We start from the raw sequence: 57671 nt of genomic DNA on the forward strand, positions 1-57671 counted from the left end.
GCCCTTCTGATGGAGATCTCAGAAGAGTGGCAGATCGGTAAGCACTATTGCGTTGGCAAGTCATTCGATTGTTAAAGAACGATGGATATTTCTGACTCGAATTTACAGAAAAAAGGTTGCACTATCTCAGCCCTGTGCGCCTTCAAAATAATCAGACAGGCTGAGCAGAGATCGAGGCCAATTCATGGAATTAAAACAATATTTGCAATTGTTCTTGCGCTGGTTCTGGCTGCTCCTCCTGGGCGTTTTGTTAGGCGGCGTGGGCGGTTACATCGGCAGCACCTATCAGACGCCGATGTACCAATCAGCCACGAAGTTTCTGGTTTCCCGCGCGCCCGATCAACGCGTTTCCGATGTGGGCTATATCAGTGACCAGCAGTTAGCCTTGACCTACATTCAGCTGCTCACCACTCAACCGGTTCTGGATGCCGCCAGCGCAAAGGTTGGCTACAAGGTCGACGGGAGCCAGATCACCGGGCAGCTTGTTCGTGATACGCTTCTCATTCAGGTGACGGTCGAAGATTCCGACGCAAACCGCGCCGCTCTGATCGCCAATTCGCTGATCTCAGTGCTCATTGATCAAAATGAGATCATTCAAGCGTCCCGCTTTGCTGCCAGTGAAGAAAGTTTGCAGGCGCAGCTCAAGCAAATGGAACAGCAAATTGCCGCTCTTCAAATAGAAATTAGTCTGGTTTCTGAACAGACCCAAAAGGATCAGCAAAAAGAGGTTAACGCGCAGATCAAATCCCTTCAAGAATCAATTCTTGGGGTGCAGAAAGAAATTTCGGCGGTCAGCCCTTCCGGTCAAACAACGCCCACCCCCGAGCAAATGAATCTGATCAAAGAAAAAGAACTGCGCCTGGAACGCCTCCAAAGTACCTTGGACTTTTATCAACAAATTTATCTGAATTTGCTCAATGGGGAAATTTCTACCTCAAACTCACAAGCAGTTGACCTGGAACAAAAACGATCCACGCTAACGCAGTACCAACAAATTTACTCGAACTTGCTCAACAGTTATGAATCCGTTCGCCTGGCGCGCTTGCGCAACACGCCCAACGTAGTACAGGTTGAGCAAGCCGAACCTGCCAAGAGGCCCATCCGGCCGCGCCCGCTCACCAATGCTGCCCTGGGCTGCACTGTGGGGCTGCTCATCGCTGCGGGAATCATCTTCCTCATTGAGTATTTAGATAACACCATTAAATCTCCTGAAGAAATTGCCCAATTGTTTGAAGCCCCGGTGATTGGTTACATTCCAGAGGTAAAAAGCAGCCGCTCCCGCGAAGCCCTCATGTCCGCGGATGAGCCTCGCTCCCCCTTTGCGGAATCCCTGCGGTCTTTGCGTACCAACCTTGAATTTTCTAGCGTCGATAAACCTTTGCGAGTCCTGCTGGTCACCAGCGGCGGGCCCGGCGAAGGCAAAACCACCCTGGCCGCCAATCTGGGCATGGTCATGGCCCAGGCAGGCAAACGTGTGATCGTTGTGGATGCCGACCTGCGCCGGCCCAAGCTGCATAAATTCCTTGGCGTCAATAACCGTGTCGGCCTGAGCGATATTTTTCTCAACCACCGCACCATCCAGGCCATCACCCGCCCCTGGCGTGATTCCGACATGGGGGTCATCACCTCCGGCAGCCTGCCCCCCAATCCAGCAGAACTGCTCGCATCTGATAAAATGCGGCAATTCATCGAAGGATTAAAAGAGCAGTGTGATATCGCCATCATCGATTCACCGCCCATCCTTGTGGCGGATGCTGCCGTCTTGGCTTCGCGTGTGGACGGCGTCTTGGTGGTCATGAACCCTGGCAAAACCGACCGCAATTCTGGCAGCGCAACCTTCGAGCAGCTGCGCCGGGTCAATGCGCGTGTTCTGGGCGTCATCTTCAATCGCATTCCTGCCAATCGCGCCGAGTATTACGGCGGTTACCACCATTATTCTCAATACTATTCATACTACGCCGCCTCGGACGGCTCAACACCACCGCAAAGCGGCCGCAAACGCAAAGAAACTGGTGAGATGATTAATTTTGTCTCCGATGAGTCTTCTGATCGTCCGCGGTCATGATGATTAAGGACAGGGTAACCCCATGACCGGCATCATTTGCCCCTTTTTAGGTATATACGACGACGCAGATACAGCGTTAGCCTATCCTTCGCCGTCCAATCGCTGTTATCGCCCACCCAAGCCGGCCAGCGTCTCGAATCCTCATCAGGATCAATACTGTCTTGCCAGTGCCTACACCCGCTGCCCCATTTTCCAAAAATATGCTGGCCTAAGCCCCGCCTCAGCTCCAGCAGAAGAGCACCTACCCCAGGTTCCTCCTGCGCCCACTCCTCCACCAGTAGAGACCCAAGAAGAAACAGCCGTTCCACCAATGAGCACCTCGCCTGTGGTAGAGATGTTCCTCACCCCCTCTGCCCAGCCCTCTGCAGCGCCTTCGCGCTCAGTTGAAAGTTCAGAATTTGGCCCATCTCCCGTTCAGGAAGGCACCCCAGGCTCAATCAACCTCAGCCTGGATCCTCACATTACCGAAACCCAACCCATGCGCCCTGGCGCCTGGCTGCCAGAACATGTTCAGCCCATCCAGGAAATCCCGCCCATGGTCCAAAAACCACCGCGTCGTTGGCTGCCGGTCATCCTGGTGGGATTTGCCCTCTTGGCGCTGCTGGCTGCCGTGCTGTGGTGGGCTTTCACCGCTCTCCCGCTCAATTGGAATGTGCTGGGGGCCTCTTCTACCGGATTGCTCACCCCCACCCCCACCACCACCCGCCCGGCCCTCATCATTCTCCCTTCCGGGTTCACCCCCACCCCCCCAGCCGCGCCAGCAGCCACTCTGCAACCTACAACCCTGCCTTCCGATTCAAGCTCCATTAACCCCGCTGCCCCGGCCAAAATTTGCTTTCCACCTTCAAATTACGTCCCCTACATCATTCAGGCTGGCGATACACTGGATGCGTTGAGTCAAGCGGTGGGTGTCAGCGCAGCGAAGCTGAGGGAACATAATTGTCTTTCCGAAACCTCTGTGCTCAATCCTGGCGACGTCGTTTATCTACCCTCCATCCCCGGCCGTCCCACAAAACCTGCTTCGAACCTTCCAAAGGATGCGTCCCCCACCCCTGAGGCCCAAAAACCATAGGTTTAGATCTTCTTACACATGATTCTTCATAGACAAAAGTGAGGGTAGGGATGAACAAGAACAGTTTTATTTATTGGATCATCATCGCCATCCTGTTTCTCTGCTTGCTCGGAGCTGTGGCCATGATCCTCATCCAGCGCAGTCAGGGCGGCCTGTCATTGCCCTTCTTAACCCCTGCACAAAGCGCAACCGCCGTTTCCGCGGATGCATCCCCCGCCGCGCCTTCGGCCAAAGTCACCATTGTCATGCCGAAAACCTCGGTCAGCCCGCTGCTGGCAACATCCACCCCTGAAGCATCCACAGCGGGGACGAAACCAGCCGCCTGCGGTCAGCAAGGCAGCCAAACGTATTTAATCGTCGCCCGAGATGCCAGTTTCTGGGAGTCACCCTACGGGGCGGACGCCATTCGCCTGGCACATGTAAATTTTGATGCCACCACGGCATCAATTATTTCTTTACCCCGCACCCTGGTGGTCTCCACCCCTAAATTAGAAGCCGCCTACGGCATCAAAACTAGCCAGTTGGGGGATATCTACGCCCTTGTCATCCAACGCGAAGGCGGCCGCGACAGCCCCGAGGCTAACCTTAAGGCTGTAGAAGCCCTGGCCCAGGCCGTCTATGACAATTTTGGCGTGGCACCCCAGCATTATTTTGTGATGAAAGAGAACAGTCTCTGGAAAACCATCGATGCACTCGGCGGCGTTCAGGTCTCTCTGCCCCAGGCTCTGCAAATTTCAGGGATTTCTTACCCGGCTGGGGCGCAAACCCTCACCGGCGAACGCGCCCAATGGTACGCCCGCCACCTGCCGTCCAACGCATCCGAATGGGACCGCCTCCAGCGCCAGGACCTATTGCTCTCTGGGATCAAGCAGCGCCTGGCCGAGCCTGATATCCTCCTCAAAGTCCCCGCACTCTATCAGCAATTCCAATCCTCGCTGATTACTGACCTTAACCTGGAACACATCACCCAATTAGCCTGTGTTGGACAAAAGATGTCATCCGGCCAAATGACGGTGGAGGCCCTGCCGCAAAAGATGTGCACCCCCGGCCAAAACGGCTCTCTCAAATTATCTGATCTCCAATCCGCCCAACAGTGGATTGCTTCTAAGCTCGGCCAATAAATCTTTGAACCTTCGGAGGTGATGGCATGACCAAATACATCGCAGCAATTGACCAGGGCACCACCAGCACGCGCTGTATTATTTTTGATCACAGCGGGCACATAGTCGCCTTAGACCAGAAGGAGCATCAGCAAATTTACCCCAAGCCCGGCTGGGTCGAGCACGACGCCCTCGAGATTTGGGACCGCACCCAGGAAGTGACCCATAATGCCCTGCGCAAAGCAGGGCTGAACGCCGCCAATATCGCCGCCATCGGCATTACCAACCAGCGTGAAACCACCCTGGTGTGGAACCGGCGCACCGGTCAACCCTATTACAATGCCATCGTCTGGCAAGATACCCGCACGGATGAAATCTGCAACCAGCTTGCGCAGGAAGGCGGGCAAGACCGCTTTCGCGCCCGCGTTGGTCTGCCCCTGGCTCCCTATTTTTCTGGCCCTAAGATTCAATGGATCCTGGAGAATGTCCCCGGCGTACGGGAAGCCGCTCAAAAAGGCGATGCAATTTTTGGCAATATGGATACCTGGATCATCTGGAATTTGACCGGCGGTCCTCAAGGCGGCGTTCACGTGACCGATGTCACCAACGCCTCTCGCACGCTGATGATGGATTTGAAAACCTTACGCTGGGATCCGCAGATCCTCAGCATTTTGGGCATTCCCGAATCCATGCTGCCCAAAATCCAGCCGTCCTCGTTCCAATACGGCTACGCTCGTGTGGTTCTGCCGGGCGTGCCCGTGGCAGGCGACTTGGGGGATCAGCAAGCAGCTCTCTTTGGTCAAACCTGCTTTAACCCCGGCGAAGCCAAAAACACCTACGGCACCGGCTGTTTCATGCTCTTAAACACCGGTACGCAGCCTGTTCAAAGCCAATCGGGCTTGCTCACCACCCTGGGTTACCAAATCGGCGGCCAGCCAGCCGTGTACTGCCTGGAAGGCTCCATCGCCATCACCGGCGCGCTGGTGCAGTGGCTGCGCGACAATCTGGGCATGATCGAAAGCTCATCCGAAATTGAAAAACTGGCCGCCTCCGTAGCCGATAACGGCGGCGTCTACTTTGTTCCTGCCTTCTCCGGCCTGTTCGCGCCCTATTGGCGCAGCGACGCCCGCGGCGCCATCCTCGGCCTGACGCGCTTTGTCACCCGCGCCCACATCGCCCGCGCCGTCCTGGAGGCCACCGCCTTCCAAACCCGCGAAGTGCTGGACGCCATGGAACAGGATTCCCAGGTGAAACTGACCACCCTCAAAGTGGACGGCGGCATGGTCATCAATGACCTGCTCATGCAGTTCCAGGCAGATATCCTCAACGTCCCCGTGGTGCGCCCCAAAGTGGCCGAAACTACCGCCCTGGGAGCAGCTTACGCCGCTGGTCTGGCGGTTCAATACTGGTCTAACTTTGACGAGCTGCGCGCCAACTGGGCACAGGACAAAATCTGGCATCCAGACATGCCTGAGACACAGCGCAGCACCTATTACCGCCGCTGGAAAAAAGCTGTAACCCGCACCTTCGATTGGATGGATTAATTCATGCCCAAACAGCATTCCCCCCACGCTGTCATCATCGGGGCAGGCTTCACCGGCTGCGCCCTGGCCTATGACCTTGCTCAGCGCGGCTTCGCCGTCACCGTCCTGGAACGCGGTGAAATCGCCTCCGGCACCTCAGGCCGCACCCACGGCCTGCTGCATTCCGGCGCCCGGTACTGCACCGAGGACCAGGAAGCCGCCCGCGAATGTATTCAGGAAAACCGCATTCTGCGCAAAATCGCCGCGCAATGCATCGAATTCAACGGCGGTCTGTTTGTCGCCCTGGATGATTCCGACCTGTCCTATGCACCCAAGTTTGCCGCGGGAGCCCAGGCCTGTGATATTGAAATCGAGGAGCTCACTACGGCCCAGGCTCTCCAATTGGAGCCGAACCTCAACCCGCAGGTGCGCATGGCCTACCGCGTCCCAGACGGCGCCTTTGATCCCCTGCGCCTGGCGCTGGCTTTTGCAGCAAGCGCCCGCCAGCTCGGTGCAGAGTTCAAACCCTATCACGAAGTCACCGGCTTCATCCTGGATGGTCAGGGGGCTGTCACCGGGTTGAACGTCACCGACCGCCATGCCCGCCAGGCCTACCAGCAGCCCGCCGACATCGTCATCAACGCCACCGGCGCCTGGGCGGGTCACCTGGCAGCCATGATCGGCCTCACCGTCCCCGTTACCCCTGCCCCCGGCGTCATGGTCGCCTATAACCGCCGCCTCATCCAGCGAGTCATCAACCGCCTCAACGCCCCCGGCGACGGCGACATCCTCATCCCGCAGCGCCGCATGGTCGTCATCGGCACCACCTCCTTCAAAGTTCAGGATGCCGATTACATCCCCGTTTTCCCAGAGCAGGTGGAAGAAATGCACCGCAAAGCCATGGAGCTGATCCCCGCGGTCGCTCAAACCGCTGAACGCGGCGCTTACATGTCTGCCCGGCCTCTCATCGGCACCGCCGAGGATGAGCGCAGTCTGACGCGCACCTTCAAATGCTACGATCATGCCCAGGGCGGTCAGGTGGAACGGCTGGTCACCATCACCGGCGGCAAAGCCACCACCTGCCGCGCCATGGCCGAAAAGACCGCCGATCTGGTCTGCCAAAAATTGGGCATCTCCGCCGCCTGCCAAACCGCCGATCAGCCGTTGGCTTCTTACCGTTTGTATTACAGCGCCTGACCGCTGGAGGGAACCTCGTGAAACCAACAACCTGGACCATCACCTTATCCATCTCCCGCCAATCGGGCGGTGCTCCGCGCCATTTTCAAGAATTCACCCTGGAGGTCAACCCGGACGAATACGTGCTGGACGCTGTAGAACGCGTCTGGGCCTTCCACGACCGTTCGCTAAATTACCGCCACGCCTGCCACCACTCCACTTGCGGCGCCTGCGGCATGGTGGTCAACGGCGTTGAAAAACTGACCTGCATCACCCCCATCCGCGAGGTCACCCGCGACCGCGGAACGCTGCGCATTGAACCCCTGCGCAATTTCCCCGTGCAAAGCGACCTGGTGGTGGATATGAGTGCCTTCTACCAGAACATGGAAGCCTCCAAACTGAACTCGGTATCCCCGGTGGAAAAGGCCGATCTGCCCATCGATCACCCCACACCGGCTGCGCCCGCCGTGGATGCCGAGCGGCTGGTGGATTGCATCGAGTGCGGTCTGTGCGTCAGCGTCTGCCCTGCCGCCGCCACCTCCGACAGTTATGTCGGCCCCGCCGCCCTGGCAGGGGCTCACCAACAATTCCAGGCTACGGGTGAAATTTCGCTTCTAGATTGGGCCGATCATCAGGACGGCCTGTGGCGCTGCCACAGCGCATATGAATGTACCGCCGTTTGCCCGTCCAATGTCAACCCGGCCTGGCGCATCATGAACCTGCGCCGTCACGTCGTCAGCCAGCGCATCCGCAGCCTTTTCGGCGCCAAGGAACCCCGACCATGATGAACCAACCCTCCCCACGAAAATTTTGGCGCTGGTTTGACCCGCGCTACCGCCAGATCGGCACCTGGGCTTTCATCCTCAACCGCATCACCGCCATCGGCCTGACCGTCTATCTGGTACTGCATCTCTACATGCTCAGCAAGTTGGTGCAAGGCCCCGAAGCCTACGACGCCTTCATCGCCCTCGCCAAGACCCCCGTCATCCTGTTTGGCGAGCTGCTCGTCATCGCTGCCGGCCTCATCCACGGCCTCAACGGCATCCGCGTCGGCTTCAACAGCTTTGGCTTCGGCTTGCAGCGCCAACGCGAGACCTTTATCGTCCTCATGATCATCGCCCTGGCTGGAACCGTGTATTTCGCGGTTCACATGTTCGGCTGGGCCTAAAAGGAGCTCCGTATGCAAACCTCTCCGCAGCGTGCCAATGTCGAAGGCGCCGGAATTTGGATGATCAAAGTCTTTGCCGGTTTGTTTATCCTCGTCCTCCTGGGCGTGCATTTTGTGGTCAATCACCTTGTCGCCCCCGGCGGGCTGTTGACCTATGCGGATGTCGTCCGCTATTACGACAACCCCTGGATTGGCATCATGGAAGTGGCCTTCTTAATCGTGGTCATCGCCCATGCCTTCATCGGGATGCGCTCAATCATTCTTGACCTGAACCCCTCACCCAACGCGCTGCGCTGGGTCAACCGCATTCTGATTGTCGCCGGCAGCTTTGCGGTCATTTATGGAACCTGGCTGGTGGTCGTGATCTCCGCCCGTTCCGTCCCCTAAAACCTGCTTTGGCGATCCTCAACGCCGGGCGACCCCCGGCGTTTTGATTCATCATCAAGAAATGAGGCCTCTCATGTACATGATCTGCCTGGTTTTGGATACACCTGAACGCCTGGATGCCGTCCTGGACGCCTGGGAAGAGATCGGCATCACCGGTGCCACCCTGCTGGAAAGCACCGGCATGAACCGCCGCCGCGCCCAACGAACCCACATTTCACCGCGCTTTGGCTTTGCCCCGCCGGTGATGGGCGGCCAGGAGGGAAATTACACCCTTTTTGCCGTGGTCGCGTCTGAAAAACAGGTGCAGCAGTGCTTTGATCGCACCGAAACCGTCGTGGGTGATTTTTCAGACCCGAACACCGGCATCCTCACTGCCTGGCCGCTGACAGCCGTGCGCGGGTTTACCCCCAGCGCCAAAACCCAATGAGCTGCCCGCTGTAGACTCAAAACTCGCCATCTGGCCAGGTTTGCCGCGCCAAAAACCTATGGTAAAATGACCCTGTCGTATTCGATCAGGAGACTTATTAAATGACAGACAGCACGCTCTAATCTGCGAATGTTTCAGGGTACGGTACTCGGTTCCCTATTGATTCTTCAATAGCCGAGGGCGTTTGCCCTCGGTTTTTGTTTCCAGAAAGAGATCGCTGTCATGCTTACAACCCATCACATCACCAAATCGTATTCCCTCGACCCAGTACTGCAAGAGGTCAGCTTTACTTTGCAGCCCGGCGAACGCATGGGCCTGGTTGGGCCCAACGGCTGCGGCAAGACCACCCTGCTGCGCATCATCGCCGGTCATGAAAAAGCCGACAGCGGCGTGGTGCAGCGCACCCCTTCGGATTTGCCCGTGGGTTACCTGCCTCAGGGTTTTGAAAATCTCCTGCCAGATGAAACGCTCGGTCAATACCTCGACCGCATCGAAGGCGGCCTCGACCGGCTCTCCGACCGTCTGGCCGAACTGGCCGAAGCCATCGTCCAGCCCAACGGCCCCACTGGGCTTCAGGCCGAATACGATCAGGTCTTAGCCCAGATCAACCATGCCGCCCAGAACGCTGGCCGGGCTGCTGCTGTTCTGGCTGCATTGAACCTATCGCAGCTCCCCCGCACCCTATCGGTCAAAGCCCTCAGCGGCGGCCAAAAAACCCGCCTGGGCCTGGCGCGCCTGCTCATCGAAAACCCGCCCATCCTGCTGCTGGATGAGCCCACCAACCATCTTGACCTTGAAATGCTCAGCTGGCTGGAAAACTGGCTGAAGGCGCTGCCCAACGCCGTGCTCATCGTTTCACACGACCGCGCCTTCCTCGATCAGGTGGCCACCTCCATTCTGGAAATTGATCCCCTCACTCATCAGGCACACACTTACCCAGGTAATTTCAGCGACTATTTACAGCAAAAACAAACTGAACGTGACCGCCAATGGCAGGAATACACCGATCAGCAAAGTGAAATCTCCCGCCTGCGCCGCGCCGCCTCCAGAATGCGCGGCCTGGCCCGTCAACATAAGGGCGGAAAAACCGACCCAACCACCAATACCGATGGCTTTGCTTTGGGCTTTTTTGCTGACCGCGGTAAAGAAACCATTCAAAAAGCCAAAGGGATTGAAAAACGCGTGGAACGGCTGCTCACCGTTGATCATGTGGAAAAACCCGGCCGCACCTGGCAGATGAAGATGGAATTTGGCAGCACCCCCGCCAGCAGCCGTGAAATATTGGTCACAGAAGATCTCACCATCGGCTACCCAGAGGTGACCCTCCTGCAAAAGCTCAACATCTGGATTCGCTTTGGCGAACGGGTCGCCCTGGTCGGCCCCAACGGCTCCGGCAAGACCACTCTCATTCGCACCCTCACCGGCCAGATTCCCCCCTTGTCGGGCCGTTTCCGCCTCGGCCCTGCCGTCCAGATGGGCATCATGGCCCAGGAACAGGAAGAGTTGGAGCCGAACCTGAACGCCTTCGAGACCATCCAGTCCATCACCGGATGGTCGCAGACCGAAGCGCGCTCCTATCTGTCCAAATTCCTCTTCAAAGGGGACGGGGTCTTTTCACCTGCCGGGCAGCTTTCCTACGGTGAGCGGGCGCGTTTATCCCTGGCCTGTCTGGTGGCCCGCGGCTGCAATTTCCTCATTCTGGATGAGCCGCTCAACCATTTGGATATCCCCTCCCGTGCCCAGTTTGAGCAGGCCCTGGCCGATTTTGACGGCACCATCCTGGCCATCCTGCACGATCGCTATTTCATTCAGCAGTATGCCACCACCCTATGGGAAGTCCAGGGGAGCGCCGTGCGCCGCACCGAACTGACCTGACGTCACCCGCCGCTGGCGGCCTGTAAAAACCGTTCAAAAATGGGCTGCATGTTCGTCTGTGGAACTGAGTGTTCCTCTGGATGCCATTGCAGCCCTAAACAAAACCGCATCTGCGGATGTTCAATCGCCTCAATCACCCCGTCTGCCGTGCGCGCGCTCACCCGCAGCCCCAGGCCGGGCTCTTTCACCGCCTGGTGGTGAAAACTGTTGGAGAGAATTTCCAGGCTGCCCATGATGTCGGCGATGAGCGACCCTTCCGCCAGTGTTACCGCATGATTCTGGAAGACATCCCCTTCTCCCGGCACGCGCCGATGTTTCAATGCCCCAGGCACCTCGCTGGGAATATCCACCACCAGTGTTCCGCCAGCAGCCACGTTGAGCACCTGCGCCCCGCGGCAGATGGCCAACAGCGGCTTGTTCAGTGCCAAAGCCATGCGCGCCGCCGTCAAATCAGCCTGATCTCGCAGCGCATTGGGGTTTTCAATCTTCAGGTGAGAAACCAACCCCATCGCCTCTGGCCCCATATCCCAGCCGCCGGTCAGCATGATCCCATCCACGCGCGCAAAGGCCTCCGCCCAGCTTTCTTCATCATACACCGGCACCAACATCACCGGCAGACCGCCAGCCCGCAAAATGGCCCCCACGTCATCCTTTCGCCCCAGATAGCGGGAATTCACCTCCTCCGGGCCTTCCTGGTTCGGGTGGGCGACGATGCCGATCAAGGGTTTGCGCGCTGCGGTCATAAAATCCTCCAGGTCAAAGAATGTGACAATTGTACATTCCACCGCCAATTTTTGAAAGTGCCTGACCCTGGAACAAACGTCCATAGAACTCAGGATTAATCGCGCTGGCATTAACCAGCATTTTCAGTACAATAAATACTGTCTTAAGGGTTTTGGAAGGCTTCAAAACCCTCTATATCTAACTCCATTCCCCAGTGAAAGCGAGTATACACAAGATGCGAAAAGAAGTCGTCATGATCACCGGCGCAAACGGCGAAATTGGTCACGGCCTGATTTCACATTTGGGAAAGAAAGGCGATATTGGCATTCTTGCATTGGATGTCCAGCCCTTGGATGCAGATCTAGTGCCCTACTGCCAGCGCTTTATCCAGGGTGACATCCTCGACAATATGCTTCTGGGCCGCCTGGTGGCCGAATTTGAAATCCGCACCATTTTCCATCTGGCGTCCATCCTTTCCACCAAAGCGGAGTACAATCCAGAAACTGCTCATCGTGTGAATGTGGAAGGCACGCTCAACCTGCTGCGCCTGGCGGTGGAGCAATCTGCCTGGCAGGGCCGTGCGGTCAAATTCATCTACCCCTCATCCATCGCCGCCTACGGCATTCCGGATCTGGAAACCAAAAATCGCGCGGGCAAAGTCAAAGAAGAGCAGTTCTTACAACCCACCACCATGTACGGTTGCAACAAATTGTATTGCGAGCATCTGGGCCGCTACTACACCCGCCACTACCGCCAGTTAGCCGCTGACAAAGGCAGCGCCAGCGTGGATTTCCGCTGCCTGCGCTTCCCCGGCCTCATCAGCGCGGATACGATCCCCACCGGCGGCACCAGCGACTACGGTCCGGAGATGCTGCACCACGCTGCCCAGGGCATTCCCTACCAATGCTTTGTGCGACCCGACTCTCGTCTGCCTTTCATGGCCATGCCGGACGCGGTGAAATCCTTGCTCCAATTGGAAGAAGCCCCGCAAGAAAACCTCTCCCAACTGGTCTATAACGTCACCAGTTTCAGCCCCACCGCGGATGAAATCCAGACCGTGGTCAAAAAGTATTTCCCCAAGGCAGAAATTCACTGCCAGGTGCACGGCAGCCGTCAGGCCATTGTGGACAGTTGGCCTGGGGATATTGACGACTCCGCTGCCCGGAAAGATTGGGGATGGTCGCCCGATTACGATATGAATCGCGCCTTTGATGATTATTTGATCCCCGCGATTCACCGCCGCTACCCTCCAAAGTAGGGTGCGCTGCGTCGTAGTCGGAAGTTTTTAGTTCAGGAGAAAGCGCATGACAGAAGCGGTCAATCCACCTCTCTACACCCTTGCTGCGGATGAAAAAGTTGCCCCCATCATGCTCTACACCCACACCGCCCTGGTGTGGGGTGAAGCCATCCTAAAAAAACAAATCCGCGCCAGCACCTGGCTGCGCACCAACGCAGCCCCCGACAGCATCACCCTCTACAACGCGCGTGTGCTGATCACCACCGCCCCCACGCAAACCCCTCGGCCGCTGGTCTACCCCGAAATTCATTTGGCCCCGGAGCAAGTCCTGGCCTGCCACCTCGTCCCTCCTGAAAAAGATCCCCCAGATTACGACCCCACCGAACCAAACCGCCGTATGGATCCCGTCTCCATCGTCGTCAGCACCTTCCGCATGGACGGACTCATGCGCCTGGCAGCCATCTCGAACCTGAATAAATACTTCGAAGTCACCCACGAAATCTTCACCCCCATCTACGATGCAGAAATCGTCAACACGCTCATTCCCGCCCTGGGGGCCATGCGGGTGCCTTTCGTCTTGGTGCGGCAAAAATCGGCTATTTTCACCACCCGCTAACAGTTTTCCTTCTCATCCACCTCGGCGCGCCAAAATATTCCTGGCGCGCCGTTTTTATTCAATTCTTATAGACTCGTGTTATCCTCATGCAGTAACCTGATTCTCTGGAGGACGGAATGAATCCCCAAAACCCTATCCCCTTTAAAGCCGAAACCCGCCAGCTTTTAGACATCCTCATCCATTCGCTCTACACCGAGCGCGAAGTCTTTTTACGTGAATTGATCTCTAATGCGTCCGATGCCATCACACGCCTCAACTACGAGATGCTGACTAACCGCGACGTGCATCAGCCCGATCAGCCCCTGGGGATCTGGATCATCCCCAACGCCGAAAACCACACCCTCACCATCCGCGATACCGGCATCGGCATGAACGCCGCCGAATTGGAAGAGAATTTGGGAACCATCGCTCATTCCGGTGCGCGTGCCTTCCTCCAGGCGGCTGCCCAAAGCGGCGCGAAACCCAGCGAGATGATCGGTCAATTTGGGGTGGGATTTTATGCTGCCTTCATGGTCGCCGAATCCATGCGCGTGGTGTCGCGCTCCTACCGCCCCTCCGACACCCCCGCCGAATGGTTCTCCTCCGGTGAGGATACCTTCACCATCCAGCCAGCCGAAAAAACCGACCGCGGCACCGAAGTGGTCATTCAGCTCAAAGAGGACGCCTACGAGTTCACCCAGGAATACCGCCTGCGCAGCATCATCCGCCGTCATTCAGATTACATTCCCTATCCCATTTACATCGGCGACTCCCAGGAACAAATCAACCAACGAACCGCGCTCTGGCGCCAATCCCCCCGCGAAGTGGAAAGCCAGAGCTACGCCGATTTCTTCCGTCAGTTGACCATGGAAAATGTCCCGCCGCTGACTCATCTGCACCTCAACATTGACGCTCCTCTTCAGCTATACGCAGTTTTATACGTGCCCGATTCGCCCGAACGATCCATCTTCTCCTCTCGCCGTCAGGACGGTTTGGCTCTCTACGCTCGTAAAGTCCTGATTCAGGAATACACCCTCGACTTGCTGCCCGATTACCTGCGCTTCCTGGTAGGCGTTGTCGATTCTGAAGACCTGCCCCTCAATGTATCCCGCGAATCGATCCAGTCCAATCGCATCATCTCGCAGCTGCGCAAGCTGCTCACTTCCAAAGTCCTTGATCACCTCAAATCCCTGGCCCAGGATCAGCCGGCGCAGTACGTCACTTTCTGGGAAAAGTACGGGCGCTTCATCAAGGAAGGTTTGGCCACGGATATGGAAAACCAATCCGCCCTCCAAAGCCTCCTGCGCTTCCATACCCTGCAAAAGCCCGATCAATGGGTTTCCCTCTCCGACTATGTCCAGTCCCTGCAAACGGACCAAAAATCCATCTACTACCTTCTGGGTGACGACCCCCGCTCCATCCAAAAAAGTCCCCATCTCGAAGCCCTGCGCGCCAGTCAGCTGGATGTCCTCTTCCTCACCGATCCCATCGATTCCTTCATGCTGCTGCGCCTGGAGAGCTATCACGATTTTCCCCTGGTGAACATCGCCGCCGGGAATCTAGATCTGCCCAAGCCCTCTTCGCCGGAATCCAGCGAACAGCCGTCCATTCCCGAAGATCAAAGCGGGGATCTGATCCACCGCATCTCCCAGCAGTTGGCTGAGCGCGTCTCCGCTGTGCGCCTCACAGACCGCCTGGTCGAATCCCCGGCCCGGTTGGTGGATGAAGAGGGCACTTTGGAGCCGCAAATGCAGCGCGTGTACCGCCTGTTGGATAAACCCTACGAGGTTCCCAAAAAAGTGCTGGAAATCAACCCGCGCCACCCCATTCTCAAAAAACTTCATCATCTGCCCGCGGGACACCCTTTGGAAGAAGCGGTCATCGAGCAGATCTATGAAAACGCACTCCTCATCGAAGGGCTGCACCCCGACCCCGCCAACATGATCGCGCGCATCCAACGCCTGATGGAAGCTGCCCTCCCGCCAGACGAAAACTAAAACCGTTCCCCCAGGACTGCCTCTCCAAAAGGCAGTCTTTTTTTTCTTCATGCGCCCCCCAACCCCTGAATCCGGTATAATAGTCTGGAGTTCAACCTACCGGAGGTTTTCAAATGGCAAAAGAGTCACTTGGCTATGTCAAGTTAGAATGGACTTGCCCCAACTGCCACCAACGCAACCCAGGCCCGCAAAAGACCTGTGGAACCTGCGGCGCGCCGCAGCCAGCGGATGTGAAATTTGTTCAGGCTGAACGTGAAGAGATCATCAAGGACGAAACCGAGGCTGAAAAAGCCAAAACAGCCGCGCCTGATATTCACTGCCCCTACTGCGGAACCCGCAACCCAGCCGATGCTGCTGTCTGTTCGCAGTGCAGCGGTGAACTGAAAGGCGGCCAGCAGCGAGCCGCTGGTCAGGTGATAGGCGCTCATGTGGCCAAGCCCATGGTGGAACTCCCCTGCCCTAGCTGCGGCAACAAAAACCCCGACACCGCCCTCATATGCGCCCACTGCGGCGCTCAACTCAAAACCACCCCCAAACCCCCGCCGCAGGCCCCTGCCAAGAAGGGCAGCCCCTGGGTGCTCATCTTTGTTGGTCTGGCAATTTTACTGTGCGGCATTCTGGGCATCGTCTTTCTCATCAATCTGCTGCGTACCGATGATATCACCGGAACGGTCACCTCCGTCGCCTGGCGCCGTACCGTGGCGATAGAGCAGTATGGGCCGGTGGAACGCGCCGATTTTCGCGATGAAATCCCCAGCGGTGCTGAAATTGGCGCGTGTGAATGGCGCTACCACCACACGCAAGCCGACCCTGCCCCCAACGCGGATAAAGTCTGCGGCACGCCCTATACCGTAGATCAGGGTACTGGCTTCGGCGAGGTGGTTCAGGACTGCGAATATAAGGTTAACCAGGAGTACTGCAAATATACCGTCACCGAATGGGCGAAAGTGGACGAATGGGTGCAGACCGGTCAGGATTTCAACCCCATTTGGCCCACCTCTTCCAGCCTCAACAGCGACCAACGCCTGGGTGACCGTACCGAAGAGTACCGCATCCTCTTTGACGCTGGTTCAGACAACTACACCTACGAAACCAGCAATTTTGACCTGTTCCAGGCTTGCCGTATCGGTTCCGAATGGACCCTCAGCGTCAACGGGCTGGGCGGCGTGGTCGGTATCGAACCTGCCAACTGACCGCATTTCCTCTCTCTGCACGTCAGACCCCGCCCCTGTCCGCGGGGTCTTTTTCTTTTTCCAGTCCTGCGCTTGTCTTTCTCCATTATTTTCATCCGGGGTGAATTAATAATGACGAATATACTATGGGATAAGGACTTTTGTTTGCTTAAAAATGCTTACAATAAAGCCTGAAAGTACCGTTTTCAGGAGAGGATTGTGAGCAAATTCTGGCCCGTACCCGACAGCGCCTCCCGTTCCATCCCGCAAGCTGGTGAACGAGGGGCTTTTTGGGAAAATCGAGGCGACCGCCGTCACGCTGGTGTAGATCTGTATGCCCCCGCGGGCTGCCCGGTATTGGCGATTGAAGCGGGCGAAGTTTTGCAGGTCGAAGAGTTCACCTCTCCTCACAAAATCTCCTATTGGAACGTCACCTATTCTGTCCTCATCCGCACCCGCTCCGGCGCGCTGCAGCGCTACGCGGAGATGGAACAGGCCCTGGTGCAGCCTGGAGAATCCGTCTCAGCCGGCCAGGTCATTGGCCGCGTCGGCCTGGTACTCAACCTGGATCTCATCAACGAGACTTCCCCCGCCTACATCCAGCGTCTCAAACAGGCCGGAGCGCCCTCCATGCTCCACTTTGAAATGCACACCGACCTGCCCGATACCAACGATTATCTCGGCGGCAACTATTTCACCCAACACCAGCCTGCTCAACTGCTGGACCCCACCCCCTACCTGCAAGATTTAGCGCGCTCGCCGGAGAATGAACCCTAGGCACCGCGCGCCTTACGCAATCCAGGCAAATATCTAAGATTTCATTCAAAGCTTCAGGAGGATATACATGAGTAACAACGTTCTAGATGGTCTCTATCGGCCAAAAAATGTGGCAGTGATCGGCGCCTCCTCCACGCCCGGAAAAATCGGCTATACCGTTGTGGAAAATCTGATCCAGGGCGGTTTTGAGGGCAAGATCTACCCGGTCAACCCCAAAGCGGACGAAATTCTGGGTCTCAAAGTCTATCCGACGATCGCCGACCTCCCCGCGGGTGTGGATGCCGCCGTCATCACCGTGCCTGCCAAGTTGGTGCCCCAGGCCGTGGAAGATTGCGGTAAGCATGGCGTCAAGGGTCTGATCGTGATTACTTCCGGCTTCTCCGAAACCGGCCAGCACGAGCTGGAACATGAGATTGTGGAGATCGCTCGCCGCTACAACACCCGCATTCTCGGCCCCAACATTGTGGGCTACCTCTCCAACACCGAAAAGCTCAACGCTTCCTTTGCCCCCTTCCTGCCCCTGGTCGGCAAGGCTGCTCTCATCTCGCAAAGCGGCGCTCTGCTGATCGCCATGGACGCCTCCACCTACACCCGCCGCGTCGGCTTCGACAAACTCATTTCCATCGGCAACATGTCCGACGTGGATTTTGCCGACACCATCGAGTGGTTGAATGACGACCCCGCCACGGCCTGCATCTCCCTCTACATTGAGGGTTTCAAAGACGGCCGCCGCTTCATGGAAGTCTCCCGCAAGTCCAAGAAACCCATCATCGCCCTCAAGTCGGGTGTGTCGGCGCACGGCGCCGCGGCTGCCGCCTCCCACACCGGTTCCCTGGCTGGCGCTGCCAAAGTCTACGGCGCGGCCTTCCAACAGGCTGGTGTTCTCCAGGCTGGCGATCTCGATAACCTCTTCGACCTCACCCTGGCCCTCTCCCTCCAGCCCCCCATGAAGGGCGATAATCTGCTCATCATCACCAATGGTGGTGGTGTGGGCGTGTTGGCCACCGACGCCGCCGAGCGCTACGGCCTGCCCCTCAAATTCGCCCCCGCCGATGTTCAGGCCGAACTGAAGAAACACATGCCCGAATTCGGCTCCGCCAAGAACCCGGTGGACCTCACCGGTATGGCTGGCAACGAATGGTACATGGACTCCGTGCGCTACGCCCTGCCCCACGAGTGGGTGGATGGTCTGGTTGTGCTCTATTGCGAAACCGCCATGACCGACCCGGTCGAAATCGCCAAAGGCATCAAGCAAGCCATTGACGAATCCGGCTGCACCACCAAACCCGTCACCGTCTCCTTCGTCGGCGGCGAAAAATCCGCCGAAGCCATGCGCTGGCTGGTGGAAAACGGCGTGCCCGCCTTTGGTGCTCCCGATGTGGCCGTCAACACCATGGCCGCCCTGCGCGAATACGCCCGCATGCGCGAGATGGTCGCCGACAACAGCCAGGTCGAAATTAAAGCCGACCGCGCCGCTGCCCTCAAGATCATCGCCAACGCCCGCACCGAAGGCCGCGGCAGCCTCACCGAAATCGAGGCCAAGCAGGTCTTCACCCTCTACGGTCTGCCGGTAACCACCACCATCCTGGCCCACAGCGAAGACGAAGCCGCCGCTCTGGCCAATAAAGTCGGCTATCCGGTGGTCATGAAGATCGTCTCCCCCGAGATCCTGCACAAATCCGATGCGGGCGGCGTCAAAGTCAACATCAAAGACGAAGCCGCCGTGCGTGATGCCTACCGCACCATTCTTGCCAACGCCAAGGCCTACAACGCCAGCGCCAATATTCACGGCGTGGCTGTGCAGGAAATGGCCCCTTGGGGCACTGAGGTCATCCTCGGCTCGGTCAACGATGCCACCTTCGGCCCGACCATGATGTTCGGTTTGGGCGGTATCTTCGTGGAAGTTCTCAAGGACGTGACCTTCCGCGTGGCCCCCGTTTCCCCTGCGCAGGCCCTGCGCATGCTGGGTGAAATTCGCGGCGGCCCCATCCTCAATGGTGTCCGCGGTGAAGCCCCCCGCGACAAAGCCGTCCTGGCCGACACCATTTGCCGCTACGCCAATATGATCCTCGACCTCTCGGATGAAATCAGCGAATCGGACGCCAACCCCGTCCTGGTCTACGAAGAGGGCAAGGGTGTCAAAGTGGTGGATGCGCGCATCATCCTCAAGAAAAAGTAAATCTTCAACGAGTACCGATACCGGAGCCGAGCAACACGGCTCCGGTTTTTTTATTCTCTTCACTTCCCTTTCCCGCAGGGTTGATTATGCTATACTTTAATCTTGTCAGGCGCAGCCTTGAACCCATCCAGGAGTGATCGTGCCAATGAACCAGGTTTCAACCCCTCTGCCTCCTTGGGAGGTCCCGCCCAATTATCAAGCGGTTGACTCTCAAGTGCCCGGCATTACTGTGTACGCCCCAGTGCAGGCCAAAGCCGAAGCGGAAGCCCCGGTCACCTTCAAATGTCCCCAATGCGGCGCCGCCACCCGCTATGATGTCGCCGCGGGCGGGGTAGCCTGTGAACATTGCGGCTTTCAAACCCAGGCCAACGGCCAGCATGTGGGCCGTCAGGCCGAAAAGCTGGAATTCACCCTGGAGACCGTCGCCAAAGCGGAGCAGGGTTGGGGCACCGCAGGCCGCATGGAACTGCACTGCGATTCCTGCGGTGCCAGTCTGGCGGTGGAAAACAAAGCCCTCTCCATCACCTGCCCCTTCTGCGCCTCCAACCGCGTCAACCTCCGTCAGGCCGCCGAAGATCAGCTCCGCCCGCGCTTTCTCATCCCCTTCAAGATCCCCGTAGAAAACAACCGCCGCGTGGCCAAAGAATGGCTCAGCAAAGGTTGGTTCCACCCCGACACTCTCGGCCAGTCCTCCGTTTTGGATCGTTTTTTGGGCATTTACCTGCCCTTCTGGACCTTCACCTGCCATATCCAGGCCGATTGGAAAGCCGAAGTCGGTTATGAGCGTACCGAACGCTACTATGACTCCAGCAGCAAGGAGTGGAAATCCCGCACCGTCATTGATTGGCGCTGGGAAAATGGGCGCGTGAATGTCCAGTTGGAGGATTGGCTCATTTCGGGCAGCTCCCACATCAGTAAGAAAATCCTGGGCCGCATCCAACCCTTTGACCTGGGGGATCTGGTCGCCTATCTGCCTGATTACCTCGCTGGTTGGCAGGCCCACGCCTACGATATCCCCCTCACCCAGGCCTGGGAAGAGGGCAAATCTCAGATGCGCGAAAAAGCCCGCGACGCCTGTTATGCGGATATCTCCTCCTCGCATGTGCGCAATTTTACGATGGTGGCGGATTTCGCCGATGAATCCTGGCGCTACGTCCTCCTACCGGTCTATCTGGCCTCCTATAAATTCGAAGACAAGGTCTATCAGGTGATGATCAACGGGCAGACAGGCGCCATCGCTGGTCAGAAGCCGGTCGCCTGGTGGAAAATCTGGTCGACCATCGCCGCCATGCTGGCCCCCGGCGTGCTGGGCGGTCTCATCAGCCTGCCTCTGCTCCTGGCAGGCGGCTTAGGGGCCATCACCCTGGTGATCTCTTTCATCGTCCTCGGCATCGGCGCCGCCTTTGCCATCTCACTCTACCGCAAAGCGGTTGACTCGGAGGCCGCCTGATGAGCACCCCCTCAATCTCTTCCACGGATTCCACAATTTTGGATGAAGTCCAATCCGCCTGGGGTCTAGAGCTTCAGCCCACGGGCTGCCGCACCTGCCGCCAGGCTTTTCTGATTGATCCCGCTCAGCTTGGCCAACCCTGCCCCAACTGCGCCCAGGGTGTGCTTGAATCCCAGCCAGTCCGGCTGCGCACGGAACCGCCCGAATTGCTCCTGCCCTTCCAGCGTCAGGTCAGCAGTCTGGCCCCAGCGGTGGAAAAATTCGTCAAGGAAGTTTGGCTGCGCCCCGCGGACTTCACCGCACCCAACCTGCTCAAACGCGCCCGCCCGCTCTGGCAGCCCATGTGGCTGGTAGACAGCACCCTCAGCGGCACCTGGCAGGCTGAAAGCGGCTTCGATTATCAAGTCAAATCCTCCCAGGATTATTACAGCGGCGGCAGTTGGCAGTCGCGCGAGGTCATCGAAACCCGAGTGCGCTGGGAACCGCGCCTGGGTCAGATCCAGCGCCGCTATCACAACATCGCCGCCCCTGCCGCCAGCGACCACGCCGCCCGCGAGAAGATTCTGGGTTCCTATGCGTTGGAACAGGCCCGCGCTTACGACGCCGCCCTGCTGGGCAGCAGCATCATTCGCGTGCCCGATGAACCGCCCGAAAGCGCCTGGCCGGCCGCCCGCGCCGCCCTGGACGAAAAAGCCGGGCAGGAATGCAGCCAGGCAGGCGGCGCGCAGCACACCCGCAGCCTCAAATTACAGGTGGAATATCTAGACCCGCATTGGACCCTGCTGCTCCTGCCCATGTACGCTTCGTACTATCTCGATGACGAAGGTCGCCGCCGGCCGGTGTGGATTCACGGACAAACTGGCCAAATCAACGGTGTGCGCGTCGCCAGTCAGTCCGCCGGTTGGAAATGGGCCGCCGTCCTGGGCGGCATCGGCCTGGTGCTGCTGATCTTAAGCCTGATTCTCGGCGCCGTGGGGGTGGCCCTTCTGCCGCTGGCCCCCATCGCCGTTTTGTTGGCCGTTCTGGCCTTCCTCTTTGGCATCGCCGCCATCGTCCCCGCCGTTTGGCCCTGGCAGTGGAATCAGCGCCACAAGCCGAAATCATAAGGAGAAGTGGAAATGTCCGAAGAAAGAGTTCGCTACGAAGAGTTTCGCGTCACGGGCGAAGCCGTGGTCGCCAAGGTGAAAGAGTTGGTGCGCGAGGGCAACATTCGCCGCATCATCCTCAAAAATGAGCAGGGTGAAGTTCTCATCGAGATCCCCCTCACCCTGGGCGTGGTGGGTGCTCTGCTCCTGCCTGTGTGGGCCGCCATCGGGGCTATCGCGGCGATGGCCGCCAATTTGACCGTTCTGGTCGAGCGTGTAGATCCCCCGACCTCCAATTAATCCAGTTCTCTCAACTTTTGGCGGTAAACAGCTAGATCCGGTCTTTTATTTATAGAACCAGCACGAGGAGAATGAAGCATGGCCAATCATTTCCCCACGGACCACAGCGATGTGCCCATTCGCTTGTTTCAATCCAATTTCTTAGAATTTTTCACCCACATCAGCCCCATCGCCGTGCTCATCCTCTGGGTGCCTGTGGCCTTGTTTGCCCTGCTGTATGATGTCCTGCGCGCCGCCGCTCCCAACTGGGCCATCTTACCCGCCGCTTTTCTCATCGGTCTGTTCTTGTGGACCTTTGCTGAATACACCTTGCACCGCTTCCTGTTTCATTATCCGCCCAAGACTCCTCGCCAGGAAAAAATCTTCTTCCTCTTCCACGGCGTGCACCATGCCCAGCCGCAGTGCAAGACTCGCCTGGTCATGCCCCCCGTGCTCAGCATCCCCCTGGCTGCCCTGTTTTATGGCTTGTTTTATCTGGTTGTGGCCGTGTGGCTCCATGCGCCGCTTTGGGTCGGCCCCTTGTTCTCCGGCTACATCACCGGCTATCTGCTCTACGATATGATCCACTACGCCACCCACCATTTCGCCATGCGCAGCGGCTACTGGAAGTTTATCAAGCGCTATCATATGCAGCACCACTATAAAACCCCCAATCAGCGCTACGGCGTCAGCTCGCCGCTGTGGGATATGGTCTTCGGAACCCGCCCCGAATAAGGCCGCGCATGGACTCTGAACTGCCCCCCGCCGCCCGTGAATTGCAGGCGCGCGGTATCCCCTACCGCCTCTTTCGCCACACCCGGCCCGTGCGCTCCCTGGAAGAAGCTGCCGCCGAGCGCGGCCAATCCCCCGATCAGGTCATCCGCAGCCTGCTCTTTCGCCTGCCTGATTCCCAGTTTCTCCTGGTGCTGGCCGCCGGCCCCCAGCAAATTCCCTGGAAGCGCCTGCGCCAGCACCTGGGCACCTCCCGCGTGACGATGGCCGCGGATGAAGAGGTGCTGACCGTCACCGGTAGTCCCCCCGGGGCAGTTTCCCCCTTTGGGCTGCCCGGCCCCGTGCGCATTTTGGCCGACAGCCGCATTTTCCTGCCCGCCGAGGTTTCGCTGGGTTCCGGAGAACGCGGCACAGCCTTGCTGCTCACCCAGCTTGCCCTGCGACAGGCGCTGGGCCCAGTGGAGACTTTCCAATGGGAGGAGGCGTCCGCCGTATGACCGCCGCTGTGCAGGTTCGCTGGGCCTATTGGATCACCGCTCACGGCTTTGGCCACGCCTCCCGCGCCTGTGCGGTGATGGAAGCCCTGCTGCGCCTCAATCCCAGTCTGCATTTTGACCTTTTCACCCAGGTTCCCGCCTGGTTCTTCGCAGACGCACTACCGTCCGCCGCCTTCACCCTGCACCCCACCCAGGCCGATGTGGGGCTGGTGCAGTCTTCGCCGATGGAAGAAAACCTGCCCGCCACGTTGGAAAAGCTGGCCGCCTTCCTGCCCCTCCAGGCCGATCAGTCCGCCCAACACCTGCGCGCCCTCGGCTGCCGCGCTGTGCTGTGTGATATCTCCCCTCTCGGTCTTCAGGCCGCCCAAAGCGCCAGGCTGCCCTCAGCCTTAATCGAAAATTTCACCTGGGATTGGATCTACACTGGGTATCTCGAACGCGCCCCGCAGTTTTCCGCTTTCCTCCCTCTTCTGGAAGCCGCCTTCCGCACCGCCTCATTTCATATTCAAACCGAGCCGGTCTGCGCCCCCAACCCCCAGGCACACCTGCGCGCCCTGCCCGCCAGCCGCCTGCCCCGCGCTTCACGCGCCGAAACCCGCCGCCGTCTGGGCATTCCCGAGCATGCGCCCGCCGTCCTCATCACCATGGGCGGCATCCCCGATCAGTTTGAACACCTGCACCGCCTGTCTGCCCACCCCGATGTCTTTTTTGTGATTCCCGGCGCTGTCCAGCAGCCCTATGAACGCCGCGGCAACCTCATCCTGCTCGCGCACCACTCTGATTTTTACCACCCCGACCTGATGGCTGCCTGTGATGCCGCTGTGGGCAAGGCCGGTTACAGCACCATCGCCGAAGTCTACCAGAACCGCATCCCCTTCGCCTTTGTCAGCCGCAGCGGCTTTCGCGAGGCGCGTCCCCTGGCCGAGTACATCCTCGCCCACTTGCCCGCCGTCGAAATCCCCGAAGCCGATTTTCGCCGCATGGACTGGCTGGACACACTGCCTGCTCTGCTCAGCCTGCCCCGTCCAGCGTCCCCCGTCATCAACGGCGCCGACCAGATGGCCCAGTTTCTGTGCAAAAACCTGCCCAATCAGCCAGTGTAAAGAAACCCCAAGACCCGTACAATTCATGAAGCAGCATTTCATCTTCTGGAGGTCCTCCATGACCCTGACGAGAGAAACGATCCTAAAAACCCTGGTAGATGATCTTCAACCCCGCCCAGAAGTGCTGGCCATGTGGGAAGCCGGTGCGGCGGCCTTTGGCCGTGTGGACGCCTGGTCCGATATTGACCTTCAGCTCGTCGTCGAGGATGATCAAGTGGAAGCCATCCTTGCCCGCCTGGAAGCGCTGCTCCGGCAGCTTTCGCCCATCCGCATCCAATATACCCTCCCCCAGCCCACCTGGCACGGCCACGCCCAGACCTTTATCCTGCTGGCCGACACCAGCCCCTTCCTCATGCTGGATCTGTGCGTGATCAAGCACTCCAGCCCGGATAAATTCCTCACACCCGAAATTCACGGCCAGGCCAAATTCTTATTTGATAAAGCTGGCATCTCCAACGTCCCCCACCTCGATCGCGGCCAATTCCAGGAAGAAACCGCCCGCCGTTTGCCTACCCTGCGTCTGATGTTTGACCTTTTCCAAATCCTCACCCTGAAAGAGATCCACCGCCAAAACTGGTTGGAGGCTCTCGCTTTTTATCAGGGCTACACCCTGCGTCCCCTGGTGGAAGCCTTATCTTATCTCTACCGGCCCGCTCACCACCATTTCCACACCCGCTATGTGTATTACGAGCTGCCGCCCCAGGTCATCGCCCGGCTCGAATCGCTCTATTTTGTGGATAAGACCACCCTGGCTGAACGCCACAAGGAAGCGGTCGCCTGGTTTAACGAAGTATTTGCCCAGCTCGACCCCCAGGCCCTCGCCGCGCGCCTGCCCAAATCCGCCGTCCCTCCCCAGGAGTGACCCCATGCCCCCCGCCGTCCACCTGGAACCGTTCACCGCTGCCGATGTCGACCGCCTGCTGGGCTGGATTCCCGACGCTGAATTTTTAATGCTCTGGTCTGGGCCGTTCTTCCGCGCCCCGCTCACCCGCCAGCAGCTTCTGGAATATGCCGCCAGCGCACAGGTTGAACCGCCCCCGCGCCGCATTTACAAAGCCGTCCACACCCCCAGCGCTGAGGTCTTCGGCCACATCGAGCTGTACAATTTCGATGAGCGCAACCAGTCCGCTACCCTCGGCAAGGTGCTGGTCGGCCAGGCGCAGGGCCGCGGCGCGGGTTTAGGAACGCAGATGGTCAACGCCGCTCTGGAGATTGCCTTTGTGGAGTTGGGGCTGCACCGCGTGGATTTGCGCGTGTTTGACTTCAACACCCCCGCCGTGCGCTGTTATCAGAAAGCCGGCTTTCAGATCGAAGGGCATCTGCGCGATTTTCGTAAAGTAGGCAGCGTGTTTTGGTCCAGCTACCTCATGGCTGTGCTGGCCCCCGACTGGTTCCAGTCCCGCACCTAGGCCGCGTCCGCATCTGTCACTGGGAAAATGGTATCGGGCTGAGTTTCCACCACCTCCGCCTGAACCGTCCCGCGGGTCAGCTCGCGCAGCGCATCCTGAAAGCCGTCCACATCTTCCAGGCGAAAGCGCACACTCACCGTCACATCCGCGCCGAAATCCTGATCCAGCAGTTCCCCCCGATGGCTGGCAATTAACAGGCGAACAGGCTCAAAAAAACTGTATGGGAGAGCCGCCATCAAAGTGGCCGTGGGAATTTTCACCGCCCGCGGCAGCACCGCCAACACCGCCCGCACCGCGTCGCTGTAGGCCCGCACCAGGCCGCCCGTACCCAGCTTGGTACCCCCAAAGTAACGCGTCACCACCACCACCGCATCGCCCAAGCCGCTGCCTTGCAGCACCGCCAGCGCAGGCCGCCCGGCCGTGCCCGAAGGTTCGCCTGCATCGCTGCAATGCGCCGTCACCGAGGCCCCATGTCCCACCAAAAAACAGGGTACGTGGTGGCTGGCGTCGGGGAACTCCGTGCGAATCCGCTGAATAAAAGCCCGCGCCTCATCCACGCTGAACGCGGGGGCGGCGCTGGCAATAAAACGACTGTTCACCACGGTGATTTCGGCGCGGGCTTCCTGGGCTGGGATCAAATAACGACTCATCGCTTCACTCTCGCTGCACGGCACATTCCACGGTTACAATTGTACCCGTAAGTACATCCATACACAGGGTTCAGGAGGGTATCAATGAAACGAGGTGTAGATTACATCGGCGTCGGGGTGGGTGCCGTCATTCAGCGCGCGGACGGCGCGGTCTTCATGGCTCGCCGCGGCCCGCTGGCCAAAAATGAGCGCGGCCTGTGGGAATTTCCCGGCGGCTCTGTAGAATTTGGCGAGACTTTGGCTCACGCACTCGTCCGTGAGATGCACGAAGAATACGGCATCACCATCCAGGTCGGGCGCTTATTAGACGTGGTGGATCATATCTTGCCGGAAGAAGGTCAGCATTGGGTCTCGCCCAGCTACCTGTGCACCCTGCTGGAAGGTGAACCTACCATCCGTGAGCCGGGAAAATGCAGTGAAATTGGCTGGTTCAACCCGCACAGCGCCCCCGCCGAACTCACCCGCATTTCCCGCGAGAACCTCGCTAGCCTGCTTCAGCTGCTAGACGCCGGAGCCTGAGGCGATCTGCCGTGCCTGTTCCACATACGCCAGGCTTTGGTGGCGGAAATAGGTGTTGTACAGCTCCGCGTAATGCCCGCCCTGAGCTAATAAATCCTGGTGGCTGCCCGTCTCGATGATTTTGCCGGAGCGCATCACCAGGATCCGATCCGCGCTCTTAACAGTGGATAAGCGGTGCGCAATCAAGAAACTGGTGGTAGAGCTCAGGATCAAATTCAGCGCCTGCTGAATCTGCCATTCGGTGAAGGGATCCACCGAAGCCGTCGCTTCATCCAGGATAAAAATCGTCGGTTTTTGCACCAGCACGCGAATCAAGGACACAATTTGGCGCTGCCCCATCGAAAGAAAAGCCCCGCGCTCACCCACTTCGCTGTCCAACCCGCGCGGCAGGGTCTCAATCCATTCGCCTTCACCCACCTGACGGGATATTTCTTCAATCTCCGCGTCGCTCGCCTCCGGCCGTGCGTAACGAATGTTATCCAATACCGTGCCGGAGAACAGAAACGGCGTCTGCGAAACGATCCCCAACTGCCTGCGGTAGGCTTCCAGATCCAGGCTGCGAATATCGCGGCCGTCAATGCGGATTTCGCCTTCTTGAAATTCATAGAACCGCGCCACCAGCCGCGCCACCGAAGATTTCCCCGCGCCGGTATGCCCCACCAACGCCAGGTTCTCCCCTGGCCGGATGGAAACCGAAAAATCGTCTAAAACCGGCTCAGCGTCCTTATAGCGAAAATTGACGTGCACAAAGTCCACCGCGCCGCGCAGCCGCCCCACCGCCTCGCTTCCCGTCTGCTTCACCACCGGCGCCGCATCAATCAGCGCAAAGACGCGTTCTGCCGCCGCCAGGCCGGTTTGAATCTGGGTCATGAACGACGCCATGCTCATCACCGGGAAGAAGAAGCTGTCCAGGCTCAGCAGGAACAAATACCAGGCTCCCGCCGTCACCACCCCCTGAATCACGTTCATCCCGCCAAAATACACCAAAATAGCCGAGGCCAGCCCGCCCACCCCGTTCAGGGTCGGGATCACCACCGTCCAGGCCAGCCCCCGCCGCACGTTCATGCGGTACGAGGTGGAGTTGGCCCGTTCAAACAGGTTGTAAATATTCTGCTCCTGCCGGAAGTTCTTCGCCACAGCGATCCCGCTCACCGTCTCTTTGATGGTCGCGTTCACCTCCGCCATCGCCCGCATCCCCTGGCGCGTTACCCGCCGCATAAACCGCCGGTACATCACCGTCAGGAAGAACAAAATCGGAACCAGGGCAAAAATATAGAGGGACAGCCGCCACTCAATCCGCACCAGCACTACCCCCAAAATGACGGCTTCGGCCACCTGCGAGGTCACGTCCACGGTCATGTTGATCAGCTGCCCAAAATCGCGCGTGTCCGTGGTGATGCGCGAAAGAATCTTTCCCGAGGAATGTTCATCATGGAAAGACAGATCATGTGCTGTGGAAGCCTCAAAAGCGTCCTTGGCCAGGTTAAGGATCACATCGCTCACCGCGCGAGCCGCGAGCCTGCGCCGCGCCCAGTTGGCCACCCAGCGCACAATCCCAATCCCAGCCACAGCGCCGCCCAACGTCAGCGCCAGTTCCCAGCTTGCCCGGCCCTCAATCCGGTCCACCCCGCGCGAGACCAAAATGGGCAGCAAGGAGGAGGTTGCCGAAATCAGCAGCACCAAAGTCACCAATCCCGCCAACCGCTTCCACTGCGCCCGGAAATAGGGTGCAATCCGCCGGATCAATTCGCGGTCGGAGTATTGCCGGTCATATTTTTCAGCCGCTAAGCCCGCAGAAAACCGCATAAGTCCCTACACTTCCCGAAAAATGCGCCGGTATGCTTCTGACGTGCGCATCAATTCATCATGGCTTCCCACCGCCGCCAGCCGTCCCTTGCGCATCACCACAATCAAATCTGCCCAACGAATTTGCGACAGACGGTGCGTGATGATCAGCGTGGTGCGGCCCTGTGCCGCATTGTAAATTGCCCGTTGAATCTTGTCCTCGGTGGCGCTGTCAATCGCGCTGGTGGAATCGTCCAGGATCAGAATCTGCGGGCGGGTCAAAAACGCCCGCGCCAGCGCCAGCCGCTGCCGCTGCCCGCCGGAAAGCGTCACCCCGCGTTCCCCAATCACCGTCTGGTAGCCCTGATCAAAGCTCATGATGAAGTCATGCGCCTGGGCGGCCTTGGCCGCCGCTTCGATTTCTTCCTGGCTGGCGTCCTGCCGCCCAAAGGCGATGTTGCGCGCCACCGTATCCGAGAACAAGAAAATATCCTGCTCAATGATCGAAATCCCGCGCCGCAAAGCTTCCAAATTCCAATCGCGCACATCCACGCCGTCCACCAGCACCTGTCCGCTGGTCACGTCGTGCGTGCGGTTGATCAGCTTGGTCAGGCTGGTCTTGCCCGATCCTGTCTGCCCCACTATTGCCACGGTTTGCCCGGGTTGAACGCGGAAGCTGATCTGCTCCAGCGCCGCCTCATCCGTGTCGTAACTAAAACTCACGTTCCGCAGCTCAATTTCACCCCGAATGGTCTGCCGCACCCCATCGATGTTCTGATCCAGGTTATTTTCACGATTCATCAGTTCCAAAATGCGCCGCGCACCCGCCAGGCCGGAGGAAATCTGCGAATAGGCGCTCAGCGAGGCAAACGTGGGGAAATCCAGCATCAGCAGCAGCCCAAAGTACGCCACCACACCCCCCACATCCAGCAGACCTTGATGATTCAAGACCAAAGCGTGCAGTAAACCGCCCGCCAGCGCCAGGTTAAACAACAGCATAGGCACAAAGCGCGCCTCAATATCCCCCTGCATCACCGTGGCGTTGCGGTAGCGGCGAGCGTTGGCGCCAAATCGCTCCACCTCACTGCGTTCTTGCGACGAACCCTTCACCGTCTCAATCCCGTCCAGCGCTTCTGCCAGGCGCGTGTTCATCACCCCAAACGATTCGCGCACCTCATGCGTCACCGGCCGCAGCCGGCGCAGATACCGCCACAGGGAGTAAAAATACACCAGAACAAAGAGCAGCGGGGTCAGCAGCAAGGTTGGGTGATACCGAGAGGCCAGCGCCAGCGGCATCACCAGAAAGTTCAGCGAGCCTAAAACCATATTCAGACCCGGGCTGAACAGAAAATTGACCTCGCGCACATCGTTGGTTGCCCGCGCCATGGTGTCCCCCACCGGCTGCAGGCTGTGAAAGGTCATGCTTTTGCCCAGCAGAGACGCGTACAGGTCCTCCCGCACGTCGCGTTCCACGCGCTGGGCGGTCAGTTCAAAGCCAAAATTGCGCATCCACTGCAGCACGCTGCGTGCCCCCTGCGAAAGTGCCACCCAGGCAGCAATCCGTCCCAGTCCTTCTAGGGTGGGGTTCGGAGAAAGCAGCAAATTCAACGCCTGCCCAATCAACATCGGCAAAACCGCCGCCAGGGCTGCGTTCCCAAACGCACCCGTCAGCGCCACCAGGCCAATCGGCCAATTGCGCAGTCCGTGATATGCCACCCACCGCACCGGGCTGCGCCGATCCGAGGTAAACTTTCGTTTCAGCGTAAATTCCGCCTGCGGCGTCGCTAATGCACTCACATACGCCTCACTCGACCCACTTTAAGGAGATTCTCCCGCGTTCTGTTTCCACGCCCAGAATCTGCACATCAATAATATCGCCCACCTGCAACATCACCCAGGCAGGGATCTGGCTGCGGTGCAGCAAACCGTCTTGCTTCACGCCAATATCCACAAACGCGCCAAAATCCACCACGTTGCGCACCGTCCCCTTCATATTCATGCCCGGGGTCAAATCTTCCATCGAAAGCACATCGCTGCGCAGAATAGGCACGGGCAGGTCCTGGCGCGGATCGCGCCCTGGGCGCACCAATTGTTCAAAAATATCTTCCAGGGTGGGCACGCCCGCATTCAACTGCGCCGCCAGTTCAGCCATCGGCTGCGCCTTGCGCAGTTTTTCCAGAGCGGCTTTTTTCTCATCGGCGGGAGTTCCCACCGTGATACCCGCCCGCTCCATCACCGCCTTGGCCGCCGCGTAACTTTCCGGATGAATGGCGCTCGCATCCAGGGGCGTATCCCCATTGCGGATGCGCAGGAACCCTGCGGACTGTTCAAAAGCCTTCGCCCCCAGCCCGCTGACCTTCTTAATCTGCTGACGGTTCTGGAAAGGCCCATTTTCTTCCCGGTAGGCCACGATCTTTTCAGCCAGTTTCGGCCCAATCCCCGCCACATAGGTCAGCAGTGCCGGTGAGGCCGTGTTCACGTCCACCCCCACCCGGTTTACCACGCTTTCCACCACGCCCGTTAGCGAATCGGCCAACTGCCCCTGATCCACATCGTGCTGGTACAGGCCCACGCCGATAGATTTGGGGTCAATCTTCACCAGTTCAGCCAGCGGGTCCTGTGCCCGCCGAGCGATAGAAACCGCCCCGCGCAGGCTGACATCCAGCGTGGGCATCTCCGCCCGCGCCAGCGGGCTGGCGCTATACACGCTCGCCCCGGCCTCGTTCACAATCAGGTAATGCAGGCCTGCACGGTCGCGCGTCAACTGTGCCACCAACTGTTCGCTCTCTCGCGATGCCGTGCCGTTACCAATCGTGATCAGCGTCACCTTATAGCGTTCCACCAGCTTCCGCAGGGTTTCCAGGGCTTCTTTGGTGCGCTTCTGCGGTTCATGCGGATAGATGGTGTCCGTCGCCAGCACTTTACCGGTCTCGTCCACCACGGCGATCTTGCAGCCGGTGCGAAAACCAGGGTCAATCCCCAAGACAACCTGTCCCAGCATGGGCGGCTGGCTCAGCAGCGCCCGCAAATTGGATGCGAACACCTGAATCGCGTGCTGATCGGCGGTTTCGCTCAAGGAACGGCGCACATCCCGCTCAATGGCAGGCAGCAGCAGGCGTTCGCCTGCATCCCGAATGGCCTCCTCCAGCTGTTCGGCAAAGGGCGAACGGCGCTCCACCCGGAAAAAGGTTTGAATGGGCGCCAGCCAATCGCGCTCCGGCATTTCCATGCGCACCTTCAGCACCTTCTCGCGCTCGCCGCGGTTAATCGCCAATACCTGATGAGGGCGCAGGCGGTCCACCCGCGTTTCATAGGCGTAATACAGCTGAAAAACCTGCTTGGGGTCTTCCGCGCCTTCCACCTTTTCACACAGCAGCGTACCCCACTGCATGGCCTTGGCACGCATCTGCGCGCGCACTTCCGCGTGATCGCTGATCGTCTCCGCGGCGATATCCCGCGCCCCAGCCAGTGCGCTCTCCACATCCGGCACCTGCTCGTTCAGATAAGCCGCCGCCGCTTGTTCGGGGGTTGAGCTGCGCAGCGGCTGCGCCAGAATCAGATCGGCCAGACCCTGCAAACCTTTCTCTTTTGCGATCGAAGCCCGCGTCCGCCGTTTGGGACGGTACGGCAGGTACAGGTCTTCCAGGCTGGTCAAAGTCTCCGCCCCCAGAATCGCCTCGCGCAGTTCTGGGGTCAGCTTGCCCTGCTCCGCGATGGAAGCCAGAATGGTATCCCGCCGCTCGTCCAGGGTGCGCAGCCGGCTCAAATGCTCCTGCACCTGGCGCAGCTGCTCTTCGTCCAGCGTACCGGTCATCTCTTTACGGTAGCGCGCAATAAAGGGGATGGTGTTGCCCTCATCCAACAGGCGAACAGCCGCAGCCACGCGGCTGGTCTGCACATTCAGCAATTTTGAAATTTTCTCTTCGTAAGTCATCAGGTCTCAACGATCCAAAATAATAAGATTAAGAGGACTGATCCACCAGGCGCTCCCAGGCGCCTTCCCAGGGCTTGCCCAACCGGTGGCGCAGCGGCACTTGAACCGCCATGAATTTTTGCGCCACCTGCGCCGCGGTGAGTGCCACTGTTCCCCAATCCTCCTCCAGCACCGCCTTGCGCATCTTGCCAGACACTGTGCCTGTCCATTCCCATTCCAATCGGAAACGGTCAGCCTTCACCCAATATCCCCGCTTCTCCCAAGCCGCCACAGATGCCTCAATCGTTGCGCTGATCTCCCCCAACGCCAGCGCGATGAACGCGGCCAGTTCGCGGCTGGTGTCGTCTGGCTGCGACTGCCGCATCAATTCGCGCAGCGCGATCACCACCTCTTTGCTCAGTCGGGTGCGGTCTTTTCCCGCCGATTCGGTTTTAATCACTCGGCTCATTCCTAACCTCCATGAAACTGCGGTGCATTCCAGGCAAGGATTATAAACCATTCTGTGCAATCCAACGCGCCTCCGGCGAGAACCGCCAGGGTATGATAAGATGGAAGGGTATGAGTACACTCGTTCCCACGTTTCAAATCGGCCCTATCCCTGTCTATGGAGATCTGCTTCTGGCCCCCATGGACGGCATCACCGACCTGCCTTTTCGTCTGCTCACCCGCCGCCTGGGCTCCGCCGTCAGCTACACCGAGTTCATCACCGCCGGGGATGTCATTCACGGCACGCCCTATCTGCCGCGGCGGCTGGCCTACCGCGAGGAGGAACGCCCCTTCGGTTTTCAACTATGCGATGACCAACCCGATCGCATCTTGCAGGCTGCCCTCAAACTGTGCGAACTCAAGCCAGATTTCATTGACATTAACCTGGGCTGCTCCGCCCGCCACGTCTCTGGGCGCGGCGCGGGCGCTGGCCTGCTCAAAACACCCGAAAAAATCGCGGAAATCTTCTCCAGCCTCACCCAAAACCTGCCCGTCCCCGTCACGGCCAAGATTCGCCTGGGCTGGGATGACAGCTCCCGCAATTATCTGCAAATCGCCCAAATCATCGTCGAAAACGGCGGCGCCCTCATCGCCGTCCATGGGCGCACTCGCGCCCAGCAGTACACCGGGCGCGCCGATTGGCAGGCCATCGCCGAGGTGGTCCGGGCTGTGCCCGTACCGGTCATCGCCAACGGCGATGTGACCTGCACTGCCGACATTGAGCGCATCAAAACCCTCACAGGCTGCGCCGCCGTCATGGTGGGCCGCGCCGCGGTGGGCAACCCCTGGATCTTCTCCCGCCTCGACCGATCTCAGGTGCCCCTGGCGGCCGTGCAGGAAACCATGCACATGCATTTGCGCGAGATGCTGGCCTATTACGGCAGCCCCGACGGCCTGGTGCGCTTTCGCAAGTTCACCCGAGCCTACTTGGCTCCTTACCCCCTGCCCCGCGAACACCTCACCCCGCTGCTTACCTGCCCGGATCCCAATACCTTTCTTCATCTCTTGGACGATATCTTTACTCTCCTCCCATCTCTTCCACCGGCTGACCCCAGTCCTTCAACCCTGAATTTCACGGAGTAAACCCTCATGCACGGTAGTGGATGGCACAGCTACATTTCCGCCAGCGGCGAGCGCCCCAAAATCACCCGCCAGCTCCTGAACCGCGTCTTCACCTACGCCTGGCCGTATCGCAAGCATATCGCTGGAATGTTGGTGATGATCCTCATCAGCAGCGGTCTCACCCTGATCGCCCCGCTCATCATGCGCGACCTGATTGACCGAACTCTGCCCAATCGCGACCTGAACCGCCTCATGTGGCTTTCTGGGGCCTTGCTGGCCGTTCCCCTCATTCGCGGGGGCGTTTCCATCCTTCAGCGCCGTTTCAACGCCGTGGTCGGCGAAGGCGTCATCTACGACCTGCGCGTGGCCCTTTACCACCACCTCCAGCGCATGTCCCTGCGCTTTTTCACCCAGACCCGCGTCGGCGAACTGATGAGCCGCCTCAACAACGACGTCATCGGCGCGCAAAACGCCATCAGTTCCACCATCGTGGGCATGGTCACCGACATCATCCAGGGTATCGCCGTCCTTTTTGTCATGTTCACCCTGGAATGGCGTCTGACCCTCATCAGCATCTTGATCTTGCCCCTCTTCATCCTCTCCGCCCAAAGGCTGGGCGACCGGCTGCGCATCATTGCCCGCCGCCAGATGGACCTCAACGCGGAAATGAACGCCATGATGAGTGAAACCCTCAACATCGGCGGCGCGCTGCTGGTAAAAATCTTTGGCCGTACCCAACAGGAAGTAGCGCGCTTCAGCCAGCGGGCTGCTGGCGTGCGCGACGGCGGCATCCAGCGCGCTGTCTTCGGCGCGGTATTTATCATGGTCGTCGGCCTGGTCAGCGCGGTCGGCTCCGCCCTGGTTTATTCCATCGGCGGTTATCTGGTCATCCGCGACTCGCTCACCATCGGCACCATCGTCGCCCTGGGCTCCTACCTCGGCAGCCTCTATTCCGCTCTTTCCGGCCTGGCCAACATCCCCGTGGAATTGGCCACCTCTCTGGTCAGTTTTGAACGCGTCTTTGAAGTTCTTGACCTGCCTCAAGAAATCGCTGAAAAGCCCAACCCCGTCCGCATTCACGCCCTGCGCGGCCGCCTCACCTTTGAAAACGTTGCGTTTCAGTACGACATTGAAGGCGCCATCAACCTGTCTGAGGTGGAACGGCACGGGAAACTGCGAGAAGTGGACGCCGTCCTCTCCGGTGTTCGCAGCAGTGAACTGCCCAAGCCCGCCAATCCCAACGGCACCAGCCAGGCTCGCGATTGGGCCTTGGAAGACATCAGTTTCGATGTGCTCCCCGGTCAGTTGGTAGCTCTGGTTGGCCCCAGCGGCGCCGGAAAAACCACCCTATCCTACCTCATCCCCCGTCTCTACGACCCCGTGCAGGGGCGCATCCTGCTTGATGATGTGGATCTGCGCGATCTCAGCCTGGATGATCTCTCGGCGCAAATTGGCATGGTCACCCAGGAAAGCTACCTCTTCCACGACACCATCCGCGCCAACCTGCTGTTCGCCCGACCTAACGCCAGCCAAGAGCAAATGGAAGCCGCGGCCCGCGCCGCCAACATCCACGATTTCATCGCCGAGCTGCCCAACGGCTACGATACCATCGTAGGCGAGCGCGGCTACCGTCTGAGCGGCGGCGAAAAGCAGCGCGTGGCCCTGGCGCGCGTCATCCTCAAAGATCCGCGCATCCTCATTCTTGACGAAGCTACCAGTCATCTGGACAGCGAATCCGAAGCCCTCATCCAGCAGGCCCTCCGCCACATCCTGGCCGGCCGCACCAGCATCGTCATCGCTCACCGCCTCAGCACCATCCTGGCCGCCGATCAAATTCTGGTCTTCGACCGCGGCCGCATTGTGGAACGCGGCCGGCACGCTGAGCTTTTGGGAATGGGCGGCGTCTATTCCCTTTTGTACCAGACCCAGTTTGCTCACCAAACCGCTCCCTAGCCCCATTTTTCGCACCTTGTCTGATCCCTAAAAATAGGGGTAAACTTGTGAGCTATGGAGGTAAATATGAAACCAAAAACAAATCAACCCCAATGGAATAAGCTCATCCTCACCCTTGTCGGTGTTGCCGCCCTTCTCAGCGGCTGCGGCCTTGGAGCGCCGCAAGCAACCCCCACCATCGACCCGGCGGTCGTCGCCGCCACGGTCGCGGTCATCCAGACCCAGGCGGTCGAAACCGCTGTAGCCCAAATCACTGTGGATGCGGCCTTGAACCCCAGCGCCACCCCTACCGCCGTCCCGCCCACCAACACGCCTGAGCCCACGGCCACCCTGGCCCCCTCGGCCACCCTTCCCCCGCCGCCCACCGCCACCTTCATCCCCGCCACAGCCAGGCCGACCAACACCAGCACCCCCGCAGCACTCCAATGCTCAGTCGTCTCTGCCTCGCCCGCCAACAAGGCCGAAATGACCCCCGGTCAGGATTTTGACGGCAAATGGACCTTCAAGAACAGCGGCACAGAGGCCTGGGATGCCAACGATATTGACTTCCGCTATTACGAAGGCCACAAATTCCAGACCAGCGTCGATGGTCTGGACCTGCCGAAAAAAGTTGAGGTTGGTGATACCGTCAGCTTTATCGTGGATATGGTCGCCCCCACCGAAAAAGGCAGCTACACAGCCAACTGGGCACTGTCCTTTGGCGCTTCGCGCTTCTGCGTGGTGACCGTCAGCATTGTGGTCAAGTAACCTCACCACTCCTACCGGCCCATGAACCGACCGTTGGTTTTCATCCCGCGCATCCTGGCCCTGGCGCTGATTCTGTCTGCTGTCGGCCTGTTGGTGCTCTTCTCTGTCACCAGTCAGGAAACCACCTTCGTTTTCCCTGCCGGTTCCACCATTGCTAATCTTCCGGTTGGCGGTCTGGACGAAACCCAGGCCGCCGACCGGCTGCGGCAAGTCTACGACCAGCCGCTCCAGCTTCGCTATCAGGATTCTCTCATCCAGCTTTCCCCGGCCCAGCTCGGTTTTTCACCGGATTACAACGCCTGGGTAAGCGCCTGCCGCCAGCAAACCGGCCAGATTACCTTCTGGCAGCGCCTGTGGGGACGCGGCAAAATGCAAAGCTGCCAGGTGCCCGCACAGGCCGCCTCCGATCCTGCGGCAATCGAAGCCTACTTGCGCGCCGAAATTGCCCCGCGCTACGACCAGCCCGCCTCTGCCCCTGTCCCCTACCCGGGGGACGTGCGCTACATCCCCGGCCGCTCCGGTTGGAGCCTGGATATCCCCCAGGCCGTCCCCCTGATCCAGGCCGCCCTCACAGATCCCACGCGCGCGCCGGTTCAGCTGCCTGTCGCCGAATCCGGCCCGCTCCCGCCCTTGTTTGAAAATCTGGATACCCAGCTGCGCCAATTGGTGCGCGTTTCCGGCTTTGACGGCATCGTGGAGCTGTATCTGCAAGATTTAACCAATGACCGCATCATCCATTTCGCCCTGCAGAATGGGCAGGAAATTGAGCCCGGCGTGGCTTTCACCGCCGCCAGCACCATGAAAATCCCCATTATGCTCTCGGTGCTGCGCCGCATTCCCGAGCCCACCCCCGCCGATTACCTCACCCTCCTGGAGCGCATGATCGTCCTTTCCGAAAACCCGCCCTCCGACACCCTGATGGAATCCATTGATCCTGTCTCCGGACCGCTGATCATCACCGATGACCTGCGCGAAATGGGCTTTCAAAACACCTTCATCGCCGGCTTCTTTTATCTGGGCGCGCCTCTTCTTAAGCTATACGAAACCCCCGCCAACCTGCGCACAGATATCAATGTATCCCCCGACATGTACAACCAGACCACCCCCGCCGAAATCGGGCTGCTCCTCCACGAAATTTACCGCTGTGCCGAAGGCAGCCCCAACCGCATCACCTCCACGTTCGAAGGGCAGGTCACCCCCAGCGAATGTCAGCTCATCCTCGACACCCTCGCCCGCAACAAAATCGCCCTGCTCAGCGAAGCCGGTGTCCCCGACGGGACTCGCGTAGCCCACAAACACGGCTGGATCGAGGAATCCGACGGCCTGCTGCACACCATGAGCGACGCCGCCGTCATCTACACCCCTGGCGGCGATTTTGTCTTCACCGCCTACGTCTACCGCCAGGAGCAGTTGGTTTTTGACCCCGCCAACCTGCTCATCGCCCAAATGGCCCAAACCGCCTACACCTATTTCAATCTGCCTCCCGCTCCCTGAACCGGCTTTTCCTCTTCATTTGTTAATAATTTATACGAGTCTGCCTTCCCTTGTTGACGTACTCCCCCCTGTCGCTTATAATCCAAAGTTGCGTGGGGAAGTGCTGGAACTGGCAGACAGGCATGACTTAGGATCATGTGCCTCCGGGCGTAAGGGTTCGAGCCCCTTCTTCCCCACTGTGTGCCGACAAACTATATATGTGACAGAAGGAACGCTGCTTTGAAGATTGAAACTACCCCCCTCGAAAACCAGCAGGTACAGGTGGATGTTGAGTTGGAAAGCGAAGTCCTGCAAGGCTACATGCGCCGCGCAGCTCGCAAAATTGCCCAAGACACCCGCATCCCCGGATTTCGCCCCGGCAAAGCCCCCTTTGATGTCGTCCGCCGCTTGTACGGCGATGAGGCCATCCAGAAGGAAGCCGTCGAACTGATGATTGATGACGTCTATCCGCAGATGCTCACCGAAGCCAATCTGGAACCTTCCGGTCCCGGAACCCTCAAGGAAATCAGCAGCTTCGACCCGCCCAAGTTTTCCTTCATCGTGCCCCTGGCCCCCGAAGTGACCCTGGGTGATTACGCCGCCATCCGCAAAGAATATGCCCCTGCACCCGTCACCGACGAAGAGGTCGAAAAAGTGCTCAACGGCCTGCGCAACGACATGGCCACTGCTGAGCCTGCGGGCGACCGCCCAGCCCAAGAGGGCGACCTGGTGTACGTCGATCTTTCCGGCGTTCTCACCCAACCCGCCGAGGGTGAATCCGAAACCATCATTGATGAGCGCCCCGCCCAGTTCCTCATCGGCGATCAGGACAACGACTCCTGGCCGTATCCTGGCTTCTCCAAGGAACTCATCGGCCTTTCCGAAGGTGACGTCAAGGATATCGAATTCACCTATCCCGAAGACACCCCCTTCACCCGCCTGGCCGGAAAATCCGCTCGTTTCACGGTCAAAGTTACAGCGGTAAAGGTCATGCAGTACCCCGAGATGGATGATGAATTTGCCAAATCGGTGGGCGATTTCGAAAACTTCCAGGCCCTGCGCGATACCGTGCGCACCTCACTGGAAGCCCGCCAGAATTCTGAATATGACCAGCAGTATGTGGATGAGCTGATTGATGAAATCATCGCCCAATCCACCATTCAATACCCCCCGCACATGCTGGAAGAAGAGCAGGAACACATCCTCAAGCACCTGCAAGAGGACCTGGCCGAACGCAAGCTGGATCTGGACACCTATCTGAAAGTCCGCCAGCTGGACCGCGCCGCCTTCATCGAACAGGAAGTCGTCCCCTCGGCCAAGAAACGCCTGTCGCGCTCGCTGGTTTTGGAAAAAATTGCCCAGGCTGAGAATATTCAGCTGGACAAGGGCGAGCTTTCCGAGGCCGTCAACCAGCGTCTGGGTGAACTTTCCCAGTCCATCGCGCAGGATAAGAAATACCGCTCCAAAGCGGCCCAGGCAGATCTGCTCAACGCCCTGGCGTTTGACACCGCCAACCGCTTATTCAATGAACGGCTCATGGATCGACTGAAGCGCATTGCCTCCGGGCAGGCTGAAGCGGAAGAAGTTGCCGCTGCCGAAGTCGAAGCCAAAGCAGCCGAACTGGCCCCCGGCACCGAAGGCGGTGAGACTCCTGAAGCCGGGACAACCGAAGCTTAACGTTTGTCAAAGTGTCTGAGGTAACTATGTCGTCCATTCCTGACTTTAAGTCCGTCATCCCGATGGTCATTGAATCCTCCGGCCGGGGTGAGCGCGCGTATGATATCTACTCGCTGCTCCTCAAGGAACGCATCATCTTCCTCGGCACGGGCATTGATGACCAGGTCGCCAATCTGGTGGTCGCCCAGCTCCTCTTCCTCAACCGCGAGGATCCTGAGCGCGAAATCCAGATGTACATCAACTCCCCCGGCGGTCAAATCTACGCCGGTCTGGCCATCTACGACACCATGCAGTTCATCTCCAACCCCATCCGCACCTTCGCGGTGGGCGTCACCGCCTCGTTTGGCACCGTGCTGCTGACGGCTGGCACCAAGGGCATGCGTCATTCGCTGCCCAACGCCACCATCCACATGCACCAGCCCCTGGGCGGTGCGCAGGGCCAGGCCTCCGATATCGAAATCCAGGCGCGCGAGATCCTACGCCTGAAGGCCCGCCTGTTGGAAATCATGGCCCGCCACACCGAAAAGCCGCTGGATGTCATCGAAAAAGACACCGAGCGCGATTACTACCTCTCGGCCCAGCAGGCGGTGGAATACGGCCTGATTGACAGCGTCTTGCAGCCGCCGGAACGCTGATCAGTTCTAAAAACCTATTGTAGGCCGGATGGCCCCCCTGGCGGCTGTCCGGCCTGTGTGTTTCACGGAGTGACTTCGTATGCTTGCCTCTCTGACTCCCGCCGTCCAGGCCGCAATTTTAGACATGGACGGCGTCTTATGGAAAGACAAACAGCCGCTCATCAACCTCAAAGAAGCTTTCGAGCGCTTTGATGCCCTGGGCATTCGCGTGGTTCTGGCCACCAACAACTCCTCACGCACCGTCAAAGAGTATCAGGAAAAAATTGCGTCCATGGGCGCACAGGTGGATGAGGAACAAATTGTCACCTCCTCTATGGCCGCCGCCCACGTTCTCCAGCAGCGCTTCCCTCAGGGCGGGCCGGTTTACATCATGGGCGCTGACAGCTTGCATCAGGCCCTGGAACAGGCCGGGTTTTATCACGCCGAAGACAACGTCCTCGCCGTGATTTCGGGCCTGGACCGCACCTTCTCCTTTGAAAAATTGGCCCGCGCCACCCGTCTCATCCGCCAGGGGGCCTTCTTCATGGGCACCAACCCCGACACCACCTTCCCCACCCCCAACGGCCTGGGCCCCGGCGCGGGTTCCATCCTAGCTGCTATCCAGACTGCCAGCGAGCAAACCGCCGTCATCGCGGGCAAGCCCAGCCCCACCCTCTACCAAATGGCCATGCAGCGCCTGGGGGTTTCCCCCCAGCAAACCGTCTCCATCGGCGACCGCATGGAGACCGACATCCTCGGCGGCATTCGCGCCGGCTGCCGCACCGCCCTGGTGCTTTCCGGCGTCACCTCACGCCAGATCCTGCAAACCTACGATTACCAGCCCGATCTGGTCGCCGAAGATCTGATCCATTTGTTATCCGCCTAAGGAACCCCCAAAATGACCGATCCGCTCCCCCTTATTTATGATCTGGACCTTCCTGAACTTCAAGACCTCTTGAAGTCCTGGGGGGAGCCGGCTTTTCGCGCCCGCCAAATCTGGCAAGGCCTCTACCAGCACCTGTGGGACTCCCCTGAGCAGTTCACCAACATCCCCGCCAGCCTGCGCGAGAAATTGTTCACCGGCTTTCGCTTCAGCGCCCTCCAGCCCGCGCAGGTGCTGTCCTCCAACGACGGCGAAACCGTCAAGACCCTCTTCACCTTGTGGGATGGGCGCGCTATTGAAGCCGTGCTGATGCGCTATTCCGAACGCCGCACCCTGTGTATCAGCTCTCAGGCGGGCTGTGCCATGGGCTGCGTCTTCTGCGCCACCGGCCAAATGGGTTTTAAACGCCACCTTACCAGCGGCGAGATTGTGGCCCAGGTGCTGCATTATGCCCGCATCCTCCAGGCCGAAAACGACCACGTCACCAATGTGGTCATCATGGGCATGGGCGAGCCTTTTCACAATTACAATGCCGTCCTCCACGCCGTAGATCGGCTGAACCACCCCGAGGGCTTCAAGTTTGGCGAACGCCGCGTCACCATCTCCACCGTCGGCCTGGTGCCCCTCATCCGCCGCTTTGCCGATGAAAACCGCCAGATCAACCTGGCCATCAGCCTGCACGCCGTGGATGACGCCCAGCGTTCTTCCATGATGCCCATCAACAAACAGTACCCCATCGCCAAGCTGTTGGAAGCCTGCCGCTACTACATCAACAAAACCCGCCGCCGCATCACCTTTGAATGGGCCCTCATCCGAGACGTGAACGACTCACCGGAAACTGCCATCCGTTTGGCGGGTCTGCTCAAAGGCATGCTCTGCCATGTCAACGTCATCCCCCTCAACCCCACCCAAAGGTACCCCGGGCAGGCCACCACCCGTGAACGCGCCCAGGCCTTTCAGGCCGAGTTGGAAAAGCGCGGCATCACCTGCAGCATCCGCATTCGCCGCGGGATCGACATCCAGGCGGGCTGCGGGCAGTTGGCCATTCAGGCCTCAGACGCATCCAACCAACCATGATATAATCCCAAACTATGGCCGATTTCTTCAGCAAATGGAAAGAGGGTCTCGATCGGACCCGTAAAGTAGCCTTCGGGCGCATCGCTACCCTGTTTGGCGCCACCCAAATCACCGCGGACACCTGGGAAGAGCTGGAAGCCATCCTGGTTCAGGCGGATATGGGTCTGGAAACCTCCGAATCCATTCTAAAAGCCCTGCGCGCCCAGGTAGAAAAAGAGGGATTAACCAAAACAGCCGAACTGCAAGAAGGTTTGCGCCAGGAATTGTTGAACCGGCTGGATCCCACCCCCGTCCTTGACCTGGACCAGCACCAACCCGCCGTGATCCTCATGGTCGGCGTCAACGGCTCCGGCAAAACCACCACCGCCGCCAAACTCGGCAAACAATGGTCGGCTGACGGGAAAAAAGTGCTTCTAGTGGCCGCCGATACTTACCGCGCTGCCGCCGTGGATCAGTTGGAAGTTTGGGCGCAGCGCCTCAACCTGCCCATCCTTTCCGGGCAGCCGGGCGCAGACCCCGGAGCCGTCACCTATGACGGCATCCAATCTGCCGTCGCGCGGAAAATAGACCGCGTGCTGGTGGATACCGCCGGCCGCCTGCACACCCGCTATAACCTCATGGAAGAGCTGAAAAAAGTCAACCGCGTGGCTGCCAAGGCCCTCCCCGGTGCGCCCCATGCCGTGTGGCTGGTGCTTGATGCCACTACCGGCCAAAATGCCCTTATGCAAGCCCGAGCCTTTAAAGAAGCCGTGCACATCACCGGCGTGATCTTATCAAAACTGGATTCATCCGCCCGCGGCGGCATGGCCTTTGCTATTCAAAAAGAATTGAACCTGCCCATCTTATACGCTGGCCTGGGAGAAAAACCCGAGGACTTGCAACCTTTTGACCGTGAAGCCTTTGTAGATGGAATTTTGAGTCGAAATTAACGAGGATATGATGCAAGATTTAGTCAACCGTCTCAAAACTGCCGCTGAAACCATCTCCAACCTTTTGGAGTATCTTTGACTTACCGGTAAAAGAAGCAGAGCTGGCGGATCTAGAAAAGAAATCGGAAGATTCCAGCCTTTGGGATGACCCCCAGGCAGGTCAAAAGCTCATGAAAAAACTGGCCGACCTGCGCGATGAGGTGCAGAGCTGGCGTTCGCTGGAAAAACGCATCCACGATTCCCTGGAACTGGCTGAGCTGATGGATGAAAGCCTGCGCCCTGACCTGGAAAAAGAATTGGAAGCCCTCGAACCCGAATTGGCCCGCCGCGAGATCAACATCCAGCTTTCCGGCCCTTATGATAGAGGAAATGCACTCCTGGCCATCCACGCCGGCGCGGGCGGTGACGATTCGCAGGATTGGGCCGCCATGTTAGAGCGCATGTACCTGCGCTGGTGTGAACGCCGCGGCTTTGAAACCGAAATCCTCGACGTATCCGAAGGTGAAGAGGTCGGCATTAAGAGCGTCACCATCGCCGTCAACGGCAAGTATGCCTACGGCTACCTACACCCCGAAAAAGGCGTCCACCGCCTGGTGCGGCTTTCCCCCTTTGATTCTGCCCACCGCCGCCACACCTCGTTTGCGATGGTCGAAGTTCTGCCCCAGGCCAACGAGGAAGGCGATATCCAGATCAATCCCGACGAGCTGCGCATTGATATCTACCGCTCTTCCAGCGCCGGGGGTCAAAACGTGCAGAAGAACGCCACCGCCGTGCGCATCACCCATTTGCCCACTGGTCTGGTGGTCTCCTGCCAAAATGAGCGCTCGCAGATGCAGAACCGTGAAAACGCCATGCGCGTTCTGCGCGCCCGCCTCCTGCAAATGCGCCATGCCGAGCAGGAAAAGGAGCTGGCAGAACTGCGCGGTGATTACACCAAAGCGGAATGGGGCAGTCAGATTCGCTCCTACGTGCTGCACCCTTACCAACTGGTCAAAGATCACCGCACCGAACACGAGATGGGTAACACCCAGGCCGTCCTCGATGGAGAAATTGACTCCTTCATCGAAGCCTTCCTTCGCCATAAAACCGTGTAAAACACCCTGATTAAACGGCAGCAGGCCGAACGCTTGAAGGTTCGGCCTGCTGTTTATTTGAATGTACTAATCCAAGATTTGCGCCAGCTTGAACAGGGTCAAATCCAGGGGCTTCTTGCTGGCAACCACCGTTTCCAGCGGTGTACGCGTCAGTTCGCTGCGCACCCAACCGTTGAGCACCCCATACTGTCCTTCCAGCAAACTTTCCACCGCCCCGGCCCCCAGGCGGCTGGCCAGAATCCGGTCAAACGCCCCAGGGTTGCCGCCGCGCTGAATGTGGCCCAAAATCGCCGTACGCAAAGCAAACCCCAGGCGGTCCTGATGCTCGGTGAAATAGGCGTCCAGTTTGGCCGCGTTATATTTCGCCCCCTCTGCCACCACCACAATTGCGTGAGCTTTGCCCTTCTCGTAAGCCTCGCGGATCACATCCGCCACATGCTCCGGCTCGGTTTCCACCTCTGGGATCACCACCGCCTCAGCCCCGCCGGCAATGGCCGACATCAGCGCCAGGTAGCCGCAGTCACGTCCCATCACCTCCAATAAAAAGGCCCGCTGATGTGAACTGGCGGTGATCTTCAGGCGGTCAATCGCTTCCAAAGCGATATTCAAAGCCGTGTCCACGCCAATGGTGATATCCGAGCCAAACAGGTCGTTGTCAATCGTCGAAGCCACGCCCACCACCGGAAAACCCAGTTGGTGCAGAGCATTTGCGCCGGTCTGCGACCCGTTCCCGCCGATCACCACCAGCCCCTCAACCCCCGCCTGGTTTAAGGCTCGCAAAGCTTTGCGTTGACCTTCCGGTGTCTTAAACTCCAGGCTGCGGGCGCTGCCCAAAATGGTGCCGCCGCGCTGAATAATCCCGCCCACGTCGCGCGCTCCCATCGGAGTGAAGAGGCCGTCAATCAACCCTTGGTATCCCTGCCGCACACCGAAAACCTCCACCCCCCGATCAATCGCCGTGCGCACCACCGCTCGAATAGCTGCGTTCATGCCCGGGGCATCCCCACCGCTGGTCAAAACCCCAATTCGCTTCATCATCCCTCCTTTCATAATGGCGAAAACGTATGAATGTTCTTCCATTGTACCCCCAATGCTTGTCTTTGAGCCTCCCTTCCAGCTCGGAAAAACTTGCGTGGAATTTCGGAAAAGCTTATGACACTCAGAGCGAAAGAACGGGCAGAATGGCAGTATTCAACCCGGGTTCGCTTTGCTAGAATGGATCGTGGAAATCATCGCCTGATCCCCGTCACCCGTTCAGGCTGTTTTGGTTTCTTGGGTTAAGACCATCGGACATTCATCTAGCCGCAGGAGATCGAAGGGAAAATCCATGACAGGACTCCGAATCGAGCAGCACCCCATTCTACCCATTCCAGAACGGGAGGAAATTCAAATTTTCTGGCAAGGTCAACCCATCCGCGCTTTTGTGGGGGAAACCATCTCCGCCGCCCTCTTTGCCAGCGGCATCCGCGTCTTCGGCCACCATCCCAAAGACGGATCACCTCAGGGCATTTTCTGCGCCAACGGACAATGCTCGCAATGCATGGTCTTAGCTGATCAAAAGCCGGTTAAATCCTGCATGGAACTGGTGCAGCCCGGCATGCAGGTAGAACCGCTCAACGGACTGCCCGAACTGCCCAAAGTTTCCCAGCCGCCGAAAGTACAGCCCATTGAAGAGATCGAGGTCGATGTCCTCATCCTGGGCGGCGGCCCGGCAGGCCTTTCCGCTGGCAGCGAACTAGGCAAACTCGGCATTCCCACCCTGCTGATTGATGACAAGCACCGTCTGGGCGGTAAACTGGTGCTTCAAACCCACCGCTTCTTCGGTTCTTCCTCTGCGGTGTATGCCGGCACGCGCGGGATTGACATCGCCACCCGCCTCGAAAACGATCTGCGGCAGTACCCCTCGGTTCAAATCTGGCTGCAATCCACCGCTCTGGCGGTGTTCAGCGACCAAAAAGTCGGTGTCCTGCGGAACGGCAGCCAATACGTCCTGGTCAAACCAAAGGTCATTCTGGTAGCCACCGGCGCACGCGAGAAGTTCCTGGCCTTCAAAGGCAACACCCTCCCCGGTGTGTACGGCGCGGGAGCTTTCCAAACCCTGGTCAACCGCGACCTGGTGCGCCCAGCGGAAAACCTCTTCATCGTCGGCGGCGGCAACGTCGGCCTCATCGCCGGATACCACGCCCTGCAGGCCAACATCAACGTCGTCGGCCTGGTAGAAGCTCTGCCCGAATGCGGCGGCTATAAAGTGCACAAAGACAAGCTCGTCCGCATGGGCGTGCCCATCTACACCTCTCACACCGTCCTCAGCGCCAACGGCCAGGATTACGTCGAATCGGTCACCATTGCCCAGGTGGATGAGAAATTCCAACCCATCCCCGGCACCGAAAAATCCTTCGCTTGCGACAGCCTCCTCATCGCCGTCGGCCTCGATCCGGTCAATGAGTTTTTTATCAAAGCCAAACAGTACGGCATCCCCGTCTTTGCGGGCGGCGACGCCGAGGAGATCGCCGAAGCCTCCGCCGCCATGTTCTCCGGCAAAATCAAAGGCCGCGAAATTGCCCTCCAGCTGGGCCGCAAAGCCCCGCCCGTCCCCGCCGAATGGTACCGCACCGGTGAAATCCTCAAATCCAAACCCGGTGAAACCTTCTCCGAGCACCTGCCCGAAGCCTCCGTCGGGGTCGTTCCGGTCATCCACTGCACCCAGGAAATCCCTTGCAACCCCTGCGCGGCGCTCTGCCCCAACGGTCTCATCTTCGTGGACGATCACGATATTCGCAAAGTCCCCGAATTTCTGGGCAACAACTACTGCTGCCAACTCTGTGAACAGTGCGTGGCGGGCTGTCCGGGCCTGGCTATCACCCTGGTGGATTACCGCTCGAACGCCGATTTTCCCCTGGTCTCCATCCCCTACGAGTTCACCCGTGACTCCATCCGCCAGCGCGATTCCGTTACCGTGCTCGACACCCAGGGCAATCCCCTTGGAGATCTCGAAGTCCTCAGCGTACATCAAATCAAGCGCAGTGACCGCACCCTCATCGTGCAGGTGCAGGCCCCCAAAGAATACGCCAAAAAGATCGCCGGTCTGCGCATTCAAGATCAGAAGGTCACAGAACCGCTGGATGAATACGTCACTGAGCTGCACAACGACACCATCATCTGCCGCTGCGAACGCGTCACCGTCGGCGAAATCCGCGAGCTGATCCGTAAAGGCGTGCGCGATATCAACGAGATCAAAACCGTCACCCGCGCGGGCATGGGCGCCTGCGGCTCCAAAACCTGCAACTCCCTCATCCACCGCCTCTTCCGCGAAGAAGGCATCACCAACAGCGAAGTGGTGGATAACACCAAACGCCCTCTCTTTATGGAAGTTCCCATCGGCGTCTTTGCAGGCGAATCCCCATCCGAGGACAAATCCACATGACCCAACCTACCTCCATTCCGCACTATGATGTCATTATCCTCGGCGCGGGTTCCGTTGGAACCCCCAGCGCCATGTACCTGGCGGAAGCGGGTTACAAAGTGCTGGTCTTAGACCCGGGCGCTTCCGTCGGTCAAGGCTCCAACAAAAAAGCCATTGGCGGCATCCGCGCCACCCATTCCGACCCGGCCAAAATTCGTCTCTGCCTGCGCAGCCTGGAAATTTTCTCCAACTGGGAGAAATGGTACGGCGAAGATATCGAGTGGGTTCAGAACGGCTACATGTTCATGGCCTACCGCGAACGCGAGCAAAAAATTCTCCAAGACCTGCTGGTCACCCAGAAATCCTACGGCCTGAACATAGATTGGTACGACCCCCAACAGCTCCTGGATATTGTTCCCGACCTCAACCCCGAAGGGCTGCTGGGCGGCACCTTCTCCCCTGAAGACGGCAGCGCCTCACCCCTGCTGTCTGCCCACCGCTTCTATGAACACGCCTGCCGAGCCGGAGCCGATTTCCACTTCCATGAGCCGGTCACCAAAATGATCACCCGCAGCGGAAAAATCGTCGCAGTTGAAACCCCCACGGGCACCTACGGAGCCGACGTGGTCATCAATGCCGCTGGAGCCTGGGCGCGCCCTGTGGCGCAATTGGTGGGCGTGGATGTCCCTGTCAACCCCGATTCGCATGAATCCGCCGTCACCGAAGCCGTGGCTGATTTCCTCAAGCCCATGATCGTGGATATCCGCCCCATGCCCGGTTCCTCCAACTACTACTTCTACCAGCACCGCACCGGTCAGATTTTCTTCTGCATCACCCCCAGCCCGAACATTTGGGGCTTTGACACCGAAGAAACCAGCGAATTCTTGCCGATGGTCACCCGCCGCATGGTCGAAGTCATGCCCCGCCTGAAGAACCTGCGCGTGCGCCGCACCTGGCGCGGCCTCTATCCCATGACCCCAGACGGTTTCCCTATCGTGGGTTGGGCCGAAGAGGTAGAGAACTTCCTGCTGGCCGTGGGCATGTGCGGTCAGGGGTACATGCTTGGCCCAGGTTTGGGTGAATTGATCTTGCGCCTGGTTCAAAACCAGCTTACCGAAAACGACCAGGAGACTCTCAGCTTCCTCAAACCCACTCGCCAGTTTGCCAGCCAGGAACTGCTGAAATAACCTGCCTGCCTTCTGGTACAATAAAGCGGTTTTCGCAATCAGCGGAGCCAGCACCACCGGCTCCGCTTTCATTTGGAGGAACACGTGACCATTAAAGGGCTTCTCTTTGATTTCGACGGCCTCATCTTAGACACCGAGACCCCGGAATATGATTTATGGTGCAGCATCTTTCAGGAATTTGGCCAAAGCCTGCCTTTGGAGCTTTGGGCGCGCGCCGTCGGCGCATCGCTGGACGCCTTTCATCCCGCCGCCTATCTGCAAACCTTAACCGGCCGCGAGATCAATATTACCGAAGTCGAACAGCGCCACCGCGCCGCTTCATTGGAAGTCATTCTGCAGTCCGCGCCCATTCCAGGCGTCACGGACTTTTTAGAGCACGGCCGCAAGAGTGGGATTAAAATGGCCGTCGCCTCCAGTTCCGACCGCGCCTGGGTTGGCGGTCATCTCGGCCGTCTCGGCCTCACCGACTATTTTGACACCATCTGCACCCGTGAAGACGTGGCCCAGGTAAAACCCAACCCCGCCCTCTACCTCACCGCCTGCCAACGCCTGGGCCTTCAGCCCGCCGACACGGTGGTTTTTGAGGATTCCCCCAACGGCATCACCGCCGGGATTGCCGCCGGTTGTCATGTGGTGGCGGTTCCCAACCCCCTCACCCGCCACCTGGATACCAGCCACGCCCATTGGGTTGTTCCCAGCCTCAAAGAGATCACCCTGGAAAAACTCAACCAGCGTTTCAACGGCCGTTCCAATTAGCATCCCCACCTTTTTGGCTCCTTAGTTTCCCCGCCTCAACGCACTTGCGCGAAGGCAGTTTCGGGGGTTATACTTGTGCTGAAATTACCAGGTTGTACAAACAGGTAGTGCGGAGCGGCGGCGCGGCCAATGTATGAAAATTGAAGAGCTGATCGAAAACCTGCCAGATAATTTCTCCATCGTAGACCGCGATTTGGTCACGCGTGCTTACCGCTTTGCAGAGAACGCGCACAAGAATCAAAAACGCGCCTCCGGTGAACCCTATGTCATGCACTGCCTGGCCGTTGCGGGAATTTTGGTGGAGCTGCGCCTGCCCCCACCGGTGATCATTGCCGCTCTCCTGCATGACACGGTCGAAGATACGCCCGTCACCCTGGAAGACCTCAAGCGCGAATTTGGCGAAGAGGTTGCCCAGCTGGTGGACGGAGTCACCAAGCTCAGCAAGCTGCCCACCGTCTCGATGGATGAAGAACCCATCCCGGTAGATGGTGATGGAGCCAAACCCGCGCAAACAGCCGCCGCCAGCGAAGCGCCCCGCACTACCAAAAAAGACCGCGAACTTCAGCGCGAAAAAGACGCGCGCAACGAAAACCTGCGCAAAACCTTTATGGCCATGGGCAACGATATCCGTGTAGTCATCATCAAGCTCGCGGATCGGCTGCACAATATGCGCACCCTCAGCTACATCCCCGAACCGCGCCGCAGCCGCATCGCCCAAGAAACCCTGGATATCTACGCCCCCCTGGCCAACCGCCTGGGCATCTGGCGCATCAAATGGGAGTTGGAAGACCTCGGCTTTCGCTACACCAACCCCGACCGTTACAAAGAAATCGTCGAGAACCTGGCCGAGCGCCGCACCGAACGCGAAACCCAGGTGCAAAAAATCATAGAACGCCTGAAAGCCTTAATGGAACAATCCGGCATAAAGGCTGAAATCACTGGGCGCCCCAAGCACATCTATTCCATCTACCGCAAAATGCTCGACAAAGGCAAATCCTTTGATATGGTTCGAGACCTGCGCGGTGTACGCCTCATTGTCCCTGAAAAGCAGGATTGTTACGCCGCCCTCGGCATCATTCACGGCCAATGGCGTCCCATCCCGATGGAATTTGACGATTACATCGCCGCCCCCAAAGATAACGACTACCAATCTCTGCATACCGCTGTCATTTATGACGATGGTAAACCGCTGGAAGTGCAAATCCGCACCCCAGAGATGAACCAGCATGCCGAATTTGGCATTGCCTCTCACTGGCGCTACAAAGAACGCAGCAGCAAATCGGATCAGGCCTACGAACAGCGCATCAACTGGCTGCGGCAGATGATGGAATGGTACAAAGATGTTGAGGACGCCCAGGAATTCATTGACGGCATGCGCACCGACATCTTCGAAGACCGTGTGTATGTCTTCACCCCTCGCGGCGATATCATTGACCTGCCCGCCGGTTCGACCCCCATTGATTTCGCCTACCAGGTGCATACAGAAATTGGCAACCGCTGCCGCGGCGCAAAAATCAACGGCAAATTGGTCAGCCTGGATTACTGCCTAAAAACCGGCGACCAGGTGGAAATCCTCACCGCCAAACACGGCGGGCCCAGCCGCGACTGGCTGAACACCAACCTGGGTTTGGTCAAAACCCCGCGTGCCCAGGGCAAAATTCGCCAATGGTTCAAACGCCAGGACCGTGAGCAAAATCTCGCCCAGGGCCGTGCCATGTTGGATCGCGAACTGCGCCGCCTGGGCCTAAACAATGTTGACCTCGAAAAGCTAGCCTTCAGCCTGGATATCCACAATGTGGAAGATCTCTACGTGGCTTTGGGCTGCGGCGACCTTTCCATAGGGCGCATTATCGCCAAGCTCACCGACCTGGAGAAGAATTCACCTGACCCTCTGCTCAAGCCGTCCCTGCCCATCGAACAAAAAACCAGCCACAGCGCGGTTTCTGTTTTGGGTCTCAAAGGCTTACTCACGGTCTTCGCTCGCTGCTGCAACCCCGTCCCTGGCGATGAGATCGTGGGTTATATCACCCGCGGACGCGGCGCCACCATCCACCGCTCCGATTGCCCCAACATTTTACGCCTCACCGACCGCGAACGCATTGTCAAAGTCTCCTGGGGCGAAAATCAGCGCACCTACCCCATCCGTCTGGAGATCAAAGCCTACGACCGGCAGGATCTGGTGGGTGATATCTACCACATCCTCACCAATGAAAATATCAACTTGGTCGGCATCAACCTTAAGGTCACCGACAACCTGGCTTCTATCTACCTTTCGGTGGAAGTCGGCGACATCACCCAGCTCAGCCGCATCCTCGCCCGCATCGAAAATTTGCCCAACGTTCTGGAAGCCCATCGGGTTCACGCTGGTTAATTTGAAGTATAATCAGCGCGCCAAAACTTCTTCACTTGGAGAAAGTGTTGCCTGAACTCACTTCTGTGAAAGACGCTCTGGGGCAGTTGTTAAGCGCTTTCAACCGCCTCCCCGCGGAAAATGTCTCTCTTGCACGCGCCCTGGGCCGAGTTCTGGCCGAAGGCGTATCAGCCCCCCTCGACCTTCCCCCCTTCACCAATTCCGGGATGGACGGCTACGCCGTGCGTGCAGCCGACACTCATCCTGCACCGCAAACCCTCACCGTCATCGGCGACATCCCCGCAGGTCTAACCCCTGAGCTGAAGCTCTACCCAGGTCAGGCCGCCCGCATCATGACCGGCGCCATGCTGCCCGAAGGCGCAGATGCAGTCATCCCTATCGAGTACACCGACCAGCCCGTCTTTGACCCCAACCAGGCTTTCCCGCATTCCATCACTGCTCGCCAATCCGTCCAGCCCGGGGATTTCATTCGCCCCCTGGGGCAAGATATCCGCACCGGTCAGGCAGTTTTGCCCGCAGGCCGCCGCCTTCGCGCCCAAGACCTGGGCTTGCTGGCCTCCTTCGGCTTCACCACCCTCAAGGTGGTGCGCCGCCCCCGCGTGGCCCTGCTCTCCACCGGCGACGAGCTGGTGGAACCTGGTCTTCCCCTCCCTCCCGGGAAAATTCACAATTCCAACAGCGTCATGCTCGGCGCCCTCGTGCGCCAGTTCGGCGGGAAGGTCTGCTTTCAAAGTACCGTGCCCGACCAACCCCAAGCCATCCGCGAGATGTTCGCCCGCGCCCTCGAACAGTCCCCTGACTTGCTCATCACCTCGGCTGGGGTCTCTGTCGGCGCCTTTGACTATGTGCGCGACTGCATTGAAACGGACGGCCAGCTCACCCTCTGGCGAGTAAACATGCGCCCCGGCAAGCCGTTGGCTTTTGGCTCCTACCAACAAATTCCCGTCATCGGTCTGCCTGGTAACCCCGTCTCCGCCTTCGCCACCTTCCAGGTGTTCGTTGTCCCCGTGCTGCATACCCTGCTAGGCTTACCGGCGGAGTCCCGCCCTCAGGTGACGGTGACCCTGTCCGAGACGATCGAATCAGACGGCCGTGAGACCTACGCCCGCGCTCTGGTCACCTGGCAAGACGGCGCCTGGCATGCCCGCCTGGCTGAACATCAAGGTTCCGGCAACCTGCTGTCTTTGGTGCGCGCAAACGCTTTACTGATTGTCCCCTCTGGGGTAAAATCGCTTCCTGCTCAGGCGCAGGCCACCGCCTGGTGGTTAAACGCGGATTTATCTTAGGAGGACGATGAACCCTTCTTCCACGCGCACCTGGTTTATCATTCTTGCGGTCATCGGGCTGCTCGATTCGGTTTATCTGACCATCGCCAAGCTCACCGCAAACCGCCAGATGTGTCTGGAGGGCATTGGGGACTGCTGGTCGGTCAATCAAAGCACCTATTCCGAAATCCTCGGCATCCCCATCGCCTTGCTGGGGGCTGCCGCCTATGCTGCCCTCATCGTTCTTGTCCTGCTGGAGCAGCGTGCCTTCTTCTGGCGATATCTCACCTTTGCCGCTACCCTTTTTGGCGTGCTGTATTCTGCTTATCTGACCTATATAGAAATTGCAGTTCTCAAAGCTATCTGCCCGTTTTGTGTTGTGTCCGCTGTAATCATTACCTTGCTGTTTGCGCTCACTATCTACCGCCTGTTCGCCGATCAGGCTCAATCCTAATCAGGAGGGAAGTTGAATGCCCCGAATTCGATGTCACTATATTGACTGCGCTTTTCTGGATGATGGTTTTTGCAGTGCTGCTGCCGTAGAAGTGAACCCTGATGACGGCTGTCAGACCTATTCCCCCACCTCCGAAGTCCCCACCGATGAAAACTGGGAGGATGAAGAAGAGCTGGAAGAATGGGAAGAGCTGGAAGATGAAGAAGAAGATGATGAAGACATCTGGTTGGACGAGGAAGAAGAAGAATATTAGTTCTTTCTCAGAAACCAACGACTTGACACCACTCACCATTCGGGTTACACTTTTTGGCGGATGGGGAGTAGCACCTTTCTCAGGGCAAACTGTCGTCATGACGGAACCCAAAGTTCCCGGCAGTTTGAACGCGTCAGAATCGCGTTTTGCAAGACCACCACAGTTCATTTGTGGTGGTCTTTTTTTCACTACCGCCTGCCACAAATAACCGACATCTGATAAAAAGGACGGACATATGAAAGAGAATGGCGCGCAGCAGTGGCATGAAATGGATCTGCCCAAATTTGAGCAGACCATGGAAGTCAACACACAGCAAGGCTTGTCTGCCGATGAGGTTCAGCACAGGCAGGCCCAGTATGGCCCCAATGAGTTAATCGACCGCGGCACGAAAAGCCCCTGGAAAATCCTCCTAGAGCAGCTCTCTGGGGTCATGGTCATTATCCTGATCGTCTCTGCCGTCATTTCAGCCCTCCTGGGCGAATACAAAGACGCCGTTGTGATCTTGATCATCGTCATTCTCAATTCCATCCTCGGCTTTACCCAGGAATACCGCGCCGAACAGGCCATGGCCGCCTTGAAGAAAATGGCCGTCCCTCACGTGCGCGTCCGCCGCAGCGGCCATGTTCAGGAGATTTCCGCTCGCGATCTGGTCCCCGGCGATGTCATCCTCCTGGAAGCTGGCAGCTCTATCCCCGCCGACAGCCGCGTGATCGAATCGGTCAACCTGCGAGTGCAGGAGGCGGTGCTCACCGGCGAATCGGAAGCAGTCGAAAAACACACTGATCCTCTCAAGGGAGAAAATCTGGCCCTTGGCGACCGCCGCAACATGCTCTACATGGGAACCGTGGCCACCTACGGACGCGGCACAGCCGTGGTCACCTCCACCGGCATGCACACCGAATTGGGCCGCATCGCCGAAATGATCCAGAATGTTGGCCAGGAGCAAACCCCCTTGCAGCGCCGTCTGGAACAGCTCGGCCGTGGGCTGGCCATTGCCGCCCTGGCCATCGTCTTTGTTGTCTTCATCTTGGGCTTGCTGCGCGGTGAACCCCTGCGCCTGATGTTCCAGACCGCCATCAGCATGGCTGTGGCCGCAGTTCCCGAAGGGCTGCCTGCCGTGGTCACGATTGCCCTGGCCCTGGGCGCCCAGCGCATGCTCTCGCGCCATGCCCTCATCCGCAAACTCCCCGCGGTGGAAACCCTCGGCTCCGTCACGGTCATCTGCTCCGATAAAACCGGAACCCTCACCGAAAACCGCATGACCGTCACCGTTTTGGATGTGGCCGGTAACCAGATGGATTTTGTCGAACAGGTCAAATCCTTCACCCCCCACATGGATACCAAAGCCAGCCCGGCGCCCCTGGTGCAGGAGAACTCTGCGGTGGCCCTCCTCCTCACCGGAGGCACCCTGTGCAATGACGCCATTTTAGAAGAAGATACTCAGGCCGGGGATTTGTCGGCGATTGGCGACCCCACCGAAGGCGCCCTGGTCATCGCCGCTGCCCGCGTGGGCCTGCGCAAGCCTGATTTGGAAGCAGTCATGCCCCGCGCCGCTGAAGTCCCCTTCGACAGCGACCGCAAGCGCATGACCACCCTCCACCGCTTCCAAATCAGCCAGCTTCCTGAGGCTTTGCAGCCCCTATGGAACGCCCGCGCTCTTGCCGCCCAATCCGAAGCCGTACTCACCGTCACCAAAGGCGCCGTGGACGGCCTTTTGGAAGTGTCTTCACGCGTGTGGGTGGACGGACGCATTGAGCAGCTCAACGATCACTGGAAAGAGCGTGTGCAGGCCGCCAATAACGCGATGGCCCAAAAAGGCATGCGCGTTCTCGGCGTAGCGGTGCATATGGACGCTCAGGTGCCCACGGATGTCAGCGCCGAAGGCGTTGAAAAAGACCTGATCTTCATCGGCATGACTGGCATGATTGACCCCGCCCGCCCGGAAGTGAAAGATGCCGTGGCCGTGGCGAAAGGCGCCGGAATTCGCCCCATCATGATCACTGGCGACCACCCCCTCACCGCTCTGTCCATCGCCAAAGAATTGGGCATCGCCACCCAACACCGCGTGGTCACCGGGCAAGAATTGGCCGTCATGAGCGATGAGGAACTGAGAGCACAGGTGGATGACATCTCCGTGTACGCGCGTGTGTCACCTGAGCACAAGCTGAAAATCGTCCAGGCCCTCCAATTCAAAGGCCACATCGTGGCCATGACCGGCGACGGTGTCAACGACGCCCCCGCCCTCAAGCGCGCCGATATCGGCGTAGCGATGGGCATCACCGGCACCGATGTGTCTAAAGAAGCCTCAGATATGATCTTGCTGGATGACAACTTTGCCACCATCGTGGCGGCCGTCGAAGAAGGCCGCCGTATCTACGACAACATCCGCAAGTTCATCCGTTACACCATGACCTCCAATGCCGGTGAAATCTGGGTTATGCTCGTCGCCCCCTTCTTAGGCATGCCCATGCCCCTCACCCCACTGCAAATCTTGTGGATCAACCTGGTCACGGACGGCCTGCCGGGTCTGGCGCTCACCGTGGAGCCCACTGAGCGCAACACGATGAAGCGTAAACCGCACCATCCCCAGGAAAACATCTTCGGCCGCGGCATGGCCCGCGAAATCCTGTGGGTCGGTTTGCTCATGGGTCTGGTCTCTTTGGCGATGGGCTACATCTTCTTCAAGCAGGAAGTTGCTGCCTGGCAGACCATGGTCTTCACCACCCTCACCCTGGCGCAGATGGGACATGTGCTGGCCATCCGCACCGAACGGGACTCTCTCTTCCAGGTGGGTCTGCTCAGCAATAAACCCCTCCTCGGCGCGGTCCTGTTGACCTTTGTACTGCAAATGATGGTGATCTATCTGCCCTTCTTCCAGGATATCTTCCAGACCATAGCTCTGACCCCCAGCCAGTTGATCATCAGCCTGGTCTCCAGCACGGTGGTGTTCTTCAGTCTGGAAATCATGAAAGCCATCCAGCGCCGCAAAGAAGACTAAATTCGATCCAAAAGAGCGCACTGCGCTGTAAAACATCAGGGCAGGCCGGCGGCCTGCCCTGTTTGCTTTATTT

51 protein-coding genes and 1 tRNA gene (1 of these 52 running past the window's edge) are annotated in these 57671 nt (G+C 58.7%); 44 read left to right on the top strand and 8 right to left on the bottom strand.

Going from position 1 to position 57671, the window contains the following annotated elements:
* Nucleotides 1-214 precede the first annotated feature (214 nt).
* The 10 genes from ADN01_RS08225 to abc-f all read left to right on the top strand — a co-directional run bounded on the left by ADN01_RS08225 (nt 215) and on the right by abc-f (nt 10793).
* Entirely contained in the window at nt 215-2065 is a 1851-nt protein-coding gene (locus ADN01_RS08225; protein WP_152974012.1) for a polysaccharide biosynthesis tyrosine autokinase, read from the top strand.
* A gap of 310 nt (nt 2066-2375) precedes the next feature.
* Nucleotides 2376-3137, top strand: a complete 762-nt coding sequence (locus ADN01_RS08235; RefSeq protein WP_075071066.1) for a LysM peptidoglycan-binding domain-containing protein — start codon at nt 2376-2378, stop codon at nt 3135-3137.
* Nucleotides 3138-3187: 50 nt separating this feature from the next.
* Nucleotides 3188-4258: an LCP family protein gene (locus ADN01_RS08240; RefSeq protein ID WP_062418619.1), complete on the top strand. Its 1071-nt coding sequence runs from the start codon at nt 3188-3190 to the stop codon at nt 4256-4258.
* A gap of 26 nt (nt 4259-4284) precedes the next feature.
* Nucleotides 4285-5781, top strand: a complete 1497-nt coding sequence (glpK, locus tag ADN01_RS08245; protein ID WP_062418620.1) for a glycerol kinase GlpK — start codon at nt 4285-4287, stop codon at nt 5779-5781.
* A gap of 3 nt (nt 5782-5784) precedes the next feature.
* Nucleotides 5785-6957: an FAD-dependent oxidoreductase gene (locus ADN01_RS08250; protein WP_062418621.1), complete on the top strand. Its 1173-nt coding sequence runs from the start codon at nt 5785-5787 to the stop codon at nt 6955-6957.
* Between the two features lie 17 nt (nt 6958-6974).
* Nucleotides 6975-7721, top strand: a complete 747-nt coding sequence (locus tag ADN01_RS08255) for a succinate dehydrogenase/fumarate reductase iron-sulfur subunit (RefSeq protein WP_062418622.1) — start codon at nt 6975-6977, stop codon at nt 7719-7721.
* Complete coding sequence (gene sdhC, locus ADN01_RS08260; RefSeq protein ID WP_062418623.1) at nt 7718-8104, top strand: succinate dehydrogenase, cytochrome b556 subunit; 387 nt, start codon at nt 7718-7720, stop codon at nt 8102-8104. Before ADN01_RS08255 ends, sdhC begins: the two co-directional genes overlap by 4 nt.
* A gap of 12 nt (nt 8105-8116) precedes the next feature.
* Entirely contained in the window at nt 8117-8491 is a 375-nt protein-coding gene (locus ADN01_RS08265; protein ID WP_062418624.1) for a hypothetical protein, read from the top strand.
* 73 nt (nt 8492-8564) lie between these two features.
* Complete coding sequence (locus tag ADN01_RS08270) at nt 8565-8918, top strand: P-II family nitrogen regulator (RefSeq protein WP_062418625.1); 354 nt, start codon at nt 8565-8567, stop codon at nt 8916-8918.
* A 222-nt stretch (nt 8919-9140) separates the two neighbouring features.
* Nucleotides 9141-10793 (top strand): ribosomal protection-like ABC-F family protein, encoded by a 1653-nt coding sequence (gene abc-f / locus ADN01_RS08275; RefSeq protein ID WP_062418626.1) that lies wholly within the window; start codon nt 9141-9143, stop codon nt 10791-10793.
* A 2-nt stretch (nt 10794-10795) separates the two neighbouring features.
* Here abc-f and ADN01_RS08280 read toward each other — a convergent pair whose 3' ends face one another.
* Complete coding sequence (locus ADN01_RS08280) at nt 10796-11536, bottom strand: gamma-glutamyl-gamma-aminobutyrate hydrolase family protein (RefSeq protein WP_062418627.1); 741 nt, start codon at nt 11534-11536, stop codon at nt 10796-10798.
* Nucleotides 11537-11751: 215 nt separating this feature from the next.
* Between ADN01_RS08280 and ADN01_RS08285 the strand changes: the two genes are divergently transcribed.
* From ADN01_RS08285 to ADN01_RS08350, 14 genes are all read left to right on the top strand, one after another.
* A complete protein-coding gene (locus ADN01_RS08285; protein ID WP_062418628.1) occupies nt 11752-12774 on the top strand; it encodes an NAD-dependent epimerase/dehydratase family protein in 1023 nt (340 codons plus the stop codon).
* Nucleotides 12775-12820: 46 nt separating this feature from the next.
* The gene (locus tag ADN01_RS08290; protein ID WP_062418629.1) at nt 12821-13369 is read left to right on the top strand and encodes a hypothetical protein; all 549 of its coding nucleotides are present in this window, start codon (nt 12821-12823) and stop codon (nt 13367-13369) included.
* Between the two features lie 116 nt (nt 13370-13485).
* Nucleotides 13486-15345 (top strand): molecular chaperone HtpG, encoded by a 1860-nt coding sequence (gene htpG / locus ADN01_RS08295; RefSeq protein ID WP_062418630.1) that lies wholly within the window; start codon nt 13486-13488, stop codon nt 15343-15345.
* A gap of 113 nt (nt 15346-15458) precedes the next feature.
* Entirely contained in the window at nt 15459-16538 is a 1080-nt protein-coding gene (locus tag ADN01_RS08300) for a zinc ribbon domain-containing protein (protein WP_062418631.1), read from the top strand.
* Nucleotides 16539-16736: 198 nt separating this feature from the next.
* Nucleotides 16737-17294, top strand: a complete 558-nt coding sequence (locus ADN01_RS08305; protein ID WP_062418632.1) for a M23 family metallopeptidase — start codon at nt 16737-16739, stop codon at nt 17292-17294.
* A 67-nt stretch (nt 17295-17361) separates the two neighbouring features.
* Complete coding sequence (locus tag ADN01_RS08310; RefSeq protein ID WP_062418633.1) at nt 17362-19473, top strand: acetate--CoA ligase family protein; 2112 nt, start codon at nt 17362-17364, stop codon at nt 19471-19473.
* Nucleotides 19474-19687: 214 nt separating this feature from the next.
* Nucleotides 19688-20923, top strand: a complete 1236-nt coding sequence (locus tag ADN01_RS08315; protein WP_147239062.1) for a hypothetical protein — start codon at nt 19688-19690, stop codon at nt 20921-20923.
* Nucleotides 20923-22029 carry a hypothetical protein gene (locus ADN01_RS08320; protein WP_062418635.1) on the top strand — a complete coding sequence of 369 codons (1107 nt, stop codon included), beginning with the start codon at nt 20923-20925 and terminating at the stop codon, nt 22027-22029. The genes ADN01_RS08315 and ADN01_RS08320 overlap by 1 nt, the downstream gene beginning before the upstream one ends.
* Nucleotides 22030-22041: 12 nt before the next feature.
* Nucleotides 22042-22308 (top strand): DUF4342 domain-containing protein, encoded by a 267-nt coding sequence (locus ADN01_RS08325; protein WP_062418636.1) that lies wholly within the window; start codon nt 22042-22044, stop codon nt 22306-22308.
* A 78-nt stretch (nt 22309-22386) separates the two neighbouring features.
* A complete protein-coding gene (locus tag ADN01_RS08330; protein WP_062418637.1) occupies nt 22387-23022 on the top strand; it encodes a sterol desaturase family protein in 636 nt (211 codons plus the stop codon).
* A gap of 8 nt (nt 23023-23030) precedes the next feature.
* Nucleotides 23031-23516 carry an aminoacyl-tRNA deacylase gene (locus tag ADN01_RS08335; RefSeq protein ID WP_062418638.1) on the top strand — a complete coding sequence of 162 codons (486 nt, stop codon included), beginning with the start codon at nt 23031-23033 and terminating at the stop codon, nt 23514-23516.
* Nucleotides 23513-24619: a glycosyltransferase family protein gene (locus ADN01_RS08340; RefSeq protein WP_062418639.1), complete on the top strand. Its 1107-nt coding sequence runs from the start codon at nt 23513-23515 to the stop codon at nt 24617-24619. Before ADN01_RS08335 ends, ADN01_RS08340 begins: the two co-directional genes overlap by 4 nt.
* Nucleotides 24620-24677: 58 nt before the next feature.
* The gene (locus ADN01_RS08345; RefSeq protein ID WP_062418640.1) at nt 24678-25481 is read left to right on the top strand and encodes a hypothetical protein; all 804 of its coding nucleotides are present in this window, start codon (nt 24678-24680) and stop codon (nt 25479-25481) included.
* Between the two features lie 4 nt (nt 25482-25485).
* Nucleotides 25486-26028 (top strand): GNAT family N-acetyltransferase, encoded by a 543-nt coding sequence (locus ADN01_RS08350; protein ID WP_075071068.1) that lies wholly within the window; start codon nt 25486-25488, stop codon nt 26026-26028.
* Here the strand turns inward: ADN01_RS08350 and ADN01_RS08355 are convergent.
* Nucleotides 26025-26678, bottom strand: coding sequence for an IMPACT family protein (locus tag ADN01_RS08355; RefSeq protein ID WP_062418641.1), 654 nt, complete (start codon nt 26676-26678; stop codon nt 26025-26027). The two genes, ADN01_RS08350 and ADN01_RS08355, sit on opposite strands and share 4 nt — an antisense overlap.
* 84 nt (nt 26679-26762) lie before the next feature.
* On the opposite strand from ADN01_RS08355, the gene ADN01_RS08360 reads away from it, so the two are divergent.
* Nucleotides 26763-27197: an NUDIX domain-containing protein gene (locus ADN01_RS08360; RefSeq protein ID WP_062418642.1), complete on the top strand. Its 435-nt coding sequence runs from the start codon at nt 26763-26765 to the stop codon at nt 27195-27197.
* On the opposite strand, the gene ADN01_RS08365 is transcribed toward ADN01_RS08360, so the two are convergent.
* The 4 genes from ADN01_RS08365 to ADN01_RS08380 are packed head-to-tail and all read right to left on the bottom strand — an operon-like array spanning nt 27180 to nt 33364.
* Nucleotides 27180-29003: an ABC transporter ATP-binding protein gene (locus ADN01_RS08365; protein WP_062418643.1), complete on the bottom strand. Its 1824-nt coding sequence runs from the start codon at nt 29001-29003 to the stop codon at nt 27180-27182. The two genes, ADN01_RS08360 and ADN01_RS08365, sit on opposite strands and share 18 nt — an antisense overlap.
* A 6-nt stretch (nt 29004-29009) precedes the next feature.
* On the bottom strand, nt 29010-30779 hold the full coding sequence (locus tag ADN01_RS08370; RefSeq protein ID WP_062418644.1) for an ABC transporter ATP-binding protein: 1770 nt from the start codon (nt 30777-30779) through the stop codon (nt 29010-29012).
* 7 nt (nt 30780-30786) lie between these two features.
* A complete protein-coding gene (locus tag ADN01_RS08375; RefSeq protein ID WP_062418645.1) occupies nt 30787-32916 on the bottom strand; it encodes a Tex family protein in 2130 nt (709 codons plus the stop codon).
* A gap of 28 nt (nt 32917-32944) precedes the next feature.
* Nucleotides 32945-33364 carry a hypothetical protein gene (locus ADN01_RS08380; protein ID WP_062418646.1) on the bottom strand — a complete coding sequence of 140 codons (420 nt, stop codon included), beginning with the start codon at nt 33362-33364 and terminating at the stop codon, nt 32945-32947.
* Between the two features lie 110 nt (nt 33365-33474).
* Here ADN01_RS08380 and ADN01_RS08385 point away from each other — a divergent pair, with 110 nt between their 5' ends.
* The 11 genes from ADN01_RS08385 (at nt 33475) to prfB (ending at nt 44911) form a co-directional block, all read left to right on the top strand.
* Nucleotides 33475-34485 (top strand): tRNA dihydrouridine synthase, encoded by a 1011-nt coding sequence (locus ADN01_RS08385; protein WP_160318399.1) that lies wholly within the window; start codon nt 33475-33477, stop codon nt 34483-34485.
* A 6-nt stretch (nt 34486-34491) separates the two neighbouring features.
* Nucleotides 34492-36417, top strand: a complete 1926-nt coding sequence (locus ADN01_RS20210; RefSeq protein ID WP_062418648.1) for an ABC transporter ATP-binding protein — start codon at nt 34492-34494, stop codon at nt 36415-36417.
* A gap of 66 nt (nt 36418-36483) precedes the next feature.
* The gene (locus ADN01_RS08395) at nt 36484-37164 is read left to right on the top strand and encodes an NBR1-Ig-like domain-containing protein (RefSeq protein ID WP_075071069.1); all 681 of its coding nucleotides are present in this window, start codon (nt 36484-36486) and stop codon (nt 37162-37164) included.
* Nucleotides 37165-37185: 21 nt separating this feature from the next.
* Complete coding sequence (locus tag ADN01_RS08400) at nt 37186-38658, top strand: serine hydrolase (protein WP_082142820.1); 1473 nt, start codon at nt 37186-37188, stop codon at nt 38656-38658.
* A 94-nt stretch (nt 38659-38752) separates the two neighbouring features.
* Nucleotides 38753-38834 (top strand) — tRNA-Leu (locus tag ADN01_RS08405).
* A gap of 43 nt (nt 38835-38877) precedes the next feature.
* Nucleotides 38878-40314 carry a trigger factor gene (gene tig / locus ADN01_RS08410; protein ID WP_062418650.1) on the top strand — a complete coding sequence of 479 codons (1437 nt, stop codon included), beginning with the start codon at nt 38878-38880 and terminating at the stop codon, nt 40312-40314.
* A gap of 26 nt (nt 40315-40340) precedes the next feature.
* Complete coding sequence (locus ADN01_RS08415) at nt 40341-40949, top strand: ATP-dependent Clp protease proteolytic subunit (RefSeq protein WP_062418651.1); 609 nt, start codon at nt 40341-40343, stop codon at nt 40947-40949.
* Nucleotides 40950-41028: 79 nt separating this feature from the next.
* On the top strand, nt 41029-41814 hold the full coding sequence (locus ADN01_RS08420) for an HAD-IIA family hydrolase (protein ID WP_062418652.1): 786 nt from the start codon (nt 41029-41031) through the stop codon (nt 41812-41814).
* A gap of 12 nt (nt 41815-41826) precedes the next feature.
* Entirely contained in the window at nt 41827-42888 is a 1062-nt protein-coding gene (gene rlmN, locus ADN01_RS08425) for a 23S rRNA (adenine(2503)-C(2))-methyltransferase RlmN (RefSeq protein ID WP_062418653.1), read from the top strand.
* A 14-nt stretch (nt 42889-42902) separates the two neighbouring features.
* On the top strand, nt 42903-43817 hold the full coding sequence (gene ftsY / locus ADN01_RS08430) for a signal recognition particle-docking protein FtsY (RefSeq protein ID WP_062418654.1): 915 nt from the start codon (nt 42903-42905) through the stop codon (nt 43815-43817).
* Nucleotides 43818-43827: 10 nt separating this feature from the next.
* Nucleotides 43828-44911 (top strand): peptide chain release factor 2 gene (gene prfB, locus ADN01_RS08435; RefSeq protein ID WP_113918868.1). Its coding sequence is split into 2 segments (ribosomal slippage): nt 43828-43893 and nt 43895-44911, totalling 1083 coding nucleotides; the frame shifts between segments, so codons are not numbered across the junction.
* A 66-nt stretch (nt 44912-44977) separates the two neighbouring features.
* Here the strand turns inward: prfB and pfkA are convergent.
* Nucleotides 44978-45946: a 6-phosphofructokinase gene (gene pfkA / locus ADN01_RS08440; RefSeq protein WP_062418656.1), complete on the bottom strand. Its 969-nt coding sequence runs from the start codon at nt 45944-45946 to the stop codon at nt 44978-44980.
* Nucleotides 45947-46238: 292 nt separating this feature from the next.
* Between pfkA and ADN01_RS08445 the strand changes: the two genes are divergently transcribed.
* The 8 genes from ADN01_RS08445 (at nt 46239) to ADN01_RS08480 (ending at nt 57598) form a co-directional block, all read left to right on the top strand.
* Complete coding sequence (locus ADN01_RS08445) at nt 46239-48335, top strand: FAD-dependent oxidoreductase (protein ID WP_062418657.1); 2097 nt, start codon at nt 46239-46241, stop codon at nt 48333-48335.
* Complete coding sequence (locus ADN01_RS08450) at nt 48332-49501, top strand: NAD(P)/FAD-dependent oxidoreductase (protein ID WP_062418658.1); 1170 nt, start codon at nt 48332-48334, stop codon at nt 49499-49501. The genes ADN01_RS08445 and ADN01_RS08450 overlap by 4 nt, the downstream gene beginning before the upstream one ends.
* A gap of 84 nt (nt 49502-49585) precedes the next feature.
* Complete coding sequence (locus ADN01_RS08455) at nt 49586-50257, top strand: HAD family hydrolase (RefSeq protein WP_062418659.1); 672 nt, start codon at nt 49586-49588, stop codon at nt 50255-50257.
* A 133-nt stretch (nt 50258-50390) separates the two neighbouring features.
* Nucleotides 50391-52628, top strand: coding sequence for a RelA/SpoT family protein (locus ADN01_RS08460; RefSeq protein WP_062418660.1), 2238 nt, complete (start codon nt 50391-50393; stop codon nt 52626-52628).
* A 47-nt stretch (nt 52629-52675) separates the two neighbouring features.
* On the top strand, nt 52676-53914 hold the full coding sequence (locus ADN01_RS08465; protein ID WP_062418661.1) for a molybdopterin molybdotransferase MoeA: 1239 nt from the start codon (nt 52676-52678) through the stop codon (nt 53912-53914).
* Nucleotides 53915-53921: 7 nt separating this feature from the next.
* The gene (locus ADN01_RS08470) at nt 53922-54347 is read left to right on the top strand and encodes a vitamin K epoxide reductase family protein (protein ID WP_062418662.1); all 426 of its coding nucleotides are present in this window, start codon (nt 53922-53924) and stop codon (nt 54345-54347) included.
* A 16-nt stretch (nt 54348-54363) separates the two neighbouring features.
* On the top strand, nt 54364-54600 hold the full coding sequence (locus ADN01_RS19250) for a hypothetical protein (RefSeq protein WP_062418663.1): 237 nt from the start codon (nt 54364-54366) through the stop codon (nt 54598-54600).
* A gap of 235 nt (nt 54601-54835) precedes the next feature.
* Nucleotides 54836-57598 carry a cation-translocating P-type ATPase gene (locus ADN01_RS08480; protein ID WP_062418664.1) on the top strand — a complete coding sequence of 921 codons (2763 nt, stop codon included), beginning with the start codon at nt 54836-54838 and terminating at the stop codon, nt 57596-57598.
* Between the two features lie 67 nt (nt 57599-57665).
* On the opposite strand, the gene ADN01_RS08485 is transcribed toward ADN01_RS08480, so the two are convergent.
* A protein-coding gene (locus ADN01_RS08485; RefSeq protein WP_062418665.1) for an NAD-dependent epimerase/dehydratase family protein crosses the window boundary here: on the bottom strand, nt 57666-57671 show its final stretch. 990 nt of this gene lie beyond the right edge of the window; 6 of the gene's 996 nt are visible here — the last part of the coding sequence; its start codon lies beyond the right edge, outside the window; its stop codon occupies nt 57666-57668.

The sequence above is a fragment of the Levilinea saccharolytica genome (assembly GCF_001306035.1).
Classification (GTDB): Bacteria; Chloroflexota; Anaerolineae; order Anaerolineales; family Anaerolineaceae; genus Levilinea; species Levilinea saccharolytica.

Bases quoted from the DNA above. Each gene is read 5' to 3' on its own strand.
- ADN01_RS08235 (WP_075071066.1), top strand. From the start codon at position 2,376: ATGAGCACCTCGCCTGTGGTAGAGATGTTCCTCACCCCCTCTGCCCAG.
- ADN01_RS08240 (WP_062418619.1), top strand. From the start codon at position 3,188: ATGAACAAGAACAGTTTTATTTATTGGATCATCATCGCCATCCTGTTT.
- glpK (WP_062418620.1), top strand. From the start codon at position 4,285: ATGACCAAATACATCGCAGCAATTGACCAGGGCACCACCAGCACGCGC.
- ADN01_RS08250 (WP_062418621.1), top strand. From the start codon at position 5,785: ATGCCCAAACAGCATTCCCCCCACGCTGTCATCATCGGGGCAGGCTTC.
- sdhC (WP_062418623.1), top strand. From the start codon at position 7,718: ATGATGAACCAACCCTCCCCACGAAAATTTTGGCGCTGGTTTGACCCG.
- ADN01_RS08265 (WP_062418624.1), top strand. From the start codon at position 8,117: ATGCAAACCTCTCCGCAGCGTGCCAATGTCGAAGGCGCCGGAATTTGG.
- ADN01_RS08270 (WP_062418625.1), top strand. From the start codon at position 8,565: ATGTACATGATCTGCCTGGTTTTGGATACACCTGAACGCCTGGATGCC.
- abc-f (WP_062418626.1), top strand. From the start codon at position 9,141: ATGCTTACAACCCATCACATCACCAAATCGTATTCCCTCGACCCAGTA.
- ADN01_RS08280 (WP_062418627.1), bottom strand. From the start codon at position 11,536: ATGACCGCAGCGCGCAAACCCTTGATCGGCATCGTCGCCCACCCGAAC.
- ADN01_RS08285 (WP_062418628.1), top strand. From the start codon at position 11,752: ATGCGAAAAGAAGTCGTCATGATCACCGGCGCAAACGGCGAAATTGGT.
- ADN01_RS08290 (WP_062418629.1), top strand. From the start codon at position 12,821: ATGACAGAAGCGGTCAATCCACCTCTCTACACCCTTGCTGCGGATGAA.
- htpG (WP_062418630.1), top strand. From the start codon at position 13,486: ATGAATCCCCAAAACCCTATCCCCTTTAAAGCCGAAACCCGCCAGCTT.
- ADN01_RS08300 (WP_062418631.1), top strand. From the start codon at position 15,459: ATGGCAAAAGAGTCACTTGGCTATGTCAAGTTAGAATGGACTTGCCCC.
- ADN01_RS08310 (WP_062418633.1), top strand. From the start codon at position 17,362: ATGAGTAACAACGTTCTAGATGGTCTCTATCGGCCAAAAAATGTGGCA.
- ADN01_RS08320 (WP_062418635.1), top strand. From the start codon at position 20,923: ATGAGCACCCCCTCAATCTCTTCCACGGATTCCACAATTTTGGATGAA.
- ADN01_RS08325 (WP_062418636.1), top strand. From the start codon at position 22,042: ATGTCCGAAGAAAGAGTTCGCTACGAAGAGTTTCGCGTCACGGGCGAA.
- ADN01_RS08330 (WP_062418637.1), top strand. From the start codon at position 22,387: ATGGCCAATCATTTCCCCACGGACCACAGCGATGTGCCCATTCGCTTG.
- ADN01_RS08335 (WP_062418638.1), top strand. From the start codon at position 23,031: ATGGACTCTGAACTGCCCCCCGCCGCCCGTGAATTGCAGGCGCGCGGT.
- ADN01_RS08340 (WP_062418639.1), top strand. From the start codon at position 23,513: ATGACCGCCGCTGTGCAGGTTCGCTGGGCCTATTGGATCACCGCTCAC.
- ADN01_RS08345 (WP_062418640.1), top strand. From the start codon at position 24,678: ATGACCCTGACGAGAGAAACGATCCTAAAAACCCTGGTAGATGATCTT.
- ADN01_RS08350 (WP_075071068.1), top strand. From the start codon at position 25,486: ATGCCCCCCGCCGTCCACCTGGAACCGTTCACCGCTGCCGATGTCGAC.
- ADN01_RS08355 (WP_062418641.1), bottom strand. From the start codon at position 26,678: ATGAGTCGTTATTTGATCCCAGCCCAGGAAGCCCGCGCCGAAATCACC.
- ADN01_RS08360 (WP_062418642.1), top strand. From the start codon at position 26,763: ATGAAACGAGGTGTAGATTACATCGGCGTCGGGGTGGGTGCCGTCATT.
- ADN01_RS08365 (WP_062418643.1), bottom strand. From the start codon at position 29,003: ATGCGGTTTTCTGCGGGCTTAGCGGCTGAAAAATATGACCGGCAATAC.
- ADN01_RS08375 (WP_062418645.1), bottom strand. From the start codon at position 32,916: ATGACTTACGAAGAGAAAATTTCAAAATTGCTGAATGTGCAGACCAGC.
- ADN01_RS08380 (WP_062418646.1), bottom strand. From the start codon at position 33,364: ATGAGCCGAGTGATTAAAACCGAATCGGCGGGAAAAGACCGCACCCGA.
- ADN01_RS08385 (WP_160318399.1), top strand. From the start codon at position 33,475: ATGAGTACACTCGTTCCCACGTTTCAAATCGGCCCTATCCCTGTCTAT.
- ADN01_RS20210 (WP_062418648.1), top strand. From the start codon at position 34,492: ATGCACGGTAGTGGATGGCACAGCTACATTTCCGCCAGCGGCGAGCGC.
- ADN01_RS08395 (WP_075071069.1), top strand. From the start codon at position 36,484: ATGAAACCAAAAACAAATCAACCCCAATGGAATAAGCTCATCCTCACC.
- ADN01_RS08400 (WP_082142820.1), top strand. From the start codon at position 37,186: ATGAACCGACCGTTGGTTTTCATCCCGCGCATCCTGGCCCTGGCGCTG.
- ADN01_RS08415 (WP_062418651.1), top strand. From the start codon at position 40,341: ATGTCGTCCATTCCTGACTTTAAGTCCGTCATCCCGATGGTCATTGAA.
- ADN01_RS08420 (WP_062418652.1), top strand. From the start codon at position 41,029: ATGCTTGCCTCTCTGACTCCCGCCGTCCAGGCCGCAATTTTAGACATG.
- rlmN (WP_062418653.1), top strand. From the start codon at position 41,827: ATGACCGATCCGCTCCCCCTTATTTATGATCTGGACCTTCCTGAACTT.
- ftsY (WP_062418654.1), top strand. From the start codon at position 42,903: ATGGCCGATTTCTTCAGCAAATGGAAAGAGGGTCTCGATCGGACCCGT.
- pfkA (WP_062418656.1), bottom strand. From the start codon at position 45,946: ATGAAGCGAATTGGGGTTTTGACCAGCGGTGGGGATGCCCCGGGCATG.
- ADN01_RS08445 (WP_062418657.1), top strand. From the start codon at position 46,239: ATGACAGGACTCCGAATCGAGCAGCACCCCATTCTACCCATTCCAGAA.
- ADN01_RS08450 (WP_062418658.1), top strand. From the start codon at position 48,332: ATGACCCAACCTACCTCCATTCCGCACTATGATGTCATTATCCTCGGC.
- ADN01_RS08460 (WP_062418660.1), top strand. From the start codon at position 50,391: ATGAAAATTGAAGAGCTGATCGAAAACCTGCCAGATAATTTCTCCATC.
- ADN01_RS08470 (WP_062418662.1), top strand. From the start codon at position 53,922: ATGAACCCTTCTTCCACGCGCACCTGGTTTATCATTCTTGCGGTCATC.
- ADN01_RS19250 (WP_062418663.1), top strand. From the start codon at position 54,364: ATGCCCCGAATTCGATGTCACTATATTGACTGCGCTTTTCTGGATGAT.
- ADN01_RS08480 (WP_062418664.1), top strand. From the start codon at position 54,836: ATGAAAGAGAATGGCGCGCAGCAGTGGCATGAAATGGATCTGCCCAAA.